Source organism: Bacteroides sp. OF03-11BH (assembly GCF_003604005.1).
Classification (GTDB): Bacteria; Bacteroidota; Bacteroidia; order Bacteroidales; family Bacteroidaceae; genus Bacteroides; species Bacteroides ovatus.
Genome location: NZ_QTMW01000022.1, coordinates 1 through 57,671, shown reverse-complemented (window position 1 = coordinate 57,671; position 57,671 = coordinate 1). Strand labels below are relative to the sequence as shown.

Annotated in this window: 53 protein-coding genes, 1 tRNA gene and 1 pseudogene (1 of these 55 running past the window's edge); 27 read left to right on the top strand and 28 right to left on the bottom strand. The window is 41.0% G+C overall.

The window, feature by feature from the left end; all coding sequences use genetic code 11:
• From mobV to DXA54_RS16560, 6 genes are all read right to left on the bottom strand, one after another.
• Positions 1-76, bottom strand: the 5' end (the start) of a protein-coding gene (gene mobV / locus DXA54_RS16585; protein ID WP_032529487.1) for a MobV family relaxase. It extends 1,382 nt beyond the left edge of the window; the window shows 76 of its 1,458 coding nt (coding positions 1-76); its start codon is at positions 74-76; the stop codon falls past the left edge of the window.
• 219 nt (positions 77-295) lie between these two features.
• Positions 296-1,141, bottom strand: a complete 846-nt coding sequence (locus tag DXA54_RS16580) for a hypothetical protein (protein ID WP_005807210.1) — start codon at positions 1,139-1,141, stop codon at positions 296-298.
• 1 nt (position 1,142) lies between these two features.
• Positions 1,143-1,637 carry a hypothetical protein gene (locus DXA54_RS16575; RefSeq protein WP_225678910.1) on the bottom strand — a complete coding sequence of 165 codons (495 nt, stop codon included), beginning with the start codon at positions 1,635-1,637 and terminating at the stop codon, positions 1,143-1,145.
• A 74-nt stretch (positions 1,638-1,711) separates the two neighbouring features.
• Positions 1,712-2,113 carry a hypothetical protein gene (locus DXA54_RS16570; protein WP_005807212.1) on the bottom strand — a complete coding sequence of 134 codons (402 nt, stop codon included), beginning with the start codon at positions 2,111-2,113 and terminating at the stop codon, positions 1,712-1,714.
• A gap of 13 nt (positions 2,114-2,126) precedes the next feature.
• Positions 2,127-2,573: a hypothetical protein gene (locus DXA54_RS16565; protein ID WP_005815981.1), complete on the bottom strand. Its 447-nt coding sequence runs from the start codon at positions 2,571-2,573 to the stop codon at positions 2,127-2,129.
• A gap of 18 nt (positions 2,574-2,591) precedes the next feature.
• On the bottom strand, positions 2,592-3,632 hold the full coding sequence (locus DXA54_RS16560; protein ID WP_120080084.1) for a hypothetical protein: 1,041 nt from the start codon (positions 3,630-3,632) through the stop codon (positions 2,592-2,594).
• 238 nt (positions 3,633-3,870) lie between these two features.
• Here DXA54_RS16560 and DXA54_RS16550 point away from each other — a divergent pair, with 238 nt between their 5' ends.
• The gene (locus DXA54_RS16550; RefSeq protein ID WP_008781633.1) at positions 3,871-4,485 is read left to right on the top strand and encodes a recombinase family protein; all 615 of its coding nucleotides are present in this window, start codon (positions 3,871-3,873) and stop codon (positions 4,483-4,485) included.
• Between the two features lie 355 nt (positions 4,486-4,840).
• Here DXA54_RS16550 and DXA54_RS16545 read toward each other — a convergent pair whose 3' ends face one another.
• From DXA54_RS16545 to DXA54_RS16495, 10 genes are all read right to left on the bottom strand, one after another.
• On the bottom strand, positions 4,841-5,122 hold the full coding sequence (locus DXA54_RS16545) for an LPD11 domain-containing protein (RefSeq protein ID WP_005807216.1): 282 nt from the start codon (positions 5,120-5,122) through the stop codon (positions 4,841-4,843).
• Between the two features lie 28 nt (positions 5,123-5,150).
• On the bottom strand, positions 5,151-5,465 hold the full coding sequence (locus tag DXA54_RS16540) for a hypothetical protein (protein WP_005807217.1): 315 nt from the start codon (positions 5,463-5,465) through the stop codon (positions 5,151-5,153).
• A 355-nt stretch (positions 5,466-5,820) separates the two neighbouring features.
• Positions 5,821-6,204 carry a single-stranded DNA-binding protein gene (locus tag DXA54_RS16535; RefSeq protein WP_005807219.1) on the bottom strand — a complete coding sequence of 128 codons (384 nt, stop codon included), beginning with the start codon at positions 6,202-6,204 and terminating at the stop codon, positions 5,821-5,823.
• A gap of 788 nt (positions 6,205-6,992) precedes the next feature.
• On the bottom strand, positions 6,993-7,250 hold the full coding sequence (locus DXA54_RS16530; protein ID WP_120080082.1) for a hypothetical protein: 258 nt from the start codon (positions 7,248-7,250) through the stop codon (positions 6,993-6,995).
• Complete coding sequence (locus tag DXA54_RS16525) at positions 7,234-7,536, bottom strand: hypothetical protein (protein ID WP_007215944.1); 303 nt, start codon at positions 7,534-7,536, stop codon at positions 7,234-7,236. Before DXA54_RS16525 ends, DXA54_RS16530 begins: the two co-directional genes overlap by 17 nt.
• Before the next feature lie 12 nt (positions 7,537-7,548).
• Positions 7,549-7,881, bottom strand: a complete 333-nt coding sequence (locus tag DXA54_RS16520) for a hypothetical protein (RefSeq protein ID WP_005807225.1) — start codon at positions 7,879-7,881, stop codon at positions 7,549-7,551.
• 5 nt (positions 7,882-7,886) lie between these two features.
• On the bottom strand, positions 7,887-8,069 hold the full coding sequence (locus DXA54_RS16515; RefSeq protein ID WP_005807227.1) for a hypothetical protein: 183 nt from the start codon (positions 8,067-8,069) through the stop codon (positions 7,887-7,889).
• 5 nt (positions 8,070-8,074) lie between these two features.
• Complete coding sequence (locus DXA54_RS16510; RefSeq protein WP_007215943.1) at positions 8,075-8,368, bottom strand: hypothetical protein; 294 nt, start codon at positions 8,366-8,368, stop codon at positions 8,075-8,077.
• A gap of 874 nt (positions 8,369-9,242) precedes the next feature.
• A complete protein-coding gene (locus DXA54_RS16500; RefSeq protein WP_004296173.1) occupies positions 9,243-10,496 on the bottom strand; it encodes a DNA cytosine methyltransferase in 1,254 nt (417 codons plus the stop codon).
• A 316-nt stretch (positions 10,497-10,812) separates the two neighbouring features.
• On the bottom strand, positions 10,813-11,298 hold the full coding sequence (locus DXA54_RS16495; RefSeq protein ID WP_120080078.1) for a hypothetical protein: 486 nt from the start codon (positions 11,296-11,298) through the stop codon (positions 10,813-10,815).
• Positions 11,299-11,861: 563 nt separating this feature from the next.
• Between DXA54_RS16495 and DXA54_RS16490 the strand changes: the two genes are divergently transcribed.
• Positions 11,862-13,082, top strand: a complete 1,221-nt coding sequence (locus DXA54_RS16490) for a site-specific integrase (protein WP_120080106.1) — start codon at positions 11,862-11,864, stop codon at positions 13,080-13,082.
• 187 nt (positions 13,083-13,269) lie between these two features.
• Here DXA54_RS16490 and DXA54_RS16485 read toward each other — a convergent pair whose 3' ends face one another.
• Positions 13,270-14,184, bottom strand: a complete 915-nt coding sequence (locus DXA54_RS16485; RefSeq protein WP_120080076.1) for a helix-turn-helix domain-containing protein — start codon at positions 14,182-14,184, stop codon at positions 13,270-13,272.
• Between the two features lie 268 nt (positions 14,185-14,452).
• Here DXA54_RS16485 and DXA54_RS16480 point away from each other — a divergent pair, with 268 nt between their 5' ends.
• From DXA54_RS16480 to DXA54_RS16405, 16 genes are all read left to right on the top strand, one after another.
• Positions 14,453-15,022, top strand: a complete 570-nt coding sequence (locus DXA54_RS16480) for a DUF3575 domain-containing protein (RefSeq protein WP_120080074.1) — start codon at positions 14,453-14,455, stop codon at positions 15,020-15,022.
• A 4-nt stretch (positions 15,023-15,026) separates the two neighbouring features.
• On the top strand, positions 15,027-16,331 hold the full coding sequence (locus DXA54_RS16475) for a DUF3868 domain-containing protein (RefSeq protein WP_120080072.1): 1,305 nt from the start codon (positions 15,027-15,029) through the stop codon (positions 16,329-16,331).
• Positions 16,332-16,390: 59 nt separating this feature from the next.
• On the top strand, positions 16,391-17,971 hold the full coding sequence (locus tag DXA54_RS16470) for an Mfa1 family fimbria major subunit (protein WP_120080070.1): 1,581 nt from the start codon (positions 16,391-16,393) through the stop codon (positions 17,969-17,971).
• A 285-nt stretch (positions 17,972-18,256) separates the two neighbouring features.
• Positions 18,257-19,231, top strand: coding sequence for a FimB/Mfa2 family fimbrial subunit (locus tag DXA54_RS16465; RefSeq protein ID WP_120080068.1), 975 nt, complete (start codon positions 18,257-18,259; stop codon positions 19,229-19,231).
• Positions 19,232-19,259: 28 nt separating this feature from the next.
• Entirely contained in the window at positions 19,260-21,275 is a 2,016-nt protein-coding gene (locus DXA54_RS16460; RefSeq protein ID WP_120080104.1) for a hypothetical protein, read from the top strand.
• Positions 21,276-21,303: 28 nt separating this feature from the next.
• Positions 21,304-23,841 carry a hypothetical protein gene (locus DXA54_RS16455; RefSeq protein ID WP_120080066.1) on the top strand — a complete coding sequence of 846 codons (2,538 nt, stop codon included), beginning with the start codon at positions 21,304-21,306 and terminating at the stop codon, positions 23,839-23,841.
• A gap of 29 nt (positions 23,842-23,870) precedes the next feature.
• Positions 23,871-26,480, top strand: coding sequence for a hypothetical protein (locus DXA54_RS16450; protein ID WP_120080064.1), 2,610 nt, complete (start codon positions 23,871-23,873; stop codon positions 26,478-26,480).
• Positions 26,481-26,496: 16 nt separating this feature from the next.
• Positions 26,497-26,778 (top strand): HU family DNA-binding protein, encoded by a 282-nt coding sequence (locus DXA54_RS16445; protein ID WP_287645906.1) that lies wholly within the window; start codon positions 26,497-26,499, stop codon positions 26,776-26,778.
• Positions 26,779-26,819: 41 nt separating this feature from the next.
• Positions 26,820-27,989 (top strand): OmpA family protein, encoded by a 1,170-nt coding sequence (locus tag DXA54_RS16440; RefSeq protein WP_120080062.1) that lies wholly within the window; start codon positions 26,820-26,822, stop codon positions 27,987-27,989.
• A gap of 161 nt (positions 27,990-28,150) precedes the next feature.
• Positions 28,151-28,555, top strand: coding sequence for a hypothetical protein (locus DXA54_RS16435; protein WP_008649874.1), 405 nt, complete (start codon positions 28,151-28,153; stop codon positions 28,553-28,555).
• A 75-nt stretch (positions 28,556-28,630) separates the two neighbouring features.
• On the top strand, positions 28,631-29,290 hold the full coding sequence (locus DXA54_RS16430; RefSeq protein WP_004327178.1) for an MIP family channel protein: 660 nt from the start codon (positions 28,631-28,633) through the stop codon (positions 29,288-29,290).
• A gap of 539 nt (positions 29,291-29,829) precedes the next feature.
• Positions 29,830-30,348 carry an HU family DNA-binding protein gene (locus DXA54_RS16425; protein WP_004296149.1) on the top strand — a complete coding sequence of 173 codons (519 nt, stop codon included), beginning with the start codon at positions 29,830-29,832 and terminating at the stop codon, positions 30,346-30,348.
• A 426-nt stretch (positions 30,349-30,774) separates the two neighbouring features.
• On the top strand, positions 30,775-32,181 hold the full coding sequence (gene ltrA, locus DXA54_RS16420) for a group II intron reverse transcriptase/maturase (protein WP_007217359.1): 1,407 nt from the start codon (positions 30,775-30,777) through the stop codon (positions 32,179-32,181).
• A 175-nt stretch (positions 32,182-32,356) separates the two neighbouring features.
• The gene (locus DXA54_RS16415; protein WP_008649883.1) at positions 32,357-32,707 is read left to right on the top strand and encodes a hypothetical protein; all 351 of its coding nucleotides are present in this window, start codon (positions 32,357-32,359) and stop codon (positions 32,705-32,707) included.
• Positions 32,708-32,737: 30 nt separating this feature from the next.
• Positions 32,738-33,658 (top strand): N-acetylmuramoyl-L-alanine amidase, encoded by a 921-nt coding sequence (locus tag DXA54_RS16410; protein ID WP_008649885.1) that lies wholly within the window; start codon positions 32,738-32,740, stop codon positions 33,656-33,658.
• A gap of 148 nt (positions 33,659-33,806) precedes the next feature.
• Positions 33,807-35,363: an ATP-binding protein gene (locus DXA54_RS16405; protein ID WP_032852791.1), complete on the top strand. Its 1,557-nt coding sequence runs from the start codon at positions 33,807-33,809 to the stop codon at positions 35,361-35,363.
• Between the two features lie 91 nt (positions 35,364-35,454).
• On the opposite strand, the gene DXA54_RS16400 is transcribed toward DXA54_RS16405, so the two are convergent.
• Both DXA54_RS16400 and DXA54_RS16395 read right to left on the bottom strand, forming a co-directional pair.
• Complete coding sequence (locus DXA54_RS16400; RefSeq protein WP_008026284.1) at positions 35,455-35,751, bottom strand: DUF1905 domain-containing protein; 297 nt, start codon at positions 35,749-35,751, stop codon at positions 35,455-35,457.
• An 87-nt stretch (positions 35,752-35,838) separates the two neighbouring features.
• Positions 35,839-37,902 carry a HelD family protein gene (locus DXA54_RS16395; RefSeq protein ID WP_008649890.1) on the bottom strand — a complete coding sequence of 688 codons (2,064 nt, stop codon included), beginning with the start codon at positions 37,900-37,902 and terminating at the stop codon, positions 35,839-35,841.
• A gap of 138 nt (positions 37,903-38,040) precedes the next feature.
• Between DXA54_RS16395 and DXA54_RS16390 the strand changes: the two genes are divergently transcribed.
• Positions 38,041-38,625, top strand: a complete 585-nt coding sequence (locus tag DXA54_RS16390; protein ID WP_008649892.1) for a hypothetical protein — start codon at positions 38,041-38,043, stop codon at positions 38,623-38,625.
• Between the two features lie 37 nt (positions 38,626-38,662).
• Here the strand turns inward: DXA54_RS16390 and DXA54_RS16385 are convergent, their stop codons facing one another.
• Entirely contained in the window at positions 38,663-39,436 is a 774-nt protein-coding gene (locus tag DXA54_RS16385; RefSeq protein WP_008649894.1) for a LuxR C-terminal-related transcriptional regulator, read from the bottom strand.
• A 47-nt stretch (positions 39,437-39,483) separates the two neighbouring features.
• A complete protein-coding gene (gene ung, locus DXA54_RS16380) occupies positions 39,484-40,146 on the bottom strand; it encodes a uracil-DNA glycosylase (RefSeq protein ID WP_008649895.1) in 663 nt (220 codons plus the stop codon).
• Between the two features lie 315 nt (positions 40,147-40,461).
• Between ung and DXA54_RS16375 the strand changes: the two genes are divergently transcribed.
• The 5 genes from DXA54_RS16375 (at position 40,462) to DXA54_RS16355 (ending at position 44,218) form a co-directional block, all read left to right on the top strand.
• Positions 40,462-40,761 (top strand): RNA recognition motif domain-containing protein, encoded by a 300-nt coding sequence (locus DXA54_RS16375; protein ID WP_004296140.1) that lies wholly within the window; start codon positions 40,462-40,464, stop codon positions 40,759-40,761.
• A 371-nt stretch (positions 40,762-41,132) separates the two neighbouring features.
• Positions 41,133-42,206, top strand: a complete 1,074-nt coding sequence (locus tag DXA54_RS16370; RefSeq protein WP_008649897.1) for an NAD(P)H-dependent flavin oxidoreductase — start codon at positions 41,133-41,135, stop codon at positions 42,204-42,206.
• Positions 42,207-42,295: 89 nt separating this feature from the next.
• On the top strand, positions 42,296-43,420 hold the full coding sequence (locus DXA54_RS16365) for a DEAD/DEAH box helicase (RefSeq protein WP_004296138.1): 1,125 nt from the start codon (positions 42,296-42,298) through the stop codon (positions 43,418-43,420).
• Between the two features lie 53 nt (positions 43,421-43,473).
• On the top strand, positions 43,474-43,959 hold the full coding sequence (locus DXA54_RS16360) for a cold shock domain-containing protein (protein ID WP_004307024.1): 486 nt from the start codon (positions 43,474-43,476) through the stop codon (positions 43,957-43,959).
• A gap of 52 nt (positions 43,960-44,011) precedes the next feature.
• Complete coding sequence (locus DXA54_RS16355; RefSeq protein WP_004307025.1) at positions 44,012-44,218, top strand: hypothetical protein; 207 nt, start codon at positions 44,012-44,014, stop codon at positions 44,216-44,218.
• 84 nt (positions 44,219-44,302) lie between these two features.
• Here the strand turns inward: DXA54_RS16355 and DXA54_RS16350 are convergent.
• The 5 genes from DXA54_RS16350 to sppA form a co-directional block, all read right to left on the bottom strand.
• Positions 44,303-44,375, bottom strand: a tRNA-Phe gene (locus tag DXA54_RS16350).
• Positions 44,376-44,539: 164 nt separating this feature from the next.
• Positions 44,540-45,574, bottom strand: a complete 1,035-nt coding sequence (gene thiL, locus DXA54_RS16345) for a thiamine-phosphate kinase (RefSeq protein WP_008649899.1) — start codon at positions 45,572-45,574, stop codon at positions 44,540-44,542.
• 16 nt (positions 45,575-45,590) lie between these two features.
• Complete coding sequence (locus DXA54_RS16340; protein WP_004298940.1) at positions 45,591-46,400, bottom strand: purine-nucleoside phosphorylase; 810 nt, start codon at positions 46,398-46,400, stop codon at positions 45,591-45,593.
• The gene (lpxK, locus tag DXA54_RS16335) at positions 46,357-47,487 is read right to left on the bottom strand and encodes a tetraacyldisaccharide 4'-kinase (protein ID WP_008649900.1); all 1,131 of its coding nucleotides are present in this window, start codon (positions 47,485-47,487) and stop codon (positions 46,357-46,359) included. Before lpxK ends, DXA54_RS16340 begins: the two co-directional genes overlap by 44 nt.
• 10 nt (positions 47,488-47,497) lie before the next feature.
• A complete protein-coding gene (gene sppA, locus DXA54_RS16330) occupies positions 47,498-49,276 on the bottom strand; it encodes a signal peptide peptidase SppA (protein WP_008649902.1) in 1,779 nt (592 codons plus the stop codon).
• A 230-nt stretch (positions 49,277-49,506) separates the two neighbouring features.
• On the opposite strand from sppA, the gene DXA54_RS16325 reads away from it, so the two are divergent.
• Positions 49,507-50,781, top strand: coding sequence for a histidine-type phosphatase (locus DXA54_RS16325; protein ID WP_120080060.1), 1,275 nt, complete (start codon positions 49,507-49,509; stop codon positions 50,779-50,781).
• 32 nt (positions 50,782-50,813) lie between these two features.
• Positions 50,814-53,012, top strand: a complete 2,199-nt coding sequence (locus DXA54_RS16320) for a GH92 family glycosyl hydrolase (protein WP_165863262.1) — start codon at positions 50,814-50,816, stop codon at positions 53,010-53,012.
• A gap of 257 nt (positions 53,013-53,269) precedes the next feature.
• On the opposite strand, the gene DXA54_RS16315 is transcribed toward DXA54_RS16320, so the two are convergent.
• Together DXA54_RS16315 and DXA54_RS16310 are read right to left on the bottom strand one after the other, a co-directional pair.
• Positions 53,270-54,316 (bottom strand): FecR family protein, encoded by a 1,047-nt coding sequence (locus DXA54_RS16315; RefSeq protein ID WP_120080102.1) that lies wholly within the window; start codon positions 54,314-54,316, stop codon positions 53,270-53,272.
• Between the two features lie 53 nt (positions 54,317-54,369).
• Positions 54,370-54,957 (bottom strand): RNA polymerase sigma-70 factor, encoded by a 588-nt coding sequence (locus DXA54_RS16310; protein ID WP_004298951.1) that lies wholly within the window; start codon positions 54,955-54,957, stop codon positions 54,370-54,372.
• A gap of 326 nt (positions 54,958-55,283) precedes the next feature.
• Between DXA54_RS16310 and DXA54_RS16305 the strand changes: the two are divergent.
• Positions 55,284-57,635: pseudogene (locus DXA54_RS16305) on the top strand (SusC/RagA family TonB-linked outer membrane protein); the annotation flags it as partial.
• Positions 57,636-57,671: the final 36 nt, after the last annotated feature.

Below are 57,671 nucleotides of genomic sequence, written 5' to 3'. Positions count from 1 at the left end.
GCATATGTTCATTACTCTGAGCCACTGTTATCCCTTTGGATACATGTACGTCAAGTACCTGTTTTGCATTTGCCATATTGTTTCCGTGTTGTTTTGTACAATCCATCATGTCCCAGCTTGCTGCTTGTTCGGACATGCCTCCCTGCGACGTTAGTCGGCAGGGGTATTAGGCTACCCACTCCCTCTGTTTCGTGGCATGTGGGCAAGCCCACTTGCCTCATAAAACTGGAAGGATGTCAGGACTGAGATAGGGATGGATTGTTCCTGGTTATACAATTCATTTTCGTTTCCCGGTTCAGTCCGACAATGTCTGGGCTTTTGCCGCAAGCGATAAAAAGGGAATACGGAACGATTTAAGGAGTTCTTTGTTCCTGTCCATATCAACACCTGCGCCGGATGTTTCGGGATTAAATACAAGCTCCGCAAGCTCTTTGGCGGTCTCGATAAACGCGCCCCATTCACCGCCGAGGTCAAGGGTGAAGAACTGCGACAGTTGTGAACTGTTATCGAATCTTGACTTACGCAACACACGCTGGAGAGCGGCATTGGCAATACACTCTAATATTGTTTCCCTTAGTTTTTCTTCCTGTCTGACGACTTCTGCCGATACCGTATCGGTGCCGTTGCCGGAAGCCTGAGAATTATCTTTACCGGCAATGGCGGCTAATGCCTGGCAAAGAGCCTGACCACATGAATGACCGGCATCCTCCGATGTCTTTTTGCCGATGACCCATTCGGACAATATACTGCCGATTCGTGTGGCAAAGTCCGGCTCTTCCTGTTCAGTTCCGGCTATTGCATTTTTTCCAGACTGCACGGTCATGGTGATGATGACGCTTTTATTAAGTTTTGTGCGTTCAAGTAGCCCGAAAGATTCCAGAGCATCCAGAAAGGTTCGGACAGTGGCACGATGCCAATGCCAGAATTCCGCAAGATCGGAGATTGTCACATGACATTGGTTGGGAAGAAGTTTTCGCTCCACTTTTCTTACAAATGGAGAAACAAAACCTGCCATTGATCTGTCCAGCAGGTCCCAATACGCTTCCGTCTTCGTTTTACGGTCTCCGGCTTTCTCCTTCAGGAAATCGAACACCTTGACATCTGCCAATATAAAGGTCGTATTCTCTTGACTATTTTCCATTTTACTTTGTTTTAATGATTATTACAGTGCGGAGTTTCTGAAATGCTGCCTTTGTCCGCTTCAAAGACACCATCGCGTGATGATTATCGTGTTTCTTTTCGGATATCGTTTCAGGATGCGTTGTCGTTCCTTCAGCCTTTTCTTCATCATCGCATTCGGCTGTGACCGGAGCAGAGGGATAGAACAGGGCTGCCAAAAGAATATAGTACGCAGTTACGGTAGTAGTGTACAGATACGGTTCAAAGCAGCTGACCAATGTTATAGCACTGATGCCGGCAAACAGACCCATGGAATCATGCAAACGGCTCAGACACCTGTCCGCCAGCTTGAACGAGAACATAGCGGCACAGATAACGGTTGATACCAGGATGCCGAATTCACCAGCATGTCCACTTGCATAGACATAGTGGAAAAGCAGTAGCAGGAACAGAATCACCCGTGTATAAAGTTTGCGGGCTCTGATGTTTTGTTTCATGGAAGCGTGAAACTTTGCCATAAACCGGTATGGCTTTTTGTACAATATCAATGACAGTACAAGAGGGGTCACGCAAAAGATGAGTTGCAATATTTTCAGTAACATAAGTAATATGGTTTTTCGGGTACGTGTATAGGTGTTGCTCTGAGTTCCAAGTGGACAATATCATAAGTTGCCAAGCGGATAATGGTTTCGGCATCCACGGCCGTGAGGTTCATTGCAGCTTTTTTGATTCGCTGCTTGAATGACCGGTCCTGTTTGCGATAGATAGCCAAAGCTTTGTTCAGTTCATGTTCAGGGATGGCCCATGTGGTACCTTCGAGGTATGTTCCGTTTGTCTTGAACGCCCGCAGGACCAAAGTTCGGGAGACAAGGTAGTCCGTCCTGTCACTTCTTGAGATGATATGTTCTTTATAGAGGTTGTCGTCTGCGACCTCTATCCATGTTCGGTGGGCATTGATCCAATAGACCATCTGCCTGTATAATGTATTTCTCATGATGATGTTGTTTTTATAAAAAGTCAATAAGTATGTCCTCCTTGTTCTTCTGGTATTTCAGCTTTCCGCTTTTAGAATGGAGTTGCAAGTCAAGGCAGAGATCCCCGTACATTTGTTCAAGTGAATCATATATGGTTACAAGGACGGTATGGACCTTGCCATCGGAATCAGTCTTTGCGTTCACCTTGAACATTTGGCCGAAAGATGGATTGGAGTAAGCGCATGTACTATGGCCGAACGGTTCGTCTTGCATAGGAATGTGATGATAAAGCACAATCAGTTCCATATCATCCTCCAGCATATCCATCACTTCTTCCAGGTCATAAGGATCATGCAATGGAAAAGTCAGCAGGACATAGTCCCCGTAAAACTGCGGCTCCTCCATAGTGGTTACATCGAGCAGCTGTGGCAACTGAAGGGGGACAAACGTCATAAAGTCTTTCAGAAAGTGTCGTAGCATATTCATTTGATTTTATGTTTATAGCGTGTGAATGTAAATCTCCATAAGCATTCCGGGTAATTCATCCAGGCGGTTGTCTCCCGAGTTCAAGATTCGGCACAAAGTCTCAAATATGGCCGGAGTCTGTACGGCAAACCGTTCAAGCTGTTCCTGGTCTTTGGAAGAAAGCATCGACAGGTGGAAACTGTCCATAGAAACGTATGGGCGCATAAGCATCCAGATATATGCGTAGGCTTGTGCTTTTGTTTGGACCTTTTGATTATGAATGTCATTGATGCAGGTTCCGGTATTAAGTATCAGTCTGCGATTGGTTCGCATGGCCAGGTAAACGAGGGCATCCTGGTGAGGTATCTCTTTACGTTCGGCGGCAAACAAAATCTGCAAACAGCATTTTTCCGTATCACGCGTTATATCGGAAATGTCTTCATCACCAATGCTGCACAGATATGGCAAGAACGCCCGAAAAATAGCATCCTCTTTTCCGATGAACTCTGTCATGTCATCTGTCCCGTGTATGCCATTTCGGAGAGTGTTGGCCAGCAAAGTACGATAATCCGAAATGATTTGCTTCCTGTCTCCCTTATGGATTGGGCGTTTATCTAATGACTCAAAGAATGGACGGATCTTTTCCACGGTCCGGATTAATCCATTGTCTTTGTCATTAGATGAAAGTTTTCTTTTCAATAGGAATAACTCCTGATAGGAACGTGGCCTTGACAAAGCCAGACGCGAGAACTCCAGGCGTAGGGAATCATGTATGCCTTCGCATGTTTTACGAATGTCTTGACCATGAGTCCCAACCGTGTCCTGCCGGACATGGTTAAAAACGGAATCTCTTATGGCTTGCCATTGGCAAAGGTTTTCTGACAGCTCTTCAAATGAAATAGATTTCATCTTCCTTACTTCGAGCAGATAATTTCTGTATGTACCGGCAGGATCGCTTTCGGACTGTTCAGTCAATCCGCCATTACATGATGTGAACATGCATACCGTGATTGAAGCGGCAGCTATCATGTGTAAAAAACTTGATGCTTTAAGGTTCGTTTTTTGAATTTTCATACTATATGTTTTCGTACTATTTCACGCAAAACTATATATAATTTTCTATACTTAATACCATTGGAACTGTATTTTGTGCATTTTTCAATATCGTACTTAATAGTATGATTATCAATGAAAACAAGTGAAAGGAAAAAGGACGAAAAAATAAATAGTTCGATTTTTATAATGGTTTGATTTGGCCACTCAAATAAAACTTGTATATTTGCACTTGTTATCATTTGTATTGGATATTGACATGGCAAAAGTTGGTTATATATTTAAGGCAAATTCGTATGATGAATATGATGCGGACAAGGAATGGATGTGCCAGTACGGTTGTGTACAAGTGATAGAGGAATCAGTCCAGCACGAGACGCTCAGACCTCGCTGGAAACAGCTCATGACAAATCTTGAGAGAGGGGACGAACTGGTTGTCTCGAAATTCAGTAACGCCGTGCGCGGTTTGAGGGAGTTGGCCGCATTGATAGAGTTATGCCGGATCAAAGTGGTCCGCATTATTTCCATCCATGACAAGATTGACTCCCGTGGTGAATTGTTTCCGGACACGACGGCGGCGGAGGTGCTGACCATGTTCGGATCTCTTCCGGAAGAAGTGGCTGTATTACGCAAGTCATCTGACCGGGTGATACGCCTGCAACAGAGTATCAGTGTACCGGTGAAGACGAGCAAAATGTTGAGCAAGACCGAGCGGGATAAAATAGCTGTGGACATGTACAACAACGGGTATTCAGTCAATGAAATCATGGCGCATTGCAATGTCAAGAGCAAAAGTACTGTGTACCAAATTTTAGGCAAGTACAATGTGGCACTCAGCAGGAAACCTGGCCGCGTACCTGGAAATCGGAAATAGGAAGTCAAGGCAACCGATGCCATATTAGTGAAGGATTTGCCTGTCAGTTTAAGTATATTTAGGGAAGCCTCTGACCCTTATTGGAAATTTGTAACGCTAAATATAAAAAAGGATATGGGAGAAATTATAGTCGTAGTATTGGTACTTTATGTCTTTTGCAAAATCGTGAAGGGCATATTCGGCGGATTCAGCAAAAGCAGCTTCCGTCATGATAAATAATCATTGCTGCCAACTTTCACGCAAGGGAACAGTAAAAAAGGAAAACTAAAAGAGGAAAACTGCGTCATGAATAGCGTCCTCGTTATATCAATATAAGCCCCCCAAAGGTTTTGCTTGACTTTTAGGGGGCTTGGTGTCATTTATTCATTTCCTTTTTGTATTCCAAAATCTTGTCCATTGTCAGCCACTGCGGCTTTTCTCCTTCCTTGAAGCTGTCGTGCAACTTTATCATTAAATCGATTTGCCGTTCTTCATCACCTGCCCACAGGCGTTTGGGGTCTCTGCCTCCGTAATCCAAATAATACTCACAATCTGACTGCATCCTGGCTAACAGCATATATCTGAACCGTGCGTCTCGTTGCAATATATCATCAGCCGTTGTCCTTCCTGCTGTGCTTGGCTTGTTATTCGTGTTCATACTCAATTTACATTAACTTGTTATACAATCAGTCCGTTACGTCATAATAATAGCTTAACTCTTCGTCCTTCAGATTCTCAACCGCATACTGGTCTGCCTGTCTCCAGAGTGCATCATACAACGCCGCCACATTCGGTTTCGTTTTATAGTGCTGCCATATCTTGTGATTCAATACCAACACCAATTCCGTAAGGTACTTGCAGTTGCCTTTCCACTCTTCAAAGGCACGGTTGAAAGTGTCCTGAATAGCCGATAACCCGAAAATGTCGGCCGCTGAAAAATCTTCCCAAAAAGTAGTCTGTACGTTATACCCGTTCTCTGCCATAAATGCTCTGAATGTCATATCATTAAAATTTTTAGTTGTTTTTATTTCCCTCTGATACATCCTGTATCGGAAGGTTGATTATTTTTCTGCCCACAAGATTGGCGGTCTGTCAGGCAAGGAGGATGCGAAAAATACTCTTTCCGACATGTCGGAAAGGAAGATTTTTCAGCAGCAAGCATAAGCGTTCCTTGACAGGACAAACAACCGGCAATCAAACTTTGCAGAATAAATAACCGGGCTTTCGAAATAGGCGTGTAGGGAATTTCAGGCATTGCAATAAAAGGGGAAAACGTGAAATACAAAAGGCTATATTACGGAAGGCTTCGAGCATAACAAAAGCGGCCCGAAAGCCGCTTTGTCAGGAAAACAGGGATTACTTCTTGCCCTTTTTCGCTTCTTTTGCCGGTTTCGAAGGAACTTCTTCCTCCTTCTCGACAGCCGGATAGAATTTGACTGCAACCGTCACGATGCGGTTGTGCTGCACTCCATCTTTGTCAGTCCATTCTTCAGGCTTGAAGTAGCCTTCCACGGTCAGCAGCGTACCTTTGGTAAGCTGGTCAAACGACCCGGAATTTTCATTCTTGCGCCACGCTTCAATGTTCATGAAAGCGGATATGCGCTTGGTTTCTTCGCCGATCTTCTCCTGGCGGGCAACAGCCAGAGGGAAACGTGCGACACTTGTGTTGGTGAATTGATAAACCTCGGCGTCTTTTGCGACATAACCGGTTACTGCGAAATTGTTCTCGTACTTTTTCATTTCGATTGCTTTTTGAAGTTAATAAATCAGTTTTACGGTGCATAAAAAGTAGGTGCAGTAAAGGGATGCACCAAGGATAACGTATAAATACTCTTTATTTTGGGGTTCTCCCAAACCGGAGGCTTGATAAAGGAAGATTTGTACTGTTACGCCATTGGTCAAGACCATGGGTCGCGCCCGGCTGCATACTAACTTTGCAACGAAAAACGATATGGCGACTTCAATAGAAAGCAGTCACGAAAAAGAAGAGGAAAAACAATTGGCAACTGGTTAAAGGAATAATAAAGACGGACGGTGCTGTCAATGGGCACGAATTGGTTTCAACTCTCGGCTGGCATAGGAAGAAGAGCTTCTGGCGGTAAACAGCACAATGTCTCATGATTTGAAGCGGCAAGGATGATATGCCGTACAGGCAGTAAGCGTATAAGCTGCGGCGTGGGAAAGGCCGTAAGACGAAGAATTGGCAAAGGGGTGCTGGCGTATCGGTGTTGCAGCCTTTATCCGGCAAGAGAAATGAGGGAAAAGAAGGCAAAATGGAAAAAGGGCTGAAGCCCGATTGGGAGACAAAGCGGAACGGGCGCGTTATGCGAGTTTCAGCTTCTATTTTATAAAGGGATATGGCGCAGCCAAAAGAGAATATAAATGGATAATCCTGCAAAAATCATTGTCCGGCCAATGGCCATCTGTGTCTCAATGAAGTTTTGGATATAAAAGGTTATTGCGGTAAATGAAGTTACGGGCTGGAACTGAATATTCAACTCCAGTCCGTATAGTACAGAGGCTCCATGTCAGAATTGGATCATCATGATGCGGTGTGGAAAGATTTTGTTTTTGTTGCTCGGTTTTCGTTGGCATATCCAAAGATGGTGTGCCCCATAGCCGAACGTGAAATACTCGTCAAGCCGGGTCTCTTTCTTTAGACTCTCCATGCTTGTGCGAAGTTCGTTTTCGTCTTTTGAAAAAAGAAGCGTGTTAATGATTCTGAAATATAGATTTGTCACTTCGCTGCAGTAAGGGCAAAAAGGGTGTTCAATCGTTACGTTCATAATTGTCTTCGTTTAGTGCATTAGTCATGATAGATTCTCCTTCCTGGTTGAAAATCTCAATAGTCGAGTAACCATCGTTTTCTTCGGGAAACAAAAGCTCGGAAGTATCACGCAAAGCCTCACTTCTTCCATGAGAAAGACGGCTGTCAATGATATTCGAAACATCTTTGCAACGCCAGGACCGGACGATTGCCTCTGCTTCCTCATAACTGTTGGCTTCCACAGTGAAATAGTCTCTTTCCCAACTTGTGACTTTACAGTCTTGATAAAATTCAAATTTTCCCATAAGCCATGTATTCTAACGTACTACTTCAACTATATCCTCAATCCTGCCATACAGTATTGAGCGTAATGCGGTTTTGTCTATGGCATAATATTCTTGGATATGCCCGTATTGTTTGACGAAATACCGCTTGAGAACATCGGAAAAATCAAAATGATAACCGCTCAAGGCAATCCCCCGTTTGAAATAGGTGCTTTCGCTCACGTTGCGAGTAATCCAATTCTTGTCTTCTCTATTGAGTTTGCCGCCATTATTCAGATGTTCCCGCAACTTATACACTCGGCTGCCTTGTAATGTTGCCAGCTCCGGAACATCCCATTGAACGAATTTTGTTGCTATCTGTGCCATATTGCTTAATCATGAATAATAATCTCATCTCGGAATACTGAAATCTCTTTGCCGCTTTCAAGGCGGACAACTATGGTAGTGCCATAGTCGTCCACAATTACACCTTCCGTGTAGCCTTTATAAGCCGTGGATAAAGTACAGGATAAACCTATAATATCGCTTTCGTTATCAAATGTTCTGTTGCTCATCACTATTATATTTTTATTTCCCACTTGCCTTGAGAGAAGATTCTAAAACTCACATATTCATTTTCAAATTCATAAGTTAGAATTTTAATATAGACTTTATCTTTTGCTTCCAGTGAGTCAACCAATTGGTCCATTTCTTTTTCTGGATATTCCCACCGGGAAGGAAATTCTGCATCAACAGAATTGCCATACTTGTTTGCATAACAACTGAAATTGTCATCCAAGAAAGCCTCTATCTTATTGAGGTCATTTTGGTTTTCCGTACTTGCGTAGAAAATGTTTGTCGCATAATTTGCCATATAATTCTATTTTAAGTTTTCTTTTTTTCCCTCATGTAGCATTTACTACTTCAGGCTTGATTAATTATGTCGCTTCATAAGGTGTCATGGCTCTTTATGCAAGGTTTCACGACCAAATACTACCGCTAAGGTGGAGATTTTGTTGTGAACCTCAAGGATACCTTGCATACAAGAAAGACATGACAAATACCTTTGCGGCACAATTCATCAAATAGCCCGAAGTCGAATGCTTATAGGGACAAATATTTACTCGTAACTTATAAAGGAATATATTGCAGCGAAAAGAGAAAGGACGGAGTCAAAGGGAGTCCACTTTCTGCTGTCTAAAAAGGGAGTGGCAGAGTGAGCAAAAACAGTTTAGTTTAGTCCATTAGCCTATATATATGCTAAACTAAAGTAAACTAAAAATAGACAAATATTTGATTGCTTGGATGATTATTTTTAACTTTGCACATATTGATACCGATCATTGAAAACAATACTTTTCTCTTTTCGCTGCGAATTCTTGGATATATGAAAAAACATATATTGAATCAGGATGAGAAAGCATAGTAATAGCTTGGATTGGTGCTTTGATTGCAAGCAAGTGAAAGGAATGAAAAGTAATGCAAACAAAAAAACGAGGATTTACCTAAAAAACCATTTTTGTTCCTGATTTGTTTCTTGTTTCAGAAACAAAATTTATAAACTACTCATCTACAAATGGTTAAATAGTTATATATTAAATTTACCAGATTTACAAAAGAAATATCTGTCCTTTTGGCGTTTGCATCGAAAGCGTTTTTAACTAATTCTAATATAGCGATATTATCATTGTTGATTAAATCTTTACCGATGATATTTTTTAATTGGACATTTGTTATAAAATGTAAATTCATAATCTGTTATTTATGATTTTATCTAAAATGCAACCAGCTTGTTCACCGAATAGTGGTGGAATAGCATTGCCGATCTGAGTATAGCGTGGAGTCTCTTTTGTTCGTAACTTTCCTCCTGTTGTATATTTCCCTTTAAAAATAAAGTCGTCAGGAAATGATTGAATACGTGCATATTCACGTACTGTCAAAATACGTGGTTCGCAATAGTGGATATAATCATCTGGCAAAGTAGTTATTGTTGGAGCCTTTTGATTTCCATCAAGTGGTATGATGGTGTGTTTATTAATATGAAAATGCCGTTTAATTTCATTGTCAATATTAGAACAACGACGTTTTTTCGTCAAGTCTAACAATAATTGAAATCGTTGTATGATGTTATTGTTGTGGTTAGCGAAGCGATGACTGTCAGGGTGAGGTCCTTTTATATTCACATTACTTCGCATGAACTTTTGGTATGCAGTAAGTGGTATAGAATTGTATTTTCCAAAACGAAAGTGTGTATATTCGTTGTCTATTACTATACCTTTACTCATTAATAAATCAGATATAGCTTCACTAAGTGTAGTTCCTGTTCTTAACCCTTTTGCTTTAAGGAAATCAAAACGGGCATTTTGTAATTGAGTGAAAAATAGTTCTGCTTTACATTTAGCACTAGCTCCAAAGAAACTTTCAGATAAACCTACTAAAATAAAACGAGTTCGCTTTTGTGGTACACCATAATCGCCAAAATTTACTAATTGTGAAGCTGTTCGATACCCCAACTTTTCCAATTCCTCTACTACTAAGTGAGAATAAGCAATTCCTTTCTCTTTATTCTTCTTAAACTCTTGGGTAAATCCTTTGACATTTTCAAAAAATAACATTTTGGGATGAACCAACTCTATGAACTTTATATAAGAGTGTACTAAATGATTCCTAACATCGTCTTCTTTACGTCTTCCTGCCATTGAAAATCCTTGACATGGTGGCCCCCCAGCAACCAAATCTATCTTATTTCGAAGATTTGAAAGTTGAAATGAATAGTTCTCCAATAAAGTGTCAATTTCCCAGTTTTTTATGGGCAACCATTTAGGCCATTGAAAATGTGGATCGGTTTTATTATCTATGAGGTTATATTTCAAAGTTTCAAATGCGTCAGTACATTTTTCAACAGCAAAGAGTCCTCTCCATCCTGCCTTATGCAGTCCTAAAGAAAGACCACCACATCCTGAAAATAAGTCTATCACTACTGGATGTATAGAGTTGCCCATATATTTACAATTTTATAATAAGATAAATAATATATATCTATGCAAAGTTAATAATTTTATTTCTAAAGATGAGTAGTTCCTGTTAAAAGAATTTATAAAATGACACTATTATAACTTTTTATTGTATTAGATTCTTGAAATAGTTATTATATCGCCTTATTACCCTATAGTATATATGAAAATAGACATTACTTGTTTAATGTAGTATTGCTTTATATCATGTGCTTTTGTCAACTGTTCAGTCGGTTCTAGCTGGACAGTTCCGTGATTAGTGTTTGGGGGTATGATGTGGCTTATTATATATGGTAAGTAATATTTATTCTTCTTTCATTTTCTTTCTCCACCTCTGAAACCCTCTCATCAAACTTTCCTCTTCCACCGACTCCGCCATATCATACTTTACCACAAACTCATGCATCGACTTTATATACATCACCCCATTTTTGAACTTATTTTCCAACAGAAACGAATAAAGCTCCGCTTTCATTTCCACCTCAATTTCCTTTTCAATAATAAAGATACTGTCCTGACCGAAATAATTATAAACTTCCGGATTCTTCCCTTGCCTTGGGCTGGGAAGAACAAAACAGATATTTCCTGTCTCTTTCCAGGAGACGCCTTGCGGATGAGGAACAGATAATTGATGTAAGAAGTGATAAATGGGAGTGAGGTGGGAGAGGTGGATTGGAATGGGGAGCCTTGACGGTGGATTGTTATGGGATAGAAGTTCTAAACTTTGTCCGTACCGGACATACATATACCTCGCCAGATATGGCTTGATGGCAAACGTGACTGTAACCATGGGATTTGAATTTTGAATTGTTGAAATTTGTTGTATACTGATTGCCGCTTCGTGCGGCAGATTCCGTCGTGTTTGTTGGAAAAAATCCCATGGGTTACGGGGACGGAATTCTAATTCGGTAAGAAGTTGAAATTCAAATGGTTACAAATGCCGGTTTTTCCTTTAAAACCAACGGGCCGTTCCTTTAAAAGGAACGACCCGTTGCACACCGAGGAAGGATCTCTTCCTTTTAAAGGAACGGACGGCTCCCTAAAATCCATAGTGCAAAGCTATGCCTAATATTCTAATTTTTCAAAAGGAATAATAGCGGAAATATTTATATTATGTAATGAAATATCATAAATAGTATACATCTCTAATTTATGCGTATGCATATTGGAAATATGTAATAAAAATATACTGATTACTAGAACGTGTATTTTAACTATATTTATCATATAACTATTCTTAAAGTGGAAAAACTTTTTATTCCGTTTCTTGTTTCTTGCGTAACAGGCGGAAAAATAGTTCTGATAAGTAAGGTGAACTTCGTACTTTTACGTCTCAAACAAAAAAAGCAAGATATGATAACATCAGTGAAACTTATGCTGAATAAGAGCAGGATATTGAATAATGGCAGTTACCCTTTAGTATTTCAGGTGATCCACAATCGGAGAAAAAAATTACTGTATACAGGTTACCGGATGAAAGAAGAGGTGTTTGACGAGTTGGAAGGGAAGATTATGAATGGCGTAGGTTCTACTTTTACGGCTACAGAGGTCGTGAAAATGAACCGCGAGCTGCGGAAGATGCGGAATCGGATTGATACACGGATCAGGCAGCTTGAGCGGACAAGGGAAGAATTTACAGTGGAGGATATTCTGGCTCAAAGTGCTTTTGGTACAGGAAAACCACAGTTTTATTTATTGCGATATATCAATGCGCAGATTGAGCGTAAGCAGGAACTGAAGAAAGTGGGAATGGCTGCGGCCTACAAGAGCACCCGCTCGTCGTTGGCAAAATTTATAAGCCGCCCCGATGTCCGGATGTCGGAGGTCGATTCGGCGTTCGTCAGGAGATACGAGGATTTCCTGTATAGTAACGGCTCTTCCGGAAATACGGTAAGCTATTATCTGCGCAACTTGCGTTCCCTGTACAACCAGGCGGTAGCGGACGGTTATCATCCTCGTGGCGAATATCCGTTTGCGAAGGCACAGACCCGCCCGGCGAAAACGGTGAAGCGTGCTTTGTCACGGACGGATATGCAGAATTTGGCGGATTTGAATCTGGAGAATGAACCGGAACTGGAATTTACCCGCGATCTGTACCTGTTCAGCTTTTATGCGCAGGGAATGGCTTTTGTCGATATTGTCCTTTTGAAGGAGGCTGATATTTGCAATGGTGTGCTGACCTATTCTCGTCATAAGTCGAAACAGTTGATTCGCATAGCGGTGACTCCGCAGATGCAGGGCTTGATTGATAAATACAAGACAGAAAATGAGTATCTCTTTCCGATCATCAGCGGTGAATATGCTTCGGGATACCAACAATACCGTCTGGCGTTAGGGCGTATCAACCGCCATTTGAAGAAAATCGCTGTTGTAGCTGATATAAAAGTTCCGTTGACGACGTACACCGCACGACATACTTGGGCTACTCTTGCCCGTGACTATGGAGCTCCAATTTCTGTGATTAGTGCCGGACTTGGTCACACGTCGGAAGAAATGACACGTGTCTATTTGAAAGATTTCGATGTATCCATGCTTAATCAGGTGAACAGCATGGTTACAAATTTATCCAAGTGAAATGAAAATTTGTAATATAATCCGTTGAAAATTAGAAGATATAATATTTTTATTTATCTTTGCGGTATTGTAATCTATTCCGTAATAGAGATTATATTAAAATCTCTTTGTTGTTTTGAACTATTTCACGCTGCAAAGTAAGCTTATTTTTTTATAATATAAATTGTCATAAAGTACATTTTTTTATTCATTTTGTACACGTCGCGTGGTTATCCTCATAAATAAGGCTGTTTTCGGTCTGGCAGCGTTCCATTAACTGTTTGGCGGTGCATCCGAAATATAGTTTGCAGTGACGGTTAAAGTTACTCTGCGAATCAAATCCCAATTCTTCAACGGCGTCTTTTATACATACTCCCGGTTCGGTCATTTTTTCGAGTATCCTCTGGTTCTTTTGTTTCAGCATCCATTGTTTGGCAGTCATTCCGAACACCTCGTTGAATTTGGAAAAGAAGCGGCTTCTTCCCAGGTTTGATAGTGAAATGAGCTGTTCTATATTATCTACTTTGGTATGGTTGCGCATGACAAAATCCTTGAAGTCCATTTCTTTTCCGATGATAGGATGAAGCAGGGTTGCAATCTCCCGCTTTTCATAAAATCCGCGCAGGAGAAAGAAGAATTCCCGTTGCATCAGGGTGTGCAGGTGTGCACAACTCATCCCGTTCTTGATACAGTGGGTCAGCACTTCGAGGAACGGTGTCAGCGGGTAGTGTATTCTAATCGGTGAGAAGTCATATTCAATGTTGTCGCAAAGGTCTGATAAAGATTGCAATATGAGCTTGTCACAGTTTCCTTCGGGCATATCGAAAAACATGGAGAGCAGGTTTGAACCGGTTTCCGCAATTCCTTTCAGCTGGGAAGAACGGGGGATGAGTATCATCTCTCCGGCATGAAACGACCTGTTGTGGAACTGGTTGCAAGTTATGGTGAAATCACCTTTCAGGAAGAATAGAAGATAATTCTTACTTGTAGTGTCTTCCTCAAATTCTGTGTTCTTATCGAACTCAAGATACTTGAATCCGGTTTCAATCGTTGTCATGTAGTTTTGGCATGACAGGTGTTCTTCGATGTACAGCAATTCGCTTTTCATAAGTTTTGTTTCCATGGCAATAACTGTTTTGATTGTTTGGTCTGTTACCTATCTGTTTGTTTCACAATTGTTTCAGTATCTGTATTTTTAATGAATTATATATCAGAATATTATTTTCTGTTTTGTTTGCTATGATTCATTTTATCATGATACTGAAACGTTATATGGGTGCTTTATGTGATATAAATCATTGGTAATAAGGCTTTTATTGTTTGTATTCTTTTGTTTCATCTCTATTACGGAATAGAGATGAAACAAAAGCAATAATAAATAATAAGACGACATGAAGAAATATCTATGTTTAATCGGAGTCTTGGGAATACTACTTTGTAATACGGACAACTCTTACGCCCAAAAGGTTGCAGTAAAGACTAATTTGCTTTATGACGCTACTACTACAATGAACTTGGGGCTGGAAATAGGTTTGGGCAAGAAATGGTCTCTCGATTTATCCGGAAATTATAACCCCTGGAAGTTTGATGATGAAACGCGTCTGCGTCACTGGGGTGTACAGCCGGAACTTCGCTACTGGCTTTGTGAGAAATTCAACGGTCATTTTCTGGGTCTGCACGGACACTACGCCAAATACAATGTGGGCGGAATGTCATTTTTGAGTGATAACATGGAACGTCACCGTTATCAGGGACATTTGTGGGGCGGCGGAATATCCTACGGTTATCAGTGGCTGCTCGGCAACCGCTGGAGTATGGAGGCTGTACTTGGAGTCGGATATGCGCGGTTGGATCATTCCAAATATCCTTGTGCCACATGTGGAACCATTCAGAAAAGTGAGAAGAAAAACTACTTCGGCCCAACAAAAGCTGCCGTGAGTATCATATACATTATAAAATAGGCTAATGATGAAAAGAATCTGTATATACGTGACCTTGGGACTGCTAGGCGCAGTTTCCGCCCATGCCCAGGAGATAAATATCGGACAAGCCGTTGCCCGGAAAATAAGCGATGACAAAGTGGAAGTCTCATTTAATATGGATTGCAGCACGCTGCAGCTTCCTTCACGCCGACAGATGATAATCACTCCTTTGATAATCAGCCGGTCGGAAAACGATACGCTCGCCCTGCCTTCAGTCTGCATTGCAGGCAGAAACCGTTATCGCATGAACAAGCGGAAAGAAAGTCTGTATGGCAAAGAACCGGCTGCGGGAGAGGGACAGGAAATGATTCGTTTTAACAGGAAACGGGATATGTTGTTAGAATATAACGAAACAGTTCCGGCACAGGAGTGGATGTCCGGAGCACGTGTCGAGATATTCCGTGAATTACAGGGATGCGCAGGTTGCGGAGAAGCACTGGGTAATGATCCCGTTGCGGAGCTTCCTTTATTCAAAGAGGTAGTGGAACGCCCGAATCTGGAAATAATGGTGGCACAGGCAGAGGAGAAACGCCGTTCTTTCACCCGCAGTGCATATCTTAATTTTAAAGTGAACCAGTCGGCATTGCTTGCCGATTATATGAATAATCCTGCCGAACTGGCTAAAATCCATTCGTCCATTGATTCTATCCGTGAAGATGATAACTATCGTATTGCCCGGATTAAGATAGTGGGCTACTCATCGCCGGAAGGCAATTATGACGCCAATGCCCGCCTTTCCGAACAACGTGCGAAAGCGTTGGTACAAAACCTGAAACATGCCTATAAGGTGGACGACAGTATGATAGAATGCCGTTCGGTACCGGAAAACTGGGAGGGACTAGCTGCATGGTTGTGCGAATACCGTCCTTCCTATATGCAGAAAGTACTCGATATTATCGGGCAGACTCCCGAACCGGATGCGCGCGATGCGAAGATAAAAGCTATCGATGGCGGAAAAATATATAATGCCTTATTGCAAGAGGTATATCCGAAGCTGCGCTTAGTGGAATATACAGTCAGCTATACAGTGGTTCCGTTCTCTGTAGAGCAGGGACGGGAAATCATCAGAACACGTCCCGATAAGATGAACCATAACGAAATGTATCAGGTCGCAGTCAGCTACGGCAAAGGTTCGGACGAATACAACAGGATTATCCGGATGATTGCTGACCGTTTTCCGAGTGACAGGATAGCTAACAATAACGCCGCTATCGTGGCTTGGGAAATGGGAGATTACGACGCGATGCGGGTGTACCTGAAACGTTTGGAAGGTATAAAAGCTGAATAATATAATCTGAAACTTATACTTAGTAATTAACATTTTAGTATTCATTAAATTTTAAATCAATGAAATTGGACAAATCTTTTTTAACGCTGTTTGTCGGACTGGCGATGGCAGCATGTAGTAATGATGAAGAGATGACAACCGGCGGACAAGACCAGCTGCCGGTAGACGGCAGAGAGGCTTATATGTCCGTAGTTGTAGATATGCCTAAAAGTACGGGAACACGCGCTCCGGGAGAAAACCACGGAACAGCGGACGAACAGAATGTACACGAAGTACTCCTTGCGTTGTTTGATGCATCGGACGTTTGTTTGGAGACAAAGACATTGACTCCGGCCGAGTATATTTTGAATGCAGGCGGTAATCCTGCAACAGGGACAGGAACAGCATTCAAGGTTCCTTCTACTACCGCCAAAGTACTGGCAGTAGTCAATCCGAGTGACAAATTCAAGGCTGCCTGTGTGGCTTCCGCTTCCTGGTCTGTCATCAACGGTGCGGTAGAGCAGACACTTGACGAAGTGATTGGAGCAACAAAGGACAACTTTATGATGATTAATGCCGGCGACAATGCAAATCCGGCTAACGGAGCATTGGTGACAGCTAATGTAAAGGTGGTTGATGGAACGTCTATTGCTGATGCTACTGCCGCGATTGCCGCTGCCGAAGCTGACCGTTCACTTATTCATGTAGACCGTGTCGTAGCCAAAGTTTCTTTAGGAACAAATCCGGACGGCGTCAAGCTTCCTGCAGGAGTGACTTGTACATTCGGCAACTGGGCATTGAATGTTACCAACAAGAGCATGTTCCCGTATGCTGAAATCGTAATGCCTGCCGGAGGTTCTACCAATGCGGATTATAGAATTGACTCGAACTACGAACTGGCAGGATTCAATGTGTCACAGTTCAACTATCTGAAAGTTGCTGACGACGGAACTTTGCCTGCTGATTTTTCAGCTATGACGGATAGCAAATACTGTCTTGAGAACACAATGGCTGCCGACGCACAAACCCAGGCACAGACTACAGCTGCCGTAGCAAGTGCGGTTTACACTCCTAATTCATTTACAGTGGGTAAAAGCTGGTTCCGCCTTTTGGGTGTCACTTATCAGACATTGGCTGATTTGCAGACTGTATATAATATTGCAAAAGATGCAACAACAGCCGGCACAGCAAATGCGGCACAAACACAACTCATCACTCTTTGTGACCAGTTCTATGCACGTATGTCCGCTGCCGCTATTAAACAAAGCAAAACTGTCGGTGCTGATTTTGCCGCTATTACTCTCGCCGAACTGGACGTTATTGCGAACGGTGGTGAATACTCCAAGCCTGATGCAAATGCCGGTGAAACCGTAGGTGTAGAATACTTCCAGAAAGGTGTATGCTACTATAACATCCTGATTCGTCATGACGATGCAATCACCGCTACAATGGCACTTGGCAAATATGGTGTCGTACGTAACAACTGGTACACATTGGCTATCAACAGTGTGAAGCAACCGGGTACTCCTTGGATTCCTGATACCACAGATCCTACTGACCCTGAAAAACCAGGTGAGAATGATGATGACGCTGAAGCATATCTCTCTGTAAGTATTACGATAAATCCATGGACTACCTGGAGTCAGGGAGTGGATTTGTAGTGATAACTATATTGGGCTAAAATAACAATTAAAATAATAAGAAGGCGTTATGATACGGCGCAGCTTGTCTTGTGACGCCTTCTTTTTTCCTCTTTTCGTTTTTGTTCAGCCGGCGGAGGCTTATTTCCGTGAATCAAGACCTTGATATAAAAAACTGATAAAAACAGGTCTTACCATACAGGCAAGTTTCGCGACTTGTCAACTAAAGCAGATTATTCCGAGAAAGGCAAAAGTCGCTTTTCCACACTATATATGAAACTAGAAAAATAAATAGACCCATAGATTATGAGAAAGATAATGAATACAAAAGGTGCTGTCCGACGGATGAATTATGGAAGTTGCCTGTTGTTATTGCTTGTACTCTTTTCCTGCACATCCATTGATGAGACACTACCGGAATGTCAGTTGTATGTTCGTTTCCGGTATGACTATAACATGGAGTTTTCCGACGCTTTTGCGGCTCAAGTGAATCGTGTCGACGTGTTTGTATTTGACAAGGAAGGTACGTTTATCATGAAGAAGAGCGAGCAGGGAGAAACTTTGGGCAGCGGTAGCTACCGTATGCCGTTGCCGCTTCCGGTCGGTGAATACCGGATAGCCGCTTGGGCGGGAGTGAGCGATGACTTTGAAATGCCGGAACTGGTTGCCGGGAAATCAACATTGGAAGACTTGAGGGTAAGAATGAAACGGAAAGAGTCATTGGTGCACAATAAAGCTCTGAACCCGCTTTGGTATGGCGAGGTGAAGACTGTCGACTTTACCGGCAGACAGGAACAGACGGAAATGGTCTCTCTGATAAAGGATACCAATAAATTCCGCTTTATCTTGCAAAAGTCCGGTCCGGGAGAAGAACTGGATATGAGTGATTGCCTGTTCGAAATCCATGCGGACAACGGATATTATGACTGGAATAATGACTTGCTGGATGACGACGTGATTAGTTATCAGCCCTATCATTTGGAAAAAGTGGAAGATGTGGGCATTGTGGCGGAAATGAATACCATGCGCCTGCTCGAACATAAAAAAGTATATCTGACGCTTACACGCAAGTCGGACGGCAAGGAACTGATGAAGGTTGACCTGATACCTTACCTGTTGCTTACAAAAATGGAAGGGCACAATATTCCGGCACAGGAATATCTCGACCGGCAGAGCGAGTATGCGATAGTCTTTTTCTATAATCCGGAATTATTGAATTTCCTTTCCACGAAGATTGTGATTAACGGCTGGACTATCTGGTTGAAAGGTGAAGATCTCTAATAAATGCGAACTATAACAGCAAATGGATATGAGGTATACAAAATATAAATGGATGATGTGGCTTGTGCTGCTTTGTTTCTCATGTGTGAATGATGAACAACGTGCAGTTCTGTCGGATGAACCAGGAAAGGTGCGAATGAATATGAGTATCAGTACACGTGCTACATATGATCCTGAAGTATTGAACGAAAATGAAACGCGTATCAACCGGTTACGTCTTTACGTTTTTGATGGTTCTACTTTAGATAAGATGTATTATTGGTCGGATTTGAATATAAATGATGGTGTATACGTTACTCCGATATTTCTAGTAAAGGCTGCTACTGGTAAAACGTTTTATGCCATTGTAAATGAGCCAACGGATATGGATTCCCGTGCTTTATTGGAAGCAGTGGATCATCCGGGTGATTTGGCTGAAATACAATATAGGAGACGTGATATAATGGATTATTGGAATCCTAATATAATGGGCTACTATAATGATTATTGTTTGCCGATGTATGGAGAACTGACAGGAGTGGACGCATTGGAAGGGACGACACAAACAATCAATCTGCAAGTAGACCGGGCTGTTGCGAGGGTAGATGTTTATATGAGGAGGGAAATTGGACAGGATGAAAACTACTGGGAAAACAGGCTTTATATTGAAGAGTTAGGAGTGGATCGTATATCAGATATTGGATTTATATCGCCTGTCCGAGTGCCGGATAACCGTTACGATAATATCTATTTTATGGACAGAAAAGAAATCAGAGAAGAAGTATATTCTGATGATAAAGGAGAATTATTATATTCTTTTTATGTTCCGGAAATGGAGTGTATATATGATAAATTATCCTTAGATTTCCATTATAGATATGAAACGGGATATGATGATTATGCTCGGGTCGAGTTGGGTGGATATAACAATTATCCACAGGGCGAAATTCTAGAAAAAATAGAACGTAACCATGTATATAAACTTTTTTGCCGCTTTACTCAAAAGATAGCTAAGTTTGAACTAAATCTGACAGTGTGTCCATGGGAGTATCTTCCGCCACAAGCAGAAGAGGTGAAGGGAGAAGTTAAGATGACGAATTGTTATATGGTAGCTCCGGGCGGAAGGGTGGATATTCCTACTGAAAACGTATATAAGATATGGGCTCAACAAGCAGAGTTTGGCAATATTCCAATTCCGGATGGAGACGTAACGGCAGAACTCGTATGGCAAGATGAACAAGGAGTTATTGCGGACGAAGGAGTAACGGTAGTCAATGCTTCGGAGCGCGAGAGGGCTTATTTGCAGGTAAGGACGGCAAAAGAGGGAAATGCGGTTGTTGCGATGAAAGTAAACGGCGAGATTTATTGGAGTTGGCATATTTGGTGTACAGATTATGAACCAAATGTAACAGAAGGACAGAAGTTTTTTAATAATTTGGTTTGGATGGATAGAAATCTGGGAGCTATGACTAATGAATATACAATTGACGGTGGAGTAAAAGGTCTATTTTATCAATGGGGGCGTAAAGATCCTTTTCCTGCATCAGAAGGTTGGACGGATCAAGAAAAAATGTTATATACCCTGACGGGTACTACAAATTTGAGTTATAAGGAAGTTGATACGTCTGAAAATTTAGTTGAAGCTATTCGCCAGCCCGCTCGTTTTCTTATTGCTATTACTTCACCTGGTGATTGGTATACAAATTCTATGTCGTTGTTAAATCGAACTTTGTGGCTACCAAATACAAAAACGATTTTTGATCCTTGTCCTGTAGGATGGCGTGTGCCCGGTAATCAGCCATGGACAGGATTATTGCAAGGGGGGCTATTTTATTCATATGGATTGGTTCATCCAGATGCTGGCTATTTTCCGTGTACAGGGTATCGTAGACCACAAACTGGTAGAGTTGATAGTTTAGGTAATATAGTTGAGTGGTCTGCGGTTGCCGGCTCAACCTCAACTAATGAATGTTATGGACTTTTATTGAACTTGAACACGATAAGGCAGGACTGGACGACTTATTGGCGCGCAGACGGACGTTCTGTACGTTGCGTTAAAGAATAAACTAAGAATAACAGAATAAATATATAGTATGAAAAAGTACATTGTATATCTAATATTATGCTTTGTAAGCTGTTTAATATTCTCATGTACTTCTGTGTATGAGAATGGAGACACCTCATGCATACCGGAAGGAATGGAGAGGCTTACTTTTAAAGTCATAGTGCCTTCTTCTAAAGTTGTAGGTTCTAATACACGCAGCACTGCTTTAGAAAAAGAAAATGAGATAAAAGACTTGTTTGTAAAAATAGGAAATTATGATAGTGACCATTATAGAAATTTCTATTCTACGCAGAATGGAACAATACATTTTGATTCCTATGCTTATAAGGATAGTATATATAGGGCAAGTATTGAAGTGCCTGTTGGTACATTTAGAGATGGAGATAATATTTATGTGTGGGCAAATCAAGAATATCCGATTGATGTTACTTCAGAGGAGGAATTGACAACTCCGTTATATATGTCCGGGATAGGGACAATAAGAGATGGGTGGGGCGGTGGTCGTTTTTTTGAGGTTGATGTACATTTACTTCGTGGAGTCGCTAAGTTACGAACCGTGGTTCGTACTACAAAACGTTCCGTTCTAGGGTCATGGAATATTAATATAAATCGGGTAGAGACTCAAATACTTCATATGCCATCGTGTATTCGTCCATTTGCACCTTTTGAGACTCATCGTAATCCTGCTGCAAATGATTGGTGGAATGACGTATATCACAGATATATAGATTGTACCTTAAATTATCTTGGTTGGTGGATTTCTTGGGAAAATTCTCATTTATTATCATCCGTTGAGTTACCGATAGATGACGGGGTAAATGTTGATAAGGTAACGGAGACGTCTTATGACCGCTATATTTATGAGAACTGGTTAGAGAATGAATCAGACTATGATGAAAATATGAATGTTACAGCTTTGAAAGTCAGGATTCCTTTGTGGAATAATGAAACAGGAGAAAATCGCACAATTAAACGCGTTATTCCCATTAAAACAAATGATAGTTATCGAATATTGAGGAATCATATTTATACAGTGGACGTAAGGGTGCTAAGTGTGGATGATGTAGAAATTGATATGGATTTGTTGGACTGGAGAGAAGAGATAAATATTAATGGCGATGTCCCGGGTGAAGGCTTTACGGTAAGTAAGGGGGAAGTAGCCTTATTGCCGAATATAACTGATCCGACTTCTGTTTTTACAGTTTCAACTTCAGGCAGGCCTGACAAAACTATAAGTATTTCTATTGTAAAGGCTGACAAACAGACTGAAATAACACAAGATAAAGAAGGGGTGGTATTATGGGATTATACTAATGGAAGCCTGCAAAGAACAAATAATGATAATCATATTTCTATAAGTAGTAGTGCTGTGTCAGCTGACGAACTTGGAATAAAACTAGCTATTACAACGAAGGATAAATCAGGTTTCGAAGGTGGCTTTTTCAAGGTCTCATGTGGAAATTCTGTACGCTATTTACCTATTGTGGAGCCTGCTCCTACCGTAGCATTAGATATCAATGAAAGTTATGCCAACTGTTATATTGCAGAAAAAGTAGGAACTTATTCGTTCAATGGGGCTATTATGGGAAATGGGGCAGAAGGAATTATTCATGATCCTTCTCATGAGAATCCCGATTATTCTTTTGAAAAAGCTGATGGAACACAAATGGTTAAAGCGGAAGGAGCAGGAATCGCTCCTAAATCGGCAAAGTTGCTTTGGCAAGATGCAGAAGGATTAATTACACAAGTTGCCTTCAATAATGATAGGGTTGAATTCATAACTTCGGGTAGTCAGGGATTTGGAAATGCTGTAATTGCCGTGTATGATAATGTAGATCCTAATGCAAATGATGCAAAGGTGCTTTGGAGTTGGCATATTTGGTGTGCTCCTCGTCCTTCAGATAGATATATTCATTCAGAGACCGGAGGTACGATTTACACGTTTATGGATCGGAATATAGGGGCTGTTTCGGATGCTGTAGGTGATAATTCTTATGGTCTGTATTACCAATGGGGACGTAAAGACCCGTTTGAGAAGCCAGGTAAACCTCTCTTTGACGTTTTGGGGATGAAGGTTTCTGCTTTGCATGAATTAAAACGAGTTTCATTAAGTGAAGGTATTCTAAATCCCATGTCTTTCTTTAGTAAAGGGACTGATATAAGAACTGCCTGGTCATTTTTCAGTCCGTATAGATGGGAAGGTAGAGATATAACAGCAGGTAAATCTATATACGATCCCTGCCCCTATGGATATAGGGTGCCTATTAATATTGTTTTTTATAATTTGAGAAAGGACTATTATTTAACTGAAAATTGCCGTATGGAAGATACGGGAGTTTATTTTTCAGTAATACAGCCTGGTAGAGAATTGTTTTTCCCAATGACGGGTGTAATTGATTTCGATTATAGTTTTGTATATGATAATGGGCTACAATATTGGACTGCTTCTCCAATGACAACAACAAGTATGACTTTTGGGTGGTATAATGGAAAGTGGATTGATTTTTACGATAATGACATGGGAACAGCACGTGGATTACCAATACGTTGTGTGCGGGAAGATTGATTATTGGGAATGATAAATACGTATAAGATATGGAAAAATGTATATATATAGTTTTGTTCTTATTAGGCAGTTTGGTATTAGGAAGTTGCGAAGATGATTGTTCTGCTGTTGCGGAAGGAGATAATCAAAAAAATGTAATACAACTGTCTATTGTGGGCATGCAGGATGTCCAGGTGCGTGGGATAGCTTCTGAATGGCAGAATGAAATCTCATTTTACACTTTATTTGTATATAGGGGTGATAATTTAAAGAGTACTCCTGTATATTATCAAGATGGAAATTCCAGGGCAATATTGGGAAATTCAACAGCTTCCCCATTATTGAAATTTACAGATGATTTTACTCCGCAAACGAATGATCGTGTTTACGTATTACTAAATGCTAGTGTCGGTAATTCTTCTATTTCGGAAGAAGATTTGCAGAAAGCTAAAGTCAGTCCTATTCAGGGCTTGTCTGACTCCGGTAATTTTTATATGTGCTTTAGTGGCTCATTGGTATGGAAGGAGAATGCATCCAATCTTTGTGTTATGGATCGTCGAATGGCTGCCGTTAGAGTAAATTTGTCTTCTGGTATAAATAAGACAATAAACAAGATTGTCTGCTATAATGAACCTCGTTATATATCTTTGTTTAATGGTGATGATATATATACGGAAGTTGGGGAACTGTCTTATGCTTATACTTTATCTTCGTTAGGTATAAGTTCGGCAGAAACGTTAATATCAGAATACAGATGCTCTGATCATACTGCCATGTCAGGAGGTAAAACACTTCAGGAAACTGTTTTTAGTCCTCAACGGATGGGAGTGATAATTATTGTAGAAGATAATGTTACCAATAAAGAAGAATATTATCGGCTCGATTTTTATGATAAAGTTGCTGGTAAGTACATAGATGTCAAACATGGATGCCGATATACTTTCAATATTTCTAGCGTGCGTTCTGATGGTTATTCTTATGTAGAGGATGCGGTAAATATGCCGGGTAGTAATTTGGAATATACAGTTTCTGTAGATAATTCATGGACAGGAGTATATGAATATAACGGGCAGTATCAAATGAATTTTAGTAGGGGAGCAGTTGAACTTTTATCTGAAATTTCAGATCCGGTCTCATTGGTAAATGTCGATTTATATAACAATGATTCAGATGAGGCACTTTTGGATAAATTGATCTTTCGTAGTATAAGGGCTGTTCAACCAGACAAAGAAACGACTATGCCTACATCTAATTTGCAGTTATGGCGTTATGATGAGAAAATAGAGAATGTAATTAAAGTAGATAATAATTATGCATATAACGACAATCGTTCGCAACGTATTGATTGGCTTAGTGGAGATATTTATTCGTGGAAGTTTTATTGTACAACAGGGAAGGGATTTGATGGTGGCTATTTAGAAGTGAAAATGGGAAATATGACTAGATATATTCCAATATCAGAGATAGGGACTTCGAATGTATTGGACGAGGAAGGGACTTCCAATTGTTATATTGTATCTCCCTATGCAGGAAAATACTCGTTTGACGCTACTGTTATGGGAGTCGGTGCGAGAGGTATTATTGATGTGGGAACTTTTAGGGATGCCGATGATAATCTGTTGACACAGGCAGGTGGTGCGGAGATTCATCCTAAATCTGCAAAACTAATTTGGCAGGATATGGAAGGGTTGATAACGCAGGTTGCATTTAATTCGACAACAAACCGAGTTGAATTTGTAAAAGGAACAGGAAGTGGCAATGCCTTGATTGCTGTATATGATGATAACGATCCTAATGCAGAAAATGCGAAATGTCTTTGGAGTTGGCATATTTGGTGTACAGAACAACCGGAAGAACAAAAATATGTGATACCTACGAATGACCGGACTTATAGTGGAAAGCAGTATTATGTACTCGATCGTAATTTGGGAGCTACATCTGTCCAAACTAATTCGATTAAATCGGTTGGCTTACATTATCAATGGGGACGTAAAGATCCTATGATTGGCAAAGTGTCATTAACAGAGGGAAAGGATGCTCTGGTTTATAATGTACGTGATAAACAAATAGAGTTGGAAAATGTGGTGATGAATCCGAATGTTTCAGGGCTTCAGTATGCTATTCAGAATCCGGAGAAGTTTATAGAATGTATACTACACGGTAGTATGGAGGATCGTTACAATGATACATGGATACCTTATTCAGAAGAACTTTATAACTTGTGGGGAGTCCCTGTCCAGGATTATAAAGTTGAGGCTGTAAAAACAATTTATGATCCCTGCCCGCTGGGGTATATGGTTCCGCAAACAGACTTTGCCGCTTCTTTTTATAAATCCGGTGTAGGTTCTGAATTAGATAATTTGTATTACGATTCTTCCATGTCTTATGAAAATAATATGGGATATTGTTTTTATTATGATGCTGAACGTCGTAAAAAGGCTTATTATCCTGCTACAAGTGCAAAAGTCGCAAAAAACACCTTTTATTTTCTTACTGATGGGTATTATTGGACTTCCCGTCCACAAAAATGGGCTACTCCCAGTAACGATGGTTCAATGGCGTGGGCTGAATGTCTTATGTTTACATCGTCAGAAATTGAACTTTCTGCATATACGGGTTCTTGGGATGCAGCCCAATCAGTGCGGTGTGTGCGTGAATGACGTTGTCGTGTAAATTATAAATTATGAAAATATGAACAAATCAGAACTAATCAAAGAAGTAGCCCTTAAAGGTCAGTTGAGCTTTAACGAAGCTACGAATGCAGTAGATGCAATCATGGAAACCATTGCGGAAACAATGCATAAAGGAGAGAGTGTCACTTTAGTCGGTTTCGGCAGTTTTGTCGTTCAGGAACGGAAAGCACGCAACGGGCATAATTCTGCCACAGGCGGCTCAATGCTGATTCCGGCCAAACGACAAGTGAAATTCCGCCCCGGAAGTAAAATGAGATTAGAGTAAAGAAACAGGTTAAACTAAATGTTGAACATAAAAATTGAAACATGAAAAAGAAAATTATTACAGTTGCATTGGTATTATCATCAGTCTGTGCCATGGCACAGCAAAAGGAAAATCGTGACACGGACGGAAATATTCTCCGTGGCCCGTATGAAACGAATAGTTTCTGGAGTAACTGGTATATCGGTGTAGGCGGTGGAATCAATATCTATGAAGGCGAATTTGATAACAAGACATCGGTGGGCAACCGTATCGCTCCTGCACTGGATGTGTCGTTGGGCAAGTGGATTACTCCTTCTTACGGAGTCCGTCTGCAATATTTGGGTCTGAAAGCCAAGGGGCTGACGGACGCAAGCGGAATGTATGCCAAAGGGGCGCATCGCGGTTATTACAAGGAAGAGTTTAATGTATCCAATCTCCATGCGGACTTTATGTGGAACTGGTCGAACGGTTTCCTCGGATTCAATGAGAAACGTGTGTGGAATGTGATTCCGTTTGTAGGTTTCGGTTGGGCACGTTCGTGGGGAAACAGTACGCATGACAATGAAATTGCCGCCAACATCGGTATCTTGAATACGTTCCGCCTGGGCAAGCGTCTGGACCTGACTCTGGAAGGACGGCAAATGCTAGTGAAAGAGTGTTTTGACGGAACTGTAAGTGGCAGCAAAGGTGAAGGTATGAGTTCGGTGACACTGGGTCTAAGCGTGAAGTTGGGCAAGACCCGTTTCAATCGTGTCGAGAAAGTGGCTCCTGCAGATTATTCATCTTATAATGAACGTATCAACGCGCTTCGCGCCAAAAATCATGATTTGAGCACCGAAGCACAGCGCCTTGCCGCCGAACTGGAAGCTGCCAGAAGTCGGAAACCGGAAGTGGTGAATGAATCGAAAGTGACTGCTTCGCCGGTAGCCCTGTTCTTCAATATCGGCAAAGCTACCCTGGACAAGAAGGAACTTACCAATCTTGAGTTTTATGTGAACAACGCCATCAAGGCGGATAAGAACAAGACTTTCACGCTGATTGGTTCGGCAGACAGCGCTACGGGCAGCAAGGAACTGAACCAGCGTTTGAGTGAACAACGTATGGAATATGTGTACAATTTATTAGTCGAAAAGTATAAAATTTCCCCTGAACGTCTCGTGAAGAAAGCGGAGGGCGATACGAACAACCGTTTTAGTGAACCTGAATTGAACCGTGCCGTAATCGTCGAATAATAGTTTTATTTCATTTCAAGGTATTTCAGGCAACATTGCGGGGCTGTCTCGTTTTCTTCTACGTCGGGACTGAAAGTGCTTTGTCGTTACAAGGTGGGCTTGTCGACCGGTAGTTGGATGGTTCTTTGCAATGTTGCTTTTTTTTAAATGAAGAGAAGGATATGATAATATATAATAGTCTGTTGGCGAAAACTTTCCTGAACAGGAAGAAAAGGCATTATTTTATGATTTTCGGTTGTTGTTTCACCCGGTTTAAATATTTGGAAGGGTGGGAGGAGATGGAACTTCAGATTCATGCGCGACAGTATACGGAATGTTTCTTCTTGGCATTATTGCCTGCATTGGTGCTATCCGTCTGGCTTTCGTGGTGGTGGATGTTGCTTGCGTTCATGAGTTATCATCTGCTTTACTGGCTGGAGAGGTGGTTCGGACACCATTCTTCATTTGACTGGGAAGCGTTGGAGCATTGTAGCGATGCGCTTTATTTGAGAAAGCGGAAATCTCGTGCCTGGATGAAATGGTATGGGAAGAAGTCGTTGCCGCCTTCGGAATGGGAGGATGATTAGAGAGAACTGAATGATTGGAGAGAATTGAAAATCTTATAGTTGAATATCTTGTAATTGAATAGAAAAAAGTAGATTATGAAAACGAAATTTATAGCTGAAATGGTGGGCACTATGGTGCTTGTCTTAATGGGATGCGGCGCTGCTGTATTGAATGGCGGCGCGACATCGGTAGCCGCGGTGTTGACGATTGCTTTCGCGTTCGGTTTGTCGGTGGTGGCAATGGCGTACACAATCGGTCCTGTTTCGGGCTGTCATATCAATCCGGCCATCACCATCGGCGTTTGGCTGAATGGCGGACTGTCGGTAATGGAAGCCGGTGTGTATATCGTAGCGCAAGTGACGGGCGGAATACTTGGCTCTGCATTGCTGTGGTTGATTACCGGTACAATGGGGATAGAAGGTACGGGAGCCAACGGTTTTGAAGAACCGTATCTGCTGGCTGCATTTGTGGCCGAGGCGGTGTTTACGTTCATCTTCGTGCTGACTGTATTGGGCACTACCGACCGGGATAATAGCAGTCCTCATTTTGCCGGACTGGCTATCGGATTGACTTTGGTACTGGTGCATATTGTATGTATTCCCGTTACGGGGACATCAGTTAATCCTGCCCGTAGCATTGGTCCGGCATTGTTTGCCGGAGTGGAGGCTATTAGCCAGCTTTGGTTGTTTATTGTGGCTCCGATTGTCGGTGCGGTGGTAGCAGTGCCTGTCTGGAAAACAATAAAAGGAAATTAATTGTTTCATTTCATGTTTTTGTGAGAATAGAAAAAGATGTAGGTTTTCCCCATATAGTATAATAAATGAGTTTAATGGCCTATATCCTTTATGTCGCTGTGAAGCGCCTCATTTCCCCAAGAGAATCCGTGCCCCTGCTATTTTTTCTTTTTATAATAGTAGCATAGGAAAAATGGAATCATGGGTTCTCCTCTGCCTGTGAAGGTAGACTATTGTTTGTTTTGTTTGTGTGGTGCACCTTTTTCCCGGTGGGGGAGAAGGTGCACTCTTTTTGTATGATATTTATTCGTTTGAATATATTTGTTTATTTATTATTCTCCCCGGCTATCGGTTTTGTCGCTTTTTCTTTGCTTTTCGTTGTTTTCTTGTCGTTTATTTAGTTCCTCTATGTCAGTTGTATATGTCTGAAATGCTTTTTAGTACTTTTCTGATGAGGTTATTTGGTGTCGTTTCATCTCCGTGGAAGATGCTGCATCTTTGCATCGTTAACGTTAGCGAAGTGATAATTAAAACAGTATTTATTAAAAAAGAAAAGTAGTATGGCTATTAGATTTAGAAGGGTGTCTCGCCTGTGTGACCCTACAAATAAAGAAGCAGGAAAGAAAGTGTATCCGGTGATTTCTTATCAGTATGATACGAGTGCAACGTTGGATGAGTTTGCAAAGGAGATTGCGTCTGCTTCCGGTGTCAGCGAGGGTGAAACGATTAGTGTATTGAAAGATTTCCGTACGTTATTGAGAAAGACATTGCTGGGTGGCCGTTCGGTGAATATCGCCGGTCTGGGATATTTTTACCTTTCTGCCCAAAGCAAAGGGACGGAGAAGGCGGAAGATTTTACGATCGCTAATATTTCAGGGCTTCGTATCTGTTTTCGTGCTAACTCGGACATTCGTCTGTTTACCGGGACGACTACCCGTTCGGATGGATTGAAGTTCAAGGATTTGGATCATATTAATGATTTGGGTAGTGTTGGTGACGGTTCGGATGATGGGGGTGAAACTCCGGATCCGGATGGTGGTTCGGGTGGTAATGGTGAAGCACCGGATCCGGCTGCTTGATTCAGTATGCTCGGCATGGTTATTAGCTACCGGATGCAAGTCCCCAATGAGCCCTAATAGCGGGAATCATACAGCCAATAGCAATGGTGTCCCTCGCGAGTTGGAATCTGAAAGAAGCTGGCGGCAAATATCTGGTCTGACGAACAGAAACTTCATATAAGGCATATGACCGTGGGTAAGGTTGCTGAACAAACCAAAGCCCTATAGCTATTCGGAAACGGTTGGTGTAAATGGAGCAGACATAAGATAGAAAGTTAATACCCTTATCCGAGGAGGTCTCACGGACATACAGAATAGTTGTCTTTACGAAATGTATGGAGTAACGCTTGCCGTGAGAAGTCAGCAGAGGTCATAGTAGTGGGATTGTCGATATTCCCATGAAGGACCGAACCTAATAATTAAACGATAGTAATTGAAAGTTACCAAATGAAAGAAAGAATGCAGAAAACATCAGCCCAAGCTCATGACTTCCCTCAAAGAGCTAGGACGGAATCCGAATGGTATGAGGGAGTGCAGACTTTCATGTGGATGACCGAAGACAACATCGTGGAAGTACCATTTGACAAAGAACACCTATTGGAAATCATCCTTAGTCCATCGAACCTGAACAAAGCCTATAAGGCGGTAGTCAGGAACAATGGAAGTGGCGGTATCGACAAGATGTCATGCGAACAATTATTGCCATGGCTAAAGGCCAATAAGGATGAACTGATAATCTCTTTGCAGTCCGGGACTTATCGTCCCAACCCTGTACGCAGGGTAGAAATACCAAAGGACAATGGCAAAAAGCGCCTCTTAGGAATCCCCACAGTGGTAGACCGATTGGTGCAACAAGCCATAAACCAAGTGTTGACGCCGATATACGAGCGTCAGTTTTCCAAGACAAGTTACGGGTTCCGTCCCAAAAGGGGTTGCCATGATGCTCTCCGTAAGGCGCAAAAGATAGTGAGTGAAGGTTATATATATGTAGTCGACCTCGACCTTGAACGCTTTTTCGATACGGTAAGTCATAGCAAGCTGATAGAAATACTCAGCCGTACCATAAAGGATGGAAGGGTAATAAGTCTGATACACAAATATCTTCGTAGCGGTGTAATAAACCGAGGAATGTTCGAGAGGAGTACAGAAGGAACTCCCCAAGGAGGTCCTCTAAGTCCTCTGTTAAGTAATATCATGCTCAATGAATTGGACAAGGAACTGGAAAGACGTGGACACCCCTTTGTCCGTTACGCAGACGATGCGATGATATTTTGCAAATCCAAACGTGCCGCCAAACGTGTAAGGGAATCGATAACTCTGTTCATAGAAGGGAAACTCTTCCTTAAAGTGAACCATGAAAAGACGGTCGTATCTTATGTGAAAGGAGTAAAGTTCTTAGGGTACTCCTTTTATGTGAAGAAAGGGGACTGTATTCTACTTGTACACTCAAAATCCAAAAACAAGATGAAATCAAAACTCAAAGAATTGACAAGTCGGAGTAATGGATGGGGATATGAGAAAAGGAAACAGAAACTCAAAGATTACATAAGAGGATGGATTGCCTACTTCTGCCTTGCACAAATGAAAAGGCTTTGTATTGAAACCGACGAATGGCTAAGACGACGTATTCGCATGTGTATCTGGAAATCATGGAAGAATGCCAAAACCCGAGTAGCAAACTTAAAGAAATGCGGTGTCTCTGAGTGGCAGGCATATCAATGGGGAAACACTCGTCTAGGTTATTGGCGTGTCTCGAACAGCCCAATAGTAACCTTTGTAATGTCCAATGATAAATTGCGTAAGGCAGGCTATATGGAGTTCATGGACTGCTATCTCAAATGGTGCCCAAAATAGGAACCGCCGTATGCCGAACGGCACGTACGGTGGTGTGAGAGGTCGGAAAACGAAAAAGTAGGAAGAATACCAATTCGTTTTCCTCCTACTCGATTGAGCCGTTGAGAACTGTCTGGTTTGTATGGAATGGGGCTTCGGCCTCATTCTTTCTTTATAACTACGTAAAAATATAAATATGCAAATAACTACAATCCTTGCTTTTATTACTGCTATGGGTGGTTTGGAAGCAGTGAAATGGTTAGTGAGGTATCTCACTTGTCGTAAGACGGATGCACGGAAAGAGGAAGCGTCCGTGAACAGTATGGAAGAAGAAAATCGCCGTAAAAAGGTGGACTGGCTGGAAGAACGGCTGACTCAACGTGACGAGAAGATAGACGGGCTTTATATTGAACTTCGCAAGGAGCAGGAAGAGAAGATTGACTGGATACATAAATGTCATGAAGTGGAGTTGATACAGAAGGAGTCGGAAGTGAAGAAGTGTGAGATTAGAGGGTGTGTGAAGCGTATGCCACCTTCGGATTATTAACTGGTGCGTTTGAACTAATAATGAATAATCATGAGAAATATAGATTCTATCATAGTACATTGTTCGGCTACGAAAGCCGGACAGGATTTTACTGCCACAGATATTGACCGTTGGCACCGGGAACGTGGGTTCAACGGTATCGGGTATCACTATGTGATCCGTTTGGATGGGAAATTGGAAAAGGGGCGGGATGTCGCTTTGGCCGGTGCTCATTGTAAGGGTTGGAATGAGCGAAGTGTCGGGATATGTTATATCGGCGGATTGGATGAGAACGGGCGTCCGGCAGATACCCGGACGAATGCTCAAAAACGGGTACTTTATCAGATTATTATCGATTTGCAGCGGGAATATAATATTCTCCAAGTGTTGGGACATCGGGATACTTCACCGGATTTGAATGGTGACGGAGTGATTGAACCTTATGAATATGTGAAGGCTTGTCCCTGTTTTGATGTGAAGGAGTTTTTGAGGAGTGGGAGGGAATTACTGTTTGTGTTGTTGGTGGCTTTGGTTGTGCCTGTATTGCTGTCGGGATGTAGGAGTAAGAAAGAGGTGATAAACAGGGAGAGTGAAGTTAGGGTTGATTCAAGTTTAAATAGTAGTTCCGGGAAAAGTCTTGTTAAAAATAAGGTTGCTTCAGAAAAGGATTCGGAGGTGGTGGAGGAGCATATCGAGCAGGTGTTGTTTGTATTTCCTGTGGATACGCTTAGATTGAAGGCTGGGATGGTGGTGAAGACTGTGGTGGATAGGAAAAATGTTAATGAGAAACAACTGCTTCAAGAAGTAGATTTACAGTCTGTGAGCTTGTCGGATATGAGTGCTAAGAAGGAGATTTCTAAAACGGGAGTTGAGAAAACTACTAATAGGACAACCGGAGGTTGGTATTGGTACGGAATTATTTTGCTGGTTCTGGTTATTGTGTGTTGGATTTGCAAAGTGAAGAGGAAGTGAGATGGTGCTAGTCTGGTACAGAGCTAGTTTTGATGAAAAATGGAGTCATGGTAGTGATGTCTGTGAAACTGTGTACTTTTTTGTGGAGTTTGTATGTGTATTCCCATGGAAATGCGTATCTTTGAATAATCAAAATAGAGAAAAAATCATGGACGGGATATTACGTAAACTTCCTATTGGAATACAGACTTTTGCAGAGATTCGTGAAGAAAATTATCTCTATGTAGATAAGACTGCTTTTGTGTGGCGAATAGCTAACACAGGTAAACCTTATTTTTTGAGCCGCCCTCGCCGTTTCGGCAAGAGTCTTCTTCTTTCTACTTTTGAAGCTTATTTCGAAGGTAAGAAAGAATTATTTGAAGGGTTGGCCATAGCTGATATGGAAAAGGAATGGAAGACATATCCGCTATTTCATTTGGATTTAAACGCGGAAAAATATGATTCTCCCCAGGCTTTAGTCGAAATTCTTAGCAGGCAGTTGACGCAATGGGAACTGAAATATGGCAAAGGGGAGGATGAGGAAACTCTCTCCGGACGTTTTGCGGGTGTAATTCGCCGAGCCTGTGAACAGTCTGGTCGTGGAGTCGTAGTCTTGGTGGATGAATATGATAAACCTTTGTTGCAGGCATTGGGTGATGACGCTTTGCTTGATGACTATCGTAAGACATTGAAGGCCTTCTATGGTGTACTGAAAAGTTCTGACCGTTATCTTCGTTTTGTTTTCCTTACCGGTGTGACTAAGTTTGCGCAAGTCAGTGTGTTCAGTGATTTGAATCAACTGAATGATATCAGTATGAAGCCGCAGTATGCCACGATTTGTGGTATTACACGACAAGAATTGGAGGATACTTTTACTCCTGAACTGAATCGATTGGCAGAAACAAATGAACTGACTTGTGAAGAAACATTAAATAAGATGACGGCTTTATATGACGGTTATCATTTTTGTGAGTTTGCGGAAGGAGTATTCAATCCATTCAGTGTGCTTAACGTTTTTGACGGGTATAAGTTTAGTAATTATTGGTTCCAAACCGGTACTCCTACTTTTTTAGTCGAACTGCTTAAAAAGAGTGAGTATGATTTGCGTACGTTGATTGATGGGGTAGAAGCCAATGCTTCTTCGTTTATGGAATATAGGGTAGATGCTAATAATCCGATTCCGTTGATTTATCAGAGTGGCTATTTGACTATAAAGGGGTATGACAAGCGTTTTGGAAACTACCTGCTGAAATTTCCCAATGATGAAGTACGATATGGATTTATGGATTTTTTGGTTCCTTATTACACATCAGTGGTAGATGATGAACGGGGCTTTTATCTTGGTAAATTTGTACGTGAATTGGAGAGTGGTGATGTTGATGCTTTTCTTACCCGCTTGCAGGCTTTCTTCGCAGATTTCCCTTATGAACTGAATGAAAAGACCGAACGACATTATCAGGTTGTATTTTATTTAGTTTTCAAACTGATGGGGCAATTTACCGGAGCAGAGGTTCGTAGTGCCCGCGGACGGGCGGATGCAGTGGTGAAAACTCCGAAGTATATTTATGTATTTGAATTTAAACTGAATGGTACTGCCGAACAGGCTTTGCAGCAGATTGATGAAAAAGGCTATCTGATACCTTATCAGGTAGACGGGCGTGAGTTGGTTAAAGTTGGAGTGGAGTTCAGTGCAGAAAAAAGGAATATAGACCGGTGGTTGTATTAGCTCGATAACCATGTTGTTAAAGGAGTTACGGAGCCGTTTGAGATTGTTCAAGCGGCTCTTGTTTTGCGGGTAGTTCTTCTTATCGTTTGTTTTAAATCCAAATCATAATCTCTATTTCTTTATCAGTTGTGATCTTTTCCTTTTTTCTGATTTCCGCTTTGAGAGGAAGTAAATAAGTATCAAGTTTGGTGTCAAACCAGATTGCGGTTTCCCATTGGGTATTGCCGATTTTGGCCGTCATCTTCAACCGTCCCCAGCCTTCCTCTAAGAATCCGAGATTCTCTCTTATTTCTTTGGACATCTCTTTCGGCAGGCAGGCTATGTGCCAACCGCCCGTTCCAACAGTCGATGAGTAGTTCCATACTTTTGCGGTAAACTCGTATTTCATTCCTTTATTTTTCATTGTACAAAAATAGGTAATAATAGGAGATTGGTTGTTCTTTTTCTCTCAATTAATTTTCGATGTTATATTCTATTACAGGAATCGACAACCGGGTGAAGAAACAGAATAAGTCAAAGTTAGCTTGTGCATAGCCCTTGTGGCTGCCACATAAAGCATACTTTTATCAATATTGGAATGATAGTTCTTATCATCTGTTTGCGGAATGATTACTTCGTCAAATTCCAGTCCTTTCGCCATATGGGCGGAAGTGATGATAATCCCTTTCACATAAGCAGAACTTTGATTTGATAAAAGTGAGATGTCGTTTGCATATATCTGGAACTTTTGAACAAGTTCTTTTGCTTGGGATTCTGTTTTGCAGATGATCCCTAATGAGGTATAATGGGAGTTCCTGAAGGAGTTTACTAAATCCGCAATACCTTGGATTTCCTCTTCTGTATTTTTGAATGGAAGAATCTTGGGGTGTTCCCCATGTCTTATAATCGGTTCTAATTCATTGTTCGGTTGAATTTTTTGTGCAAAACTGGTGATCTCAAAAGTAGAACGATAGCTTTTGCAAAGTTTCATTATTTCTCCTGTTGCAAATGCTTTCTGAATCATATTGGCAGTGGAAGAACCATAAGGATTGACGGATTGGGAAGTGTCTCCAAGAATTGTTTTTCGACACGGATAAAGTTTTTGAATCACTTTGTATTGTATGGGAGAATAGTCTTGCATTTCGTCTATCAGAAGGTGTTTGACGTAAGATTGGGCATTGTTCCCATTTAAAGCGATATGCAGATAAGCCAAAGGAGCTAAATCCGCATATTCCAGTATGCGGTTTTTTCGTGTTTTGAACATCTCCGGTCTTCCGATCCATTCAAAAAAGTTTTTATAGATTTGGAGATCGTTATTGCCCGCGAACATCTTTTTTATCTCTTTCTTTAGTTGGTTTTTCTCCGGAGTACTAACTGTGAGATTATATTGTAGTTGCATCATTTCCAGAATGTAACCTGTCATAGTCTCAAATCGTTGACGTATGGGATAGCGGTGGAATCGTTTGAACTGTTCGTTAATAAATTCGGCAGGAATGGTGATGTATTTGGTGAGTTTTACGTCTGTTGCTTTGAAATAGTTGTTTTCCATGTAAAGGATGAATTTGTCAAGTAGTGATATAAACTCGAAGGAGGCTTTGTATTGAATCCGTTCGATAAAGTCGGGTGTCGGGTTTTCTAATAGTTCCGTCACTTGGTCGAAGAAATTCTGGTGTTTATATTTGTTGTCAATTACGTCCGACAGAATTTGCTCCATGCTGGTTTCGGGAACGGTCTCTTCGCCAAGTTCCGGAAGTACATTAGAAATGTAATCGGCAAATACTTTATTGGGGGAGATGATTAATATGTCTTTGGAAGAAATCTGTCCTTTCTGTGCATAAAGCAGGTAGGCAATACGATGGAGCGCGATAGAGGTTTTTCCTGAACCGGCAACACCTTGTATAATAAGTACAGAAGCGTTTTCATTGCGGATGATCTGATTCTGTTCCCTCTGAATTGTCGTGACGATATTTTTCATTTTATTGTCGGCATTGGAACATAGTTCTTTTTGCAGAATATCGTCATGAACAGTTACGGAACTTTCAATCATATACTCCATTTTTCCTTTGCGAATACGATATTGGCGTTTGAGTGAGATCGCTCCGTTAATTTTGCCTGCCGGAGAGGAGTAGAACGCCTCGCCTAATTCATGATCGTAGAACATGCTTGAAATAGGAGCTCGCCAATCGTAAATCAGATTCTTTTTTTGATTGAGGTCATAGAAAGTATGTATTCCTATATAGATCGGACTAACTTGGCTTTTGTCTTTCTTTTCCTGAAAGTCGATTCGTCCGAAATAGGGGATATCCAGTATTTTGCTTAGTCGCCTGCGTTTGTCAATTACATTTTCACCTAATACAAAATGATTTAATATGCTTTCGCGCATGGAACGGATTTCGTGGGGATCGATATCTTTGTTCGACCATAGATAATCCTTGTACTCCTGCAGGGTGTCTATATGCTCTTTGACGGAAGTACTGGTAGTGTTAATCGTATCATGGATAGTGGTTATGACTTGCTGTAAATACTCTTTTTCCTGTTTCTCTGTTTGATTGAATATCATAATCTCTTTTTAGTTGTATGGTGAAGAATTGAATTTGCGGACAAAGTTAGCTCAACCCATTAAGGGATTAAATAGTTATTTATAGCTATATATGTATCCTTTTTCCTATTTTTGCATACTTACTTAATAAGGAAAAAGATGAATATTCTTGAATTGGCAAAACGTAACCAGCAGAAAGCTTGGGAGATTATAGAGGATACCCGTATTGTTCGGATATGGGAGGGGATTGGTGCCAAAGTGAATCTGGTAGGTTCGTTGCGTACAGGATTATTGATGAAACATCGGGATATTGATTTTCACATTTACACTTCTCCTTTGGATTTGTCTGCCAGCTTTCGGGCGATGGCTGAATTGGCGGAAAATACGTCCGTAAAGAGGATTGAATATACGAATTTATTACATACAGCAGAAGCGTGTATAGAGTGGCATGCATGGTATCAGGATATGGAAGGAGAACTCTGGCAAATGGATATGATTCATATCCAAGAAGGCTCTCGTTATGATGGCTATTTTGAAAGGGTGGCCGAACGCATTTCTGCGGTATTGACAGATGAAATGAGACTGGCTATCCTGAAATTGAAATACGAAACGCCTGATACGGAAAAAATTATGGGAGTGGAGTATTATCAAGCTGTGATTCAGGATGGTGTACGTAGTTATCCGGAATTTGAGGAATGGAGAAGATTGCACCCGGTGGTGGGTGTGGTGGAATGGATGCCTTAGACAGACTGGTAGCTTCAGGAAAAGGTGTATGGGTTAATTAACTTAGTAGTCCGGTTTCCTGTCCCAAGCGAATGGCTTCGATGGAATTTTGCACACCTAATTTGCGTAACAGGTTCTGCCGGTGAATATTGACAGTGTGAATACTGATACATAGCTTGTCTGCAATCTCTTTACTTAACAACCCTTTTTGAATAAGCCGTAATATCTCTATTTCCCGATTAGTGAGGTTGAGCGAAGAAGGCATTAGCAAAGAGGAAGGAGAGAAGAATTCCCCGTTCTTCAGATTTAGGACAGTGCAGTCTACTGTTTCGGAATGTTTTTGGTCGGGTGAAATATCCATATTGCCTATTACGAGCCATGCTTTGCCGTTACGGTCTTGTTCCAAAACTTGATGTCGGCTAGTGACACGTATATATTGCTGCTTGGCATTGAGTATACGGAAACTGTAAATGTTGGAATAGTCGTTTCGCTGTTCGAGAGGCAGACTGTAAATGAACTGGCTTAACGTGACCTGTAATGCTGCCAGTTGCGCACGGTCGTCCGGATGAATACGTGATTCTAAATAATCTCCCTGCTTTTCCAAAGTTTCTATCTTGTGACTGTCATACCCCAGTAAATCAACGAAATTCGAGGATGCATACGTGTAATTGCATTTGTAGACATCGACAACAAATGTGCAGTTGTGACAGATTTTTGAAAGTTGGTGAAGTATGGATTTATCCCGTTCCCACACAGCGTAATCAATATCGGTAGCAGACAAGCATTGCTTGGCCCACATTTCTTCTCGGGTGATATCGTTTGATTTATTCATGACGAATGTTTCTGGGTACTGATAGTTTGTTTTGAGAAATCATTTATTTACCAATCAATTTCTTCTATTCCCTTACTATGCAAGAAAGCATTGGCTTTGCTGAAGTGCTTGCAACCGAAGAAACCATATTCGGCAGAGCGGGGAGAGGGATGAACAGTGGTTAGTACCAGATGTTTGTTGCTATCTATCAAAGATAATTTCTCTTTCGCATAACTTCCCCAAAGCATAAATATCAAATTCTCCCGTTTTTCACTTAGTTTCCTGATAACTGCGTCTGTGAAGATTTTCCAGCCCATATTTCGGTGAGAACCGGTTTCGTGCGCACGTACAGTAAGAACAGAGTTTAGCGGGAATACACCTTGAGCTACCCAACGATCCAAATTACCGGAAGTTGGAATTGGCTTTCCCAAATCTTGGTGTATTTCTTTGAAGATGTTGCTTAGTGAACCAGGGATAGCTACTCCATCAGGTACAGAAAAACAGACTCCATAATATTGTCCGGGATTGGGATAAGGGTCCTGTCCAAGGATAACTACTTTTACTTTTTCGAAGGGACAGGAATTGAATATATGAAAAATCTGATGTCCAAGAGGGAGGACGTGTGCCCGTTTATATTCATCTTTGACGAATGTAACCAACTTTTCGAAGTATGGTTTGTCAAATTCTTCTTGTAATTGTTGTTTCCAACTTGGTTCTATTCTGACATCCATAAAGTGGGACTTGATAATTTATGTAATGGCAAAAGTAGATATATTACAAGAGAATATCAAGAATGAGAGGCAAAATTGTGTATCTCGCCGATTTAGGATGAATTGTGTGCTAATAAATGATAATTATCGTCTTTCTTCCGAAAAAGAACGGGTATAAATGTATTATTCTGATTTATTGTGTTACCTTTGTACCAAGAGTTTGAGTTACGAATCATTATCGTATAGTTCTTCTTTATAATATTTTATTAGCAAGCAGTCCTTGTCTTTAATTATCCTCCTCACTCCAAATTAGTATTTATTTTAATAAAATTTTAAATGAACATTTACATTTCAGGTTTAAGCTATGGCACTAATGATGCTGACTTAACAAATTTATTTGCAGAGTTTGGAGAAGTTTCTTCAGCTAAAGTAATTTTTGACAGAGAAACTGGTAGATCCAGAGGATTTGCTTTCGTAGAAATGCCGAATGATACAGAAGGACAAAAAGCAATTGACGAACTGAATGGAGTTGAATACGACCAGAAAGTTATTTCAGTAAGCGTGGCACGTCCTCGTACTGAAAGACCGTCTAACGGTGGTGGCCGTGGTGGTTATAATAACTCTAGAAGATATTAATATCCGAATAAAAGCAGAAGATATTATCTTCTGCTTTTATTTAATAAGTTATTTCCGTTTCATGATTCAACGGAGGAATCTTCTGATTGACACAGGGGAAGACAAAAAATCATATTACATTTAAGTTCTGCTAATTCTGGCTCTTTTTCTGTGCAATATCAGGAATATCTACTCCTGCACTTTCCATTCTGAAAATAGATTTATTAGACTTTTTTGTAATACACAATACTCTTGAAAAAGTCAGGAGTAAAGGTTTAATAAATTACACCCAACAAGGCAAATAGTCAATGACAGGGCCAATCTTGAGCGCTTGAATAAAGTGTGCTCACACTGTTTATCTTGTTCAATTGCTCTAAAGCAAAATAAAATATATGAAATCATTCTTTATAGGAAATATTGAGATAAAAACACCTGTAATACAAGGTGGAATGGGAGTAGGTATCTCGCTCTCGGGTTTGGCTTCGGCAGTAGCAAACGAAGGAGGAGTAGGCGTTATATCATGCGCAGGTTTAGGTTTGTTATACCCCAAAGGGAAAGGTACTTATCCTGAAAAATGTATTAACGGGCTGAAAGAGGAAATCCGGAAAGCACGTGCGAAAACAAAAGGTATTATTGGCGTAAACGTCATGGTTGCTTTATCGAATTATGCGGATATGGTGCGCACCGCAATCGAGGAAAAGATTGATGTGGTATTTTCCGGTGCCGGGCTTCCACTCGACCTGCCTTCATATCTGACTCCGGAGAGTACAACCAAGCTAGTGCCTATTGTATCTTCTTCACGAGCAGCCAAAATCATCTGCGATAAATGGCAGAAGAACTATAATTATCTGCCCGATGCAATCGTGGTGGAGGGGCCTAAAGCCGGTGGGCATTTAGGATTCAAAAAAGAACAATTACAGGATCAGCATTATGCTTTGGAAACTTTGATTCCGGAAGTGGTAATGATTGCATCCAGTTATAAAGAACAGAAACAGATTCCGGTGATTGCCGCCGGCGGCATTTCGACGGGGGAAGATATTGCACATTTTATGGAACTGGGAGCTGCAGGGGTACAAATGGGAAGTATATTTGTTACCACCCAGGAATGTGACGCGTCCGAGACGTTCAAGGAAGTATATATTCACTCCAAGTCCGAAGATGTTCTTATTATTGAAAGTCCTGTGGGAATGCCAGGACGAGCTATTGACGGGGAATTTATTCACAATGTGAATAGTGGACTGGAGAGGCCTAAGAGTTGCTCATTCCATTGTATCAAAACATGTGATTATACAAAAAGCCCTTATTGCATTATTAAGGCTTTATATAATGCAGCCAAAGGAAATATGAAAAAAGGCTATGCTTTTGCCGGTAGCAATGCTTTTCTCGCTGAAAAAATCAGTAGTGTAAAAGAAGTAATGAGTACACTAGAGCGCGAGTTTTTCTTGGCAACCCATAAACTGGCTTAACCTACGGGATTTTCATTCCCATGATGGAGTTTGTCAGTCCCTTTACAATATAAATTAATAGCTGTTTTGATACAGCAAAAATAACAATTATGACATTTAAAGAATTAAATATAACCGAACCGATTTTAAAAGCTATTGAAGAAAAAGGATATGCAGTGCCCACTCCCATTCAGGGAGAGGCAATTCCGGCTGCATTAGCAAAAAGAGATATATTAGGCTGTGCGCAAACGGGAACAGGTAAAACTGCTTCGTTTGCTATTCCCATTATACAACATTTGCAAATGAATAAAGAGGCAGCCAAGTGCCGGGGGATTAAAGCGTTGATTTTGACGCCCACCCGTGAGCTTGCCTTGCAAATAAGTGAATGCATTAATGATTATGCCAAATATACCCAAGTGCGGCATGGGGTTATTTTTGGCGGAGTAAATCAACGTCCTCAAGTTGACATGTTACACAAAGGAATTGATATCCTGGTTGCTACACCGGGACGTTTGCTTGACTTGATGAATCAGGGGCATATCCATCTGGATAAGATACAATATTTTGTACTTGATGAAGCAGACCGCATGCTTGATATGGGATTTATTCATGATATCAAGCGGATATTACCGAAACTTCCGAAAGAAAAACAGACTTTATTCTTCTCCGCTACAATGCCTGATACAATTATTTCTTTAACGAATTCTTTGTTGAAGAATCCTGTACGAATCAGCATAACTCCGAAATCATCGACTGTGGATGCTATTGAACAGATGGTTTATTTCGTAGAGAAAAAGGAAAAGAGTCTTTTACTGGTTTCGATTTTGCAAAAATCAGAAGATCAGTCGGTGTTGGTATTTTCACGTACGAAGCATAATGCTGATAAGATCGTAAAGATACTGGGCAAGGCGGGAATTGGTAGCCAGGCGATTCATGGAAATAAAAGTCAGGCAGCGCGGCAGTTGGCTTTGGGCAATTTCAAGTCGGGCAAAACACGTGTGATGGTGGCTACTGATATTGCAGCCAGAGGTATCGATATTAACGAACTTCCTTTAGTTATCAACTATGATCTTCCTGATGTGCCGGAAACGTATGTGCATCGTATCGGACGTACCGGAAGAGCCGGGAATACAGGGACAGCACTGACATTCTGCTCGCAGGAAGAGCGTAAACTCGTTAATGATATTCAGAAACTGACGGGTAAGAAGCTGAATAAAGCCAGTTATACTATTTGAAATCAACAAATAACAATCTCTTTAAAATTAATATAAAACTAAATATAAATTCTATGGCAAAATCCATGACAGTTGGTAAACGTGAAAATGAAAAGAAAAGACTCGCTAAACGAGAAGAAAAACTGAAAAAGAAAGAAAGCAAGAAATTATCGGGCAGCTCAAATAGCTTTGAGGATATGATTGCCTATGTAGATGAGAACGGAATGATAACTTCGACTCCTCCGACAGAGGATATAAAGAAGGAAGAAATTAATCCGGATGAAATAATTATAGCAACTCCTAAAAAGGAAGAAGAGGAGCCGACGATCTTGAGAGGACGGGTTGAGTTTTTTAATGAGTCAAGAGGATTTGGCTTTATTAAAGACCTTTCAGGTGTTGAGAAATACTTTTTTCATGTAAACAATGTCATTGGCAATATTGCAGAAAATAATATCGTAACATTTGACCTTGAGCGTGGAGTGAAAGGCATGAATGCGATCAATATCTCTTTGGAAAACAAATCTACATCGGAAGATTTAGCTCAATCTAAACCTGTATAGGGAAGTGTATATTCTGCTTGTGTGTAAAATAAAAAACAAAATAATTAGAGATATGAAAAAAGGTAATATAATGCGTGATGTTATTTCATCCAGTCAGTTTACTGAAAATGTTATTAAAGAGTATAAAAAGGGTTTGGGAGATATGGTATTGGTAGCAATAACTCCGCGGACTACCATTGAACTTCCTGCGCATTTGACTCAAGCAGAAATAGATGCTCGTGTGGAGATTTATAAAAAACTGCATAGTTCTAAAGTATAGGCGGTTGCAAATTGCAATACGAGGAATAAAAAAATCCCTTGAACTTCAAAAGTTCAAGGGATTTTTTTATTACCGAATCGTTAGTGGTGCCACCAGGAATCGAACCGGGGACACAAGGATTTTCAGTCCTTTGCTCTACCAACTGAGCTATGGCACCTCGTGCTTGTTCGGTCCGGTAATATCTCTTTTGCGGTTGCAAAGGTAGTGAAACTTTTGGATTCTGCAAGTCTTATGGAAATAAAAAACACTGATAAAAAGTTAGTCGGCTAATTATCAGTGTTGTATAAGATGAAAAATATTTCAGGTATGTGATGAAATCTATTATTTATCTTCTTTTAATGGATTCCATCCCTGTGCTTTTAGTTCGAATTCTTGTCCATCACGGGTAATCAATGCACAGCCAAGTTCAGGTTTGGTAATATGTCCGATGAGACGAACTCCTTCCATTTGTGAAATTTTCTCATGATCGGCGATGGAAACAGTAAAGAGTAGTTCATAATCTTCTCCACCATTCAAGGCACAAGTCGTAAGATTCATGTTAAACTCTTCGGCCATAACAGCTGTCTGATAATCGATTGGGATATGCTCCTCGTAAACGCGGCAACCAGCATTGCTTTGTTTGCAGATATGCATCAGTTCTGATGACAGGCCGTCAGAAATGTCCATCATAGAAGTAGGGATTATATTGGCGGCTGCCAATTTCTCAATGATATCTTTGCGCGCTTCCGGTTTCAATTGGCGTTCTAATAAATACTCTTTGCCGGAGAAATCCGGTTGGACATCTTTATCACCTTGCAATACGACTTTTTCACGTTCCAAGAGTTGTAAACCCATATAGGCTGCCCCCAAGTCGCCGCTGACGCAGATCAGGTCAGTGTCTTTGGCTCCATTACGGTAAACTACTTTATCCTTGTCGGCATCGCCAATACAGGTGATGCTGATAGCAAGGCCTGTCAAGGAAGAAGTGGTATCGCCTCCCACAATGTCGACATTATATTGCTGGCAAGCCAGACGGATACCGGAATAAAGTTCGTCCATATCTTCCACGCTGAAACGCTTGGAAAGACCAAGAGATACCGTAATCTGCCGGGGAGTACCGTTCATGGCATAAATATCGGAGAAATTAACTACTGCTGATTTATATCCCAAATGCTTCAAGGGAACATAAGTCAGGTCAAAATGCACACCTTCCATAAGCAGGTCGGTTGTTACCAGTACTTGCTTTTCTGAAGGGTAGGAGAGAACGGCGGCATCGTCGCCCACTCCATATTTGCTGGATTCGTTTTCCAGTTTGATTCCCTCGGTGAGGCGGTCAATCAGACCAAACTCACCGAGAGATGCTATTTCAGTTCTCATAAATCGGGATGATTGTTTAGGCACGGTTGATAAGTTCGCGCATGATCGTGGTCATTTTCGGTTGAGCAGCGTCAGCGGCTTTCTGAACTTCTTCGTGTGTTACTTCTACGATTTTTCCTTCTACTCCTAAGTCGGTAATGACGGAAATACCAAAAACTTTGATACCACAATGGTTGGCTACGATAACTTCCGGAACGGTAGACATACCAACCGCATCAGCACCAAGGATATGGAATAATTTATATTCGGCAGGAGTTTCGAAAGTAGGACCTTGCGTACCAATATACACTCCGTGTTGTACTTTAATTCCTTTTTCTTTGGCAATCTCGTCAGCCTTACTAATCAATTCCTTGCAGTATGCTTCGCTCATGTCCGGGAAGCGAGGTCCGTAAGGGATATTTTTTCCGCGAAGCGGATGTTCGGGGAAATAGTTGATATGGTCAGTGATAATCATCAGGTCACCGATTTCGAAATCTGCATTTGTACCGCCACTGGCATTGGATACAAACAAGGTTTTGATACCTAATTCACGCATGACACGTACAGGGAAAGTTACTTCTTTCATCGAATAACCCTCGTAATAGTGGAAGCGTCCCTGCATAGCCATGATATCCTTATTGCCTAGTTTGCCGAAAATCAGCTTACCGCTATGACCTTCGACGGTAGATACCGGGAAGTTGGGGATATCCGAATACTTTATTTCATACTTCTCGGTGATTTCGTTTGCCAAACTGCCAAGTCCGGTGCCTAGTATAATAGCAGTTTCCGGACTGGTATGCATCTTACCTTTCAGATAAGCTGCGGTTTCTTGTATTTTCTCTAACATAGTCAATAATATGTTGGTTAAATTTATCTTGTTGATTTTGTAATATTTCAATTTCAATAGGCAAGGCGTAGATAAATGGTTTCAATTCCTTGTCCAAAGCCGGATGGTTAATCAGGCGTGTTGCATCTTTTTCGGTGGTAATAATCAACCGGTGTTCTCCTTTCAGTTTATGAAACCGTTCTTTGATAAGCTGTATATCCCGATGAGTGAAATTGTGGTGATCGTCAAACGATAGTAAATCTATTTGTTTGGTACAGCCTTCCAGTCTTTCGAGAATGGGAGCAGGTGAGGCAATTCCCGTCATCAATAATATATCAGTGTTTGTCAGTGAGGACAAAGCAACCTCATGGTTTGTCGAAATTGCATTTGTGTCCGGAGACATGGTAGGGAACACTGGTTGCAGGTTACCATACCGGAACGATGAGAAGAATAACTGTTGATATGGATAAAGGTTCAGCCGTTTCGTGATAATGTTATAATCAATAGGCTTGATGTCTTGCGGGCATTTGGTGACAATAACGATTTGCGCCCGATTCTTGCCGCTAATTGGTTCACGAAGCCGTCCTGCGGGGAGCAAAGTGTCATCACAGAATAATCGGTGATAATCCGTTAACAGAATACTCAATCCCGGTTTGACGTATCGGTGCTGGAAAGCATCGTCCAATAGGATAACATCTATTGAAGGCTTTTGCAGTGCAAGCAACTTTTCTATGCCATGACAACGCTTTTCATCGACAGCTACTGTGACAGACGGGAATTTTTGATGCATCTGGTAAGGTTCGTCGCCAATGCTTCTTGCCGTACTTTCCGGAGTTGCCAATACATAACCTTTCGTGTGCCGTTTATATCCCCGGCTTAATACAGCTATCTTATATTGATTACAAAGAAACTTTATCAGATATTCAGTGTGTGGAGTTTTTCCTGTCCCTCCTACAGCGAGATTACCCACGCTGATGATAGGTATATCAAAACTCTTTGATTGAAGAACTTCCCAGTCAAAGAGTTTATTTCTCATCATTACCACTGCTCCGTAGAGCCAGGAGGCAGGGTAGAGCCACTTATGTATCTTGATAAAGTGTTCGTCCATGTATTACGGTTTATTTAATATTCAGTTCGAACGGAATACGTGCCTGAATCATGGATTGTTCTTGCAGATTTTTCAGTAAACCGAATTGCTGGTAGTACTCGCCTAATTTACTTTTCAGTAATTGTGATTCTACATAATTCGTCGGTTTCGTATCAAGCAGGGAAGACAGGAAATCTTGTTTCTCCGGATAAGAGACAACGGTATAGCCTTCGATACCGGCTTTTGCAACAGCGATATCCAGTGCCTTGTCAATGCCACCTAATTCGTCTACTAATCCCAGTTCTTTAGCAGTTTCCCCAGTCCATACACGGCCTTCGGCAATCTTCTCGATAGCTTCCTTCGTCATGTGACGTCCTTCGGCACAACGAGTTACAAAGGTATCATATCCTTCAGTTATCATCATTTGAAGCAATGATTTCTCATCCTCGTTAAACGGACGCATGATATTTCCGAAATCAGCGAATTTATTCGTTTTTACGACATCATAACTTAAACCGATTTTATCAGTCAATCCTTTCACATTAGGAATCATACCGAAGATTCCGATAGAACCGGTCAGGGTAGTAGGCTCTGCAACAATCGTATCGGCAACGCAAGAGATATAGTAACCTCCTGACGCGGCATAATCACCCATAGAGACAATGACCGGTTTCTTTGTTTTCAGCTCTTTTACAGCATGCCAGATTTGTTCCGAGGCGAAAGCACTTCCACCTGGAGAATTGACACGGAGTACAACAGCTTTCACATCATCATTATCTTTCAATTTGCGCAGGTCACGAATTACTTTCGAACCGACAATCCCATCTTCGGAAGTTGCAGAGCTCGGATAGTCTGTAATTTCACCGGATGCATAATAAACAGCTACGATATTACCGCTTTTATCTTTCGGCACATTTTTCCTTACGTTCATCATGTCGCCCAATCCTAATATAGGAAGATTATCATCTTCATTGATCTCAACCAATTTCTTAAGATAATTGCGCACATCATTGCGGTAAATCAATGTATCAGCCAATCCGCATTTTACACTCTCTTCTGCCGGATAGAACATGAGCATACGATCTGCATAAACATTCAGTGAGTCTACAGAAATATTACGTGAAGTAGATACCCCTTCCGTAACCTGCCCCCAGATAGAAGTGATAAATGTGGTAACCTGTTCGCGGTTGGCAGGACTCATTTCCGTAGCAATAAACGGCTCTACGGCAGATTTGTAAGTTCCCACCTTGAACACCTGCATCTCAACTCCTATTTTTTGCAGCAGATCTTTGTAGAACAGGGGAGCAGAGGCGATACCCCGCCATTCAATCATTCCTTTGGGATTGAGCAACACCTTATCGGCTGCACTGGAAAGATAATAAAGTCCCTGCGTATAGGAGTCTGCATAAGCAATAACGAATTTTCCACTTTCTTTGAAGTCGAGCAGTGCGTTGCGGATTTCCTGCAAAGAAGCATAGGAGGTGCCTAATGAGTTTGCCTGTAGATAAATCCCTTTAATATTTTCGTTTTCTTTAGCCTTCTGGATAGAAGAAAGAATATCGTCCAGTCCGTACGTGTTAGATCCGTCACCCAACAACTGTGATAAAATACCCAGCGGATCTTCTTGCGTACGTTCAACCAACGTTCCGTTTAAGTCGAGCATCATTACAGAATTCTTTTTTACGATTGTTTCCGTGTCCGAAGCAGACATGATGCCAAACAACGTTACCATGCTGATTATAAATAATACAATACTTGACAAAATGATACCTGTCACCGTGGCAAGTGTAAATTTCAAGAAATCTTTCATTATACTTATTGTTTTTTGCGCCAGCTTGTTATTAAGCTAACAAAGATAAATAATTGAGTTGATATTTATTCAATAAGTCGTACGAATTTTTGTTTTATCACAGCGAATCCATATAAATAGGAACTTCCTTCATTTAAGATTTAAGTATATTTGTCTGTATCAAATCCTTTTAAATGAGAAGAAATCTCTAATTTTGTGGCACAACTATTAATACATTGAATAATACTATCATGAAAAAACTCACATCTATCCTTTTATTGCTCTTGTTTGTATGGACGGTACAAGCGCAAACTGCTCGTGAAGAGATCCGTACAAACCGGTATTTATCCGCTAATAATTATTATGCATATCCCACGCCTACTGCCAAGCAGACAGCTGCTCCTAAGGGGTACGAACCTTTTTATATCAGCACATATATGCGTCATGGTTCACGGTATTTGATTGATCCGAATGATTATCGTTTCCCCAAGCAAACTTTATTAAAAGCCGACTCTTTAAACAAACTTACTGCAACAGGTAAAAACACACTGGATATTGTTTTGCGCATGGCTGATATGGCGGAAGGTCGTCTTGGTGAACTGACTTCGGTGGGAGCACGCCAACACAGAGGAATTGCAAAGCGTATGTATACTAATTTCCCACAGATATTTGCGGATGGAACAGAAGTGGATGCCCGTTCCACAGTTGTCATCCGGTGTATATTATCCATGACATCCGAATGCCTCCAATTGCAGGCGATGAATCCTAATCTATGTATCAAGAATGATGCAAGTTACCATGATATGTATTACATGAATCCTCCTGCTAAGGATTTGAGTAAAATAGCTAGTTCCGATAAAGTGAAAAAGGTTCAGAAAGATTTTGAGGCTACCCATGTACGTCCGGAACGGTTGATGAAAACATTGTTTACAGACGAAGCGTATGTAAAAGCAAACGTTGATGAAGCGCGCCTGATGAGACGTCTTTTTGATTTGGCTTGTAATATGCAGAGTCATGATACAGATATGCAGCTATATTCTCTTTTCACGGATGAAGAATGTTATGATCTATGGAGTTGTAACAACTTATATTGGTATCTGACACACGCTTGTTCTCCTGTAACGGATGGTTTGATGCCCTATCGGGAAGCCGACTTGTTGCGTAATATTTTAGATAGGGCAGATGCTGCTTTGAAAGAAGGTAAGAACCAGGCCACTTTAAGATTTGGTCATGAGTCTTGTCTGTTACCGTTAGTCGCTTTATTGGAACTGAATCATTATGGAGAATCTTACCCTGACGTAGAAAAGTTATCCGAACAATGGAGAGCGTATGATATTTTCCCGATGGCTAGTAACGTGCAATTCGTCTTTTTCCATAAAAAAGGAAGTAACGATGTATTGGTAAAAGTATTACTTAATGAAAAGGAAGCTAAACTACCGGTGAAAACAGACGTAGCTCCTTATTACCACTGGAAAGATGTAGAAAGCTACTATCGTGAAAAATTAGATAAATATCAGCATATATAATGCGACATTAACTTAACATTATTATATTTACCATGAGAAGAAAAACCCCTTTTATGGCTGCAACTCTGGCAGCAGGCTTGTTTTTTTATTCTTCTTGTACTCCGGCTGAAAAGACGGATACAAAAGATTATACTCAATACGTTAATACCTTTATCGGTGGCGCAGACAACGGGCATACATTTCCCGGCGCATGTTATCCTTTCGGTATGATACAGACCAGCCCTGTGACGGGTGCAGTCGGTTGGCGTTACTGTTCTGAATATGTTTATGAGGATTCTCTGGTTTGGGGATTTACACAGACACATTTGAATGGAACAGGCTGTATGGATTTAGGCGATATTCTGGTGATGCCGGTCACGGGTACACGTGTCCGTGCATGGGATGCTTATCGTAGTCATTTCCCTAAAGATAAAGAAGCGGCTACTCCGGGATATTACACCGCAGAGCTCTCTGATCCACAGGTAAAAGCGGAACTGACTGCCTCTATCCATGCTGCCCTTCACCGCTATACTTATCACAAGGCTGATTCTGCCTCTATATTGATTGACTTGCAACATGGTCCTGCATGGAGAGAAGAACAATATCATTCACAAGTTAATAGTTGTGAAGTGAACTGGGAAGATGCTCAAACACTGACAGGGCATGTCAATAACACGGTATGGGTCAATCAAGATTATTTCTTTGTGATGAAATTCAACCGTCCGGTAGTCGATTCACTTTATCTTCCGATGGGCGAAACAGAAAAAGGAAAACGCATCATAGCCTCTTTTGACATGCAGCCGGGAGACGAGCTGATGATGAAAGTGGCTCTTTCCACCACCAGCATAGACGGGGCTAAAAAGAATCTGGAAGCAGAAATTCCTGCCTGGGATTTTGAAGGAGTGAGAACTGCCGCCCACAATGAATGGAATAACTATTTGAGCCGTATTGAAATAGAGGGTACCGATGATGAAAAGACAAATTTCTATACTTGTTTCTACCACGCATTGATTCAGCCTAATCAAATTTCGGACGTAGACGGTATGTATCGTAATGCTGCCGACTCTATAGTAAAGGCTGGAACGGGTGCTTTCTATTCTACGTTCTCTTTGTGGGATACTTACCGTGCCGCTCATCCGTTTTATACATTAGTGATTCCCGAACGTGTGGACGGTTTTGTGAATTCTCTCATCGAACAGGGTGAAGTGCAAGGCTTCCTGCCTATTTGGGGATTGTGGGGAAAAGAGAATTTCTGTATGATTGGTAATCATGGCGTATCAGTCATTGCCGAGGCTTATCGCAAAGGATTCCGTGGCTTTGACGCTGAACGTGCTTTCAATATAATAAAGAAGACGCAGACTGTATCTCATCCGTTGAAGTCTGATTGGGAGGTTTATACGAAATATGGTTATTTCCCGACAGATCTGATAAAAGCAGAATCTGTATCTTCCACTTTAGAATCTGTATATGATGATTATGCTGCTGCCGATATGGCACGTCGTATGGGTAAAGAGGAAGATGCCGCTTACTTCGCGAAACGTGCTGACTATTATAAGAATCTTTTCGATCCGGAGACGAAGTTCATGCGTCCGCGCAAAGCTGACGGAACTTGGAAAGCTCCGTTTAACCCAAGTGCGTTGGCACATTCTGAAAGTGTCGGTGGAGATTATACAGAAGGAAATGCATGGCAATATACTTGGCATGTACAACATGATGTTCCAGGATTAATCCAGTTGTTTGGGGGAGAAAAACCTTTCTTGAATAAATTAGACTCATTGTTTACGGTTAAGCTAGAAGGTGAAAGTTTAGCAGATGTTACTGGATTAATCGGGCAATATGCTCATGGAAATGAGCCAAGCCATCATGTTACTTATTTGTATGCACTGGCTGGTCGTCCGGAACGTACACAGGAATTGGTTCGTGAAATATTTGATACTCAATACAAAAACAAACCCGACGGACTTTGCGGAAATGATGATTGCGGACAGATGTCTGCCTGGTATATGCTTAGTGCGATGGGATTTTATCCGGTAGATCCGGTAAGTGCGGAATATGTATTCGGTGCTCCACAGTTGCCGAAGATGACCTTGCATCTGGTCGATGGCAAGACTTTCACGATTATTGCGGAGAATTTGTCGAAAGAACATAAATATGTAGATAGTATTACATTGAATGGCGAACCATATACGAAGAAAACAATCTCGCATGAGGATATTGTAAAAGGAGGAACGCTGGTATACAAGATGAAGTAATAAATTCGTTTCTGTACTGTTATGGGACTAATGACTTTAATTAATAGTGGTTGGGATCATAACTTATAGTAGAGAAGAAAAAAAGATACTGCAAGAATAAATTGTACGACACCCGGGTCTCATGCTGCTTGACACCCGGGTGTCAGCATGTTCAACACCCGGGTGTCGGTGTGCATGAGACCCGGGTGTCGTACAACTTAATACTACCAAATGAAATTAATTTGAAGCCATACGATTAAGTTTGTACTAATACAAACTTATTTCCCTACAATCCTACTCACCTCTATACGCTGCTTTTCAAACTTCTCATTATTGCTGTTGCGGTTACTAACCTCTTTACAGCGAATAGGTGCACTCATTTCAAGCAAGCGCAAAATCTCATTTAAAGATTCACCTTCAAAAGTCGCTTTATAGGAATACTTTCCTAGTTCGGCGTCTTTCAGAATAAATTCCACGTTATAAGTCTGTCCCAAACGCTTGAATACATATTCCAGCGGGTCATCTCTAAAAATGAGTATTCCATCTTTCCATGAGCACCATTTATAAGTATTGGTCTTATTGACGTTATATAGAGCAGTGCCTAGATTATAGTCAATCTTCTCTCCCGGTGAAAGGGAAATCGTCTTTTTCTGGTCAAGAGTGACTGCGACCTTTCCTTTTACTAACGTCACTGCTGCTACATGATCCGGAGCGTATGCGTTCACATTGAATGCTGTGCCGGTAGCTTCTACAGTCAGTTGTTTGGTTTTTACGATGAAGGGATGCTCTTTATCGGATTCTACTTCAAAATAGGCTTCACCCTGCATCGAAACAACTCTTTGCTTATCATTGAATTGAGTCGGATACTTTAAAGAACTTCCGGCATTTAGCCAAACCTTAGAACCGTCAGGCAGATTAACTACCGACCAAGTGCCATAAGGAGTGAATAACTCCTGATAAGTCTCTGCAATTTGAGAAGCGGGTTTAAAATAAAGATAAGCAGATAATATCAGTAAAGGAAGAAGTAAGATAGCTGCCACTTGCTGCCAATAGTGTAGGAAGGACAACTTTGGACGAACGGAAACCGGCTGGTTTTGATGGAGAATCTTCTCCATTACTTTTCTGTGCGCATTGTCCACATCTATCTCTTCCGGATTAAAAGCCGGGTGACTGACTTCCCACATATTCTTTTGTGATAGAAAGCTTTTATAGTTTTCGGGAGTAGCCGATATCCAATCATCCAGTACCTTTATTTCTTCTGGTGTAGCCTCTTTCGAGAGATATCTGGAGATTATAATTTCTATGTCTAAATCTTTATTTATCATATGCATTTTACCTTATATATAATAGACGTTTCAGAAAGAAAATCCCACATTCATTAGTGGAAAAGAAATAAAAAAAGTAGTAAATAAAAATCTTTTAATAAGATGCGGAGCTGCTTCAATGCTTTGCTGATACGTACTTCTACCGTTCTGACAGAGATATTCAGGCGATTGGCTATTTCCTGATATTTAATGTTTTCTAATCGGCTCATCTCGAACACTTCTCTTTCTTGAGGAGGTAATTGTTCCAATGCATTTTTAAGTTGCCGGCATAAATCAGAATACAGTATGTAGTTTTCTGTCGTATCTATATCTATAGAATCCGATTTAAGTTCGTAAGCAATGTGCTCATCTATAATCCTGCGATGGCGTAATTCGTCCAGACAGTAATTCCTGACCGCTTTCAGTAAATATGATTTTAGTGAGTTCTCAATTACCAATGATTTCCGGTCATTCCATAGTTTGAGAAAGATATTTTGCACAATATCTTCACAGGTAGATTTCTCCGGAATGTAAGTACCGCCAAACAATACCAAATCTTTATAATAAATATGGAATAGTCGGGTAAAAGCCTGTTTATCATCCTGTTTTAGTGCTATTACCAGAAAACGATCGTCGGAAGTCTGTTGTTGGATATTCGGCATAGTATTGTAGTAAAGGTTCTATTGTTGGGGGTAAAAATAGAAAGATTATTTGGTATAAACGATAGTTTGAAGAAAAAATAATGCAGATGAAAAAATAATGCGATATCCAATGTGGCTTTTATTTTTAGAAACGTCTTATTGATAGAAACGAGAGAAAAACACATTTATTAACCTTTAAATAATACAAGCCATGAGAAAGACATAATCAGTGAATTCAGCTTCCGACAACTGATAAAAAAGGAAGGTCTGACTCACCTTCCTTTCCAAAGATTCAGTTATTCGTTAATCAACTTATTTGTAGAACCAATAACCAAACATGTAAAGGTATGAAACTTATTTCAATTAGAAAAATGAAAAAGAGAATTAATGTACCTGCGAGTGTAAAAATGGGGAGAATCTGTGCTATATGGTTGTTTTGTATAGCTTTGCAAGCTATCAGTATACCTATCCTGGCACAATCCGCCAAAATTACATTGCGACTGAAGAATGTGACTGTAGAGGAGGTCTTGACTAGTATCGAAAATCAGACAGAATATCGTTTTTTATACAACAAAGATATTGTTGATGTAAGCCGTATCGTAAGTATTTCTGTGAAAAATGAATTGATGACTCTGGTACTGGATAGACTTTTTAAAGGCGAAGGAGTATCTTATACGATTGAAAAACGTCAGATTGTATTAAACAAAGTTTCATCTCGGGCACAGGATAACAAACAGCCGGTCAAGGTGACAGGCAAAGTAGTGGATGAATCCGGCGAAGCTCTTCCGGGAGTGACTGTGATGATAGAAGGGGCTACTCAAGGAACTATTACCGGTATAGATGGCAATTACCAGTTGCAAGTTCCGGAAGGCTCGACACTGAAATTTACTTCAATAGGTTACACTACATATACGCAGAAAATTACCCGACCGATGACGTTGAATGTGACGATGAAAGAGGATTCGAAACAGTTGGATGAAGTTGTTGTGGTAGGGTATGGAACGACCACCCGTAAGAATCTGACAACTTCCATTGCAACGGTAAAAACGGAAAAAATATCGCGAGCCGCAACAAGTAATATGTCACAGATGTTGCTTGGGCGGGCTGCCGGACTGGAAGCTACGTTGACAAGCCCGCAACCGGGTGGAGCAGTTGACCTTTCAATTCGTGGGGCAGGTACTCCTATCTTTATAGTGGATGGCGTAATGATGCCTTCCACTTCTTTAGAGGTTGGAAACGGAAATCAGGTTATGCCCAACTCTATCAATCGTTCGGGATTGGCCGGACTTAATCCTGCCGATATTGAATCTATCGAAGTGTTAAAGGATGCATCTGCTTCCATTTATGGAATTGGTGCAGCCAATGGGGTCGTATTGATCACTACAAAGAAAGGTACTGAAACTCGTCCCCAAATCACTTATGAAGGAAATTATTCTATCGTGAAAAACTATCCGTATCTGGAACCTTTGAGTGGGGAAGAATATATGAATGTTGCCAACATTTTCAATAAAGAAAACTATTTATTTACGAACGGTATGTATCCTTACGGTGATAAACCTTTTGATAATAAATGGGTACCTCAATTCTCACCTCAACAGATAGCTGCCGCTCAAACAACAGACTGGCTGGATTGTGTATTAAAGGATGGTAGCATCAATAATCATAATATCACAATTACGGGTGGTTCTAAACTGCTGAAATATTATCTGTCCGGAAATTATTACAAACAGGAAGGTACGGTAGAAAACTCCGCTATGGAACGTTATGCTCTTCGGACAAACATATCTTCACAATTGCTTCCATTTCTTAAGTTGACAGCAATTGTCAATGTAAATGAAAATGAATATACAAATTCAACTTCCGGTGGCGGAGGTGGTGGAAATGGGTACGATGCCATACAATCAGCATTGACTTATCCTTCTTATTTACCGATCAGAGGTGAGGACGGAAAACCTACCTTATATTCAAATTACCCTAACCCAGCCGAAATGATAAAAGTGAGTGACCGGACTAAAACAAGCGGTTATTATCTAAACTTTGCTGCCGATGTGGATATAATCAAGGATATGTTGTCCTTCCGTTTGATGTATGGCATTAATAAGGAGAATGCTAATCGTAATCTGTATATTCCTTCTGATATATATTTTATGGACATGTATAAATCAAGAGGGCATTTGGGATATGTTGAACGTAGAAACCAAACTATGGAAGGCACGTTGACTTTCAAAAAGCAGTTTGGAGATTTGTTACGTGTCGATGCCGTAGTCGGTATGGGAAGGTATACGAACGATTCAAATGGTCTTGAACTTGACTACGAACAGATTAACGATCACATTGCAGCTGATAAGGTGGAAGCTGCGGAAGGCGCTTTCTACCCGACTTCTTTCAGAGCAGCCGATGAACGTCGTTCTCAATTTGCCAGGGCAAGTGTGGATGTGCTCGACAGATATGTAGTTGCCGCTACTATTCGCCGAGATGGAACGGATAAATTTTTCCCGGGAAAGAAATATGCCTATTTCCCTTCAGTATCATTGGCTTGGAAATTATCTAACGAGCCGTTTATGAAGCATATATCATGGATTGACCAGTTGAAGATTCGTGGTAGTTATGGACAGACAGGTAATGATAATCTGGGTAGTTCGCTTTATGGCACTTTCAGTCTGGCAGCCCAATATATCAAGTTCTCTAGTGCGCCCGTAAAGGTTGCATCGTAAATATCTCTTTGGCAAGAGATT

Bases quoted from the DNA above. Each gene is read 5' to 3' on its own strand.
- DXA54_RS16560 (WP_120080084.1), bottom strand. From the start codon at position 3,632: ATGAAAATTCAAAAAACGAACCTTAAAGCATCAAGTTTTTTACACATG.
- DXA54_RS16340 (WP_004298940.1), bottom strand. From the start codon at position 46,400: ATGTTAGAGAAAATACAAGAAACCGCAGCTTATCTGAAAGGTAAGATG.
- DXA54_RS16465 (WP_120080068.1), top strand. From the start codon at position 18,257: ATGAGAAAGATAATGAATACAAAAGGTGCTGTCCGACGGATGAATTAT.
- DXA54_RS16435 (WP_008649874.1), top strand. From the start codon at position 28,151: ATGATAATATATAATAGTCTGTTGGCGAAAACTTTCCTGAACAGGAAG.
- DXA54_RS16455 (WP_120080066.1), top strand. From the start codon at position 21,304: ATGAAAAAGTACATTGTATATCTAATATTATGCTTTGTAAGCTGTTTA.
- DXA54_RS16450 (WP_120080064.1), top strand. From the start codon at position 23,871: ATGGAAAAATGTATATATATAGTTTTGTTCTTATTAGGCAGTTTGGTA.
- DXA54_RS16545 (WP_005807216.1), bottom strand. From the start codon at position 5,122: ATGAACACGAATAACAAGCCAAGCACAGCAGGAAGGACAACGGCTGAT.
- DXA54_RS16565 (WP_005815981.1), bottom strand. From the start codon at position 2,573: ATGCTACGACACTTTCTGAAAGACTTTATGACGTTTGTCCCCCTTCAG.
- ung (WP_008649895.1), bottom strand. From the start codon at position 40,146: ATGGATGTCAGAATAGAACCAAGTTGGAAACAACAATTACAAGAAGAA.
- DXA54_RS16485 (WP_120080076.1), bottom strand. From the start codon at position 14,184: ATGGAAACAAAACTTATGAAAAGCGAATTGCTGTACATCGAAGAACAC.
- DXA54_RS16525 (WP_007215944.1), bottom strand. From the start codon at position 7,536: ATGGGAAAATTTGAATTTTATCAAGACTGTAAAGTCACAAGTTGGGAA.
- DXA54_RS16530 (WP_120080082.1), bottom strand. From the start codon at position 7,250: ATGAACGTAACGATTGAACACCCTTTTTGCCCTTACTGCAGCGAAGTG.
- DXA54_RS16515 (WP_005807227.1), bottom strand. From the start codon at position 8,069: ATGAGCAACAGAACATTTGATAACGAAAGCGATATTATAGGTTTATCC.
- DXA54_RS16535 (WP_005807219.1), bottom strand. From the start codon at position 6,204: ATGAAAAAGTACGAGAACAATTTCGCAGTAACCGGTTATGTCGCAAAA.
- DXA54_RS16365 (WP_004296138.1), top strand. From the start codon at position 42,296: ATGACATTTAAAGAATTAAATATAACCGAACCGATTTTAAAAGCTATT.
- sppA (WP_008649902.1), bottom strand. From the start codon at position 49,276: ATGAAAGATTTCTTGAAATTTACACTTGCCACGGTGACAGGTATCATT.
- DXA54_RS16395 (WP_008649890.1), bottom strand. From the start codon at position 37,902: ATGATATTCAATCAAACAGAGAAACAGGAAAAAGAGTATTTACAGCAA.
- DXA54_RS16410 (WP_008649885.1), top strand. From the start codon at position 32,738: ATGAGAAATATAGATTCTATCATAGTACATTGTTCGGCTACGAAAGCC.
- DXA54_RS16375 (WP_004296140.1), top strand. From the start codon at position 40,462: ATGAACATTTACATTTCAGGTTTAAGCTATGGCACTAATGATGCTGAC.
- DXA54_RS16385 (WP_008649894.1), bottom strand. From the start codon at position 39,436: ATGAATAAATCAAACGATATCACCCGAGAAGAAATGTGGGCCAAGCAA.
- DXA54_RS16400 (WP_008026284.1), bottom strand. From the start codon at position 35,751: ATGAAATACGAGTTTACCGCAAAAGTATGGAACTACTCATCGACTGTT.
- ltrA (WP_007217359.1), top strand. From the start codon at position 30,775: ATGAAAGAAAGAATGCAGAAAACATCAGCCCAAGCTCATGACTTCCCT.
- DXA54_RS16475 (WP_120080072.1), top strand. From the start codon at position 15,027: ATGATGAAAAGAATCTGTATATACGTGACCTTGGGACTGCTAGGCGCA.
- DXA54_RS16470 (WP_120080070.1), top strand. From the start codon at position 16,391: ATGAAATTGGACAAATCTTTTTTAACGCTGTTTGTCGGACTGGCGATG.
- thiL (WP_008649899.1), bottom strand. From the start codon at position 45,574: ATGAGAACTGAAATAGCATCTCTCGGTGAGTTTGGTCTGATTGACCGC.
- DXA54_RS16405 (WP_032852791.1), top strand. From the start codon at position 33,807: ATGGACGGGATATTACGTAAACTTCCTATTGGAATACAGACTTTTGCA.
- DXA54_RS16500 (WP_004296173.1), bottom strand. From the start codon at position 10,496: ATGGGCAACTCTATACATCCAGTAGTGATAGACTTATTTTCAGGATGT.
- DXA54_RS16325 (WP_120080060.1), top strand. From the start codon at position 49,507: ATGAAAAAACTCACATCTATCCTTTTATTGCTCTTGTTTGTATGGACG.
- DXA54_RS16550 (WP_008781633.1), top strand. From the start codon at position 3,871: ATGGCAAAAGTTGGTTATATATTTAAGGCAAATTCGTATGATGAATAT.
- DXA54_RS16430 (WP_004327178.1), top strand. From the start codon at position 28,631: ATGAAAACGAAATTTATAGCTGAAATGGTGGGCACTATGGTGCTTGTC.
- DXA54_RS16355 (WP_004307025.1), top strand. From the start codon at position 44,012: ATGAAAAAAGGTAATATAATGCGTGATGTTATTTCATCCAGTCAGTTT.
- lpxK (WP_008649900.1), bottom strand. From the start codon at position 47,487: ATGGACGAACACTTTATCAAGATACATAAGTGGCTCTACCCTGCCTCC.
- DXA54_RS16390 (WP_008649892.1), top strand. From the start codon at position 38,041: ATGAATATTCTTGAATTGGCAAAACGTAACCAGCAGAAAGCTTGGGAG.
- DXA54_RS16570 (WP_005807212.1), bottom strand. From the start codon at position 2,113: ATGAGAAATACATTATACAGGCAGATGGTCTATTGGATCAATGCCCAC.
- DXA54_RS16495 (WP_120080078.1), bottom strand. From the start codon at position 11,298: ATGGTTACAGTCACGTTTGCCATCAAGCCATATCTGGCGAGGTATATG.
- DXA54_RS16310 (WP_004298951.1), bottom strand. From the start codon at position 54,957: ATGCCGAATATCCAACAACAGACTTCCGACGATCGTTTTCTGGTAATA.
- DXA54_RS16575 (WP_225678910.1), bottom strand. From the start codon at position 1,637: ATGGCAAAGTTTCACGCTTCCATGAAACAAAACATCAGAGCCCGCAAA.
- DXA54_RS16540 (WP_005807217.1), bottom strand. From the start codon at position 5,465: ATGACATTCAGAGCATTTATGGCAGAGAACGGGTATAACGTACAGACT.
- DXA54_RS16510 (WP_007215943.1), bottom strand. From the start codon at position 8,368: ATGGCAAATTATGCGACAAACATTTTCTACGCAAGTACGGAAAACCAA.
- DXA54_RS16320 (WP_165863262.1), top strand. From the start codon at position 50,814: ATGAGAAGAAAAACCCCTTTTATGGCTGCAACTCTGGCAGCAGGCTTG.
- DXA54_RS16440 (WP_120080062.1), top strand. From the start codon at position 26,820: ATGAAAAAGAAAATTATTACAGTTGCATTGGTATTATCATCAGTCTGT.
- DXA54_RS16490 (WP_120080106.1), top strand. From the start codon at position 11,862: ATGATAACATCAGTGAAACTTATGCTGAATAAGAGCAGGATATTGAAT.
- DXA54_RS16360 (WP_004307024.1), top strand. From the start codon at position 43,474: ATGGCAAAATCCATGACAGTTGGTAAACGTGAAAATGAAAAGAAAAGA.
- DXA54_RS16480 (WP_120080074.1), top strand. From the start codon at position 14,453: ATGAAGAAATATCTATGTTTAATCGGAGTCTTGGGAATACTACTTTGT.
- DXA54_RS16520 (WP_005807225.1), bottom strand. From the start codon at position 7,881: ATGGCACAGATAGCAACAAAATTCGTTCAATGGGATGTTCCGGAGCTG.
- DXA54_RS16415 (WP_008649883.1), top strand. From the start codon at position 32,357: ATGCAAATAACTACAATCCTTGCTTTTATTACTGCTATGGGTGGTTTG.
- DXA54_RS16580 (WP_005807210.1), bottom strand. From the start codon at position 1,141: ATGGAAAATAGTCAAGAGAATACGACCTTTATATTGGCAGATGTCAAG.
- DXA54_RS16460 (WP_120080104.1), top strand. From the start codon at position 19,260: ATGAGGTATACAAAATATAAATGGATGATGTGGCTTGTGCTGCTTTGT.
- DXA54_RS16370 (WP_008649897.1), top strand. From the start codon at position 41,133: ATGAAATCATTCTTTATAGGAAATATTGAGATAAAAACACCTGTAATA.
- DXA54_RS16425 (WP_004296149.1), top strand. From the start codon at position 29,830: ATGGCTATTAGATTTAGAAGGGTGTCTCGCCTGTGTGACCCTACAAAT.
- DXA54_RS16315 (WP_120080102.1), bottom strand. From the start codon at position 54,316: ATGATAAATAAAGATTTAGACATAGAAATTATAATCTCCAGATATCTC.